The 57,671-nt window shown below is 55.5% G+C and carries 52 protein-coding genes and 1 other annotated feature (1 of these 53 running past the window's edge); of the genes, 21 read left to right on the top strand and 31 right to left on the bottom strand.

The window, feature by feature from the left end; genetic code table 11:
* The 6 genes in view from lptD to apaH are tightly spaced (at most 57 nt apart) and all read left to right on the top strand, a layout consistent with a single transcriptional unit that may run on beyond the window.
* Positions 1-1,156, top strand: the final stretch of a protein-coding gene (gene lptD / locus HP564_RS17130) for an LPS assembly protein LptD (RefSeq protein WP_371245036.1). Its footprint begins 1,223 nt before the window's first position; 1,156 of the gene's 2,379 nt are visible here — the last part of the coding sequence; its start codon lies beyond the left edge, outside the window; the stop codon is at positions 1,154-1,156.
* A gap of 55 nt (positions 1,157-1,211) precedes the next feature.
* A complete protein-coding gene (gene surA, locus HP564_RS17125) occupies positions 1,212-2,507 on the top strand; it encodes a peptidylprolyl isomerase SurA (RefSeq protein WP_371245035.1) in 1,296 nt (431 codons plus the stop codon).
* Positions 2,497-3,489, top strand: coding sequence for a 4-hydroxythreonine-4-phosphate dehydrogenase PdxA (gene pdxA, locus HP564_RS17120; protein WP_371245034.1), 993 nt, complete (start codon positions 2,497-2,499; stop codon positions 3,487-3,489). Before surA ends, pdxA begins: the two co-directional genes overlap by 11 nt.
* Positions 3,482-4,303 (top strand): 16S rRNA (adenine(1518)-N(6)/adenine(1519)-N(6))-dimethyltransferase RsmA, encoded by an 822-nt coding sequence (gene rsmA / locus HP564_RS17115; RefSeq protein ID WP_371245033.1) that lies wholly within the window; start codon positions 3,482-3,484, stop codon positions 4,301-4,303. The genes pdxA and rsmA overlap by 8 nt, the downstream gene beginning before the upstream one ends.
* 3 nt (positions 4,304-4,306) lie before the next feature.
* On the top strand, positions 4,307-4,684 hold the full coding sequence (gene apaG, locus HP564_RS17110) for a Co2+/Mg2+ efflux protein ApaG (RefSeq protein ID WP_371245032.1): 378 nt from the start codon (positions 4,307-4,309) through the stop codon (positions 4,682-4,684).
* A gap of 57 nt (positions 4,685-4,741) precedes the next feature.
* A complete protein-coding gene (gene apaH / locus HP564_RS17105) occupies positions 4,742-5,596 on the top strand; it encodes a bis(5'-nucleosyl)-tetraphosphatase (symmetrical) ApaH (RefSeq protein WP_371245031.1) in 855 nt (284 codons plus the stop codon).
* Between the two features lie 101 nt (positions 5,597-5,697).
* Here the strand turns inward: apaH and folA are convergent, their stop codons facing one another.
* Positions 5,698-6,177, bottom strand: coding sequence for a type 3 dihydrofolate reductase (folA, locus tag HP564_RS17100; RefSeq protein ID WP_371245030.1), 480 nt, complete (start codon positions 6,175-6,177; stop codon positions 5,698-5,700).
* Positions 6,178-6,439: 262 nt separating this feature from the next.
* Between folA and HP564_RS17095 the strand changes: the two genes are divergently transcribed.
* Positions 6,440-6,817 (top strand): DUF805 domain-containing protein, encoded by a 378-nt coding sequence (locus tag HP564_RS17095; protein ID WP_371245029.1) that lies wholly within the window; start codon positions 6,440-6,442, stop codon positions 6,815-6,817.
* A gap of 40 nt (positions 6,818-6,857) precedes the next feature.
* Here HP564_RS17095 and HP564_RS17090 read toward each other — a convergent pair whose 3' ends face one another.
* The 9 genes from HP564_RS17090 to ribF form a co-directional block, all read right to left on the bottom strand.
* Entirely contained in the window at positions 6,858-7,997 is a 1,140-nt protein-coding gene (locus HP564_RS17090; protein ID WP_371245028.1) for a porin, read from the bottom strand.
* Between the two features lie 238 nt (positions 7,998-8,235).
* Positions 8,236-11,460 carry a carbamoyl-phosphate synthase large subunit gene (gene carB, locus HP564_RS17085; RefSeq protein ID WP_371245027.1) on the bottom strand — a complete coding sequence of 1,075 codons (3,225 nt, stop codon included), beginning with the start codon at positions 11,458-11,460 and terminating at the stop codon, positions 8,236-8,238.
* Between the two features lie 14 nt (positions 11,461-11,474).
* Complete coding sequence (gene carA, locus HP564_RS17080; RefSeq protein WP_371245026.1) at positions 11,475-12,623, bottom strand: glutamine-hydrolyzing carbamoyl-phosphate synthase small subunit; 1,149 nt, start codon at positions 12,621-12,623, stop codon at positions 11,475-11,477.
* Positions 12,624-13,093: 470 nt separating this feature from the next.
* Positions 13,094-13,909, bottom strand: coding sequence for a 4-hydroxy-tetrahydrodipicolinate reductase (dapB, locus tag HP564_RS17075; protein WP_371245025.1), 816 nt, complete (start codon positions 13,907-13,909; stop codon positions 13,094-13,096).
* A gap of 212 nt (positions 13,910-14,121) precedes the next feature.
* The gene (gene ispH / locus HP564_RS17070; RefSeq protein ID WP_371245155.1) at positions 14,122-15,075 is read right to left on the bottom strand and encodes a 4-hydroxy-3-methylbut-2-enyl diphosphate reductase; all 954 of its coding nucleotides are present in this window, start codon (positions 15,073-15,075) and stop codon (positions 14,122-14,124) included.
* Entirely contained in the window at positions 15,056-15,526 is a 471-nt protein-coding gene (gene fkpB / locus HP564_RS17065) for an FKBP-type peptidyl-prolyl cis-trans isomerase (protein WP_371245024.1), read from the bottom strand. The genes ispH and fkpB overlap by 20 nt, the downstream gene beginning before the upstream one ends.
* 3 nt (positions 15,527-15,529) lie before the next feature.
* Entirely contained in the window at positions 15,530-16,033 is a 504-nt protein-coding gene (gene lspA / locus HP564_RS17060; RefSeq protein WP_371245023.1) for a signal peptidase II, read from the bottom strand.
* A complete protein-coding gene (gene ileS, locus HP564_RS17055; RefSeq protein ID WP_371245022.1) occupies positions 16,033-18,852 on the bottom strand; it encodes an isoleucine--tRNA ligase in 2,820 nt (939 codons plus the stop codon). Before ileS ends, lspA begins: the two co-directional genes overlap by 1 nt.
* Positions 18,853-18,880: 28 nt before the next feature.
* Positions 18,881-19,804, bottom strand: coding sequence for a bifunctional riboflavin kinase/FAD synthetase (gene ribF / locus HP564_RS17050; protein ID WP_371245021.1), 924 nt, complete (start codon positions 19,802-19,804; stop codon positions 18,881-18,883).
* A 316-nt stretch (positions 19,805-20,120) separates the two neighbouring features.
* Between ribF and rpsT the strand changes: the two genes are divergently transcribed.
* Positions 20,121-20,384, top strand: a complete 264-nt coding sequence (gene rpsT, locus HP564_RS17045; RefSeq protein WP_033749434.1) for a 30S ribosomal protein S20 — start codon at positions 20,121-20,123, stop codon at positions 20,382-20,384.
* Between the two features lie 60 nt (positions 20,385-20,444).
* On the opposite strand, the gene nhaA is transcribed toward rpsT, so the two are convergent.
* The 3 genes from nhaA to dnaK all read right to left on the bottom strand — a co-directional run bounded on the left by nhaA (position 20,445) and on the right by dnaK (position 24,939).
* A complete protein-coding gene (gene nhaA, locus HP564_RS17040) occupies positions 20,445-21,620 on the bottom strand; it encodes a Na+/H+ antiporter NhaA (protein WP_371245020.1) in 1,176 nt (391 codons plus the stop codon).
* A 155-nt stretch (positions 21,621-21,775) separates the two neighbouring features.
* Complete coding sequence (gene dnaJ, locus HP564_RS17035) at positions 21,776-22,921, bottom strand: molecular chaperone DnaJ (RefSeq protein ID WP_371245019.1); 1,146 nt, start codon at positions 22,919-22,921, stop codon at positions 21,776-21,778.
* 104 nt (positions 22,922-23,025) lie between these two features.
* Positions 23,026-24,939: a molecular chaperone DnaK gene (gene dnaK / locus HP564_RS17030; RefSeq protein WP_371245018.1), complete on the bottom strand. Its 1,914-nt coding sequence runs from the start codon at positions 24,937-24,939 to the stop codon at positions 23,026-23,028.
* A 64-nt stretch (positions 24,940-25,003) separates the two neighbouring features.
* Here dnaK and HP564_RS17025 point away from each other — a divergent pair, with 64 nt between their 5' ends.
* Positions 25,004-25,195, top strand: coding sequence for a hypothetical protein (locus tag HP564_RS17025; protein ID WP_371245017.1), 192 nt, complete (start codon positions 25,004-25,006; stop codon positions 25,193-25,195).
* A 341-nt stretch (positions 25,196-25,536) separates the two neighbouring features.
* Here HP564_RS17025 and HP564_RS17020 read toward each other — a convergent pair whose 3' ends face one another.
* The 3 genes from HP564_RS17020 to tal all read right to left on the bottom strand — a co-directional run bounded on the left by HP564_RS17020 (position 25,537) and on the right by tal (position 28,610).
* Positions 25,537-26,844: an MFS transporter gene (locus HP564_RS17020; RefSeq protein ID WP_371245016.1), complete on the bottom strand. Its 1,308-nt coding sequence runs from the start codon at positions 26,842-26,844 to the stop codon at positions 25,537-25,539.
* 110 nt (positions 26,845-26,954) lie between these two features.
* Positions 26,955-27,542 carry a molybdopterin adenylyltransferase gene (gene mog / locus HP564_RS17015; protein ID WP_371245015.1) on the bottom strand — a complete coding sequence of 196 codons (588 nt, stop codon included), beginning with the start codon at positions 27,540-27,542 and terminating at the stop codon, positions 26,955-26,957.
* Positions 27,543-27,656: 114 nt separating this feature from the next.
* Positions 27,657-28,610 carry a transaldolase gene (gene tal, locus HP564_RS17010; protein ID WP_371245014.1) on the bottom strand — a complete coding sequence of 318 codons (954 nt, stop codon included), beginning with the start codon at positions 28,608-28,610 and terminating at the stop codon, positions 27,657-27,659.
* A 207-nt stretch (positions 28,611-28,817) separates the two neighbouring features.
* On the opposite strand from tal, the gene yaaA reads away from it, so the two are divergent.
* The 5 genes from yaaA to HP564_RS16985 all read left to right on the top strand — a co-directional run bounded on the left by yaaA (position 28,818) and on the right by HP564_RS16985 (position 35,035).
* The gene (gene yaaA / locus HP564_RS17005; RefSeq protein WP_371245013.1) at positions 28,818-29,594 is read left to right on the top strand and encodes a peroxide stress protein YaaA; all 777 of its coding nucleotides are present in this window, start codon (positions 28,818-28,820) and stop codon (positions 29,592-29,594) included.
* Positions 29,595-30,004: 410 nt separating this feature from the next.
* Entirely contained in the window at positions 30,005-30,598 is a 594-nt protein-coding gene (locus HP564_RS17000; protein ID WP_371245012.1) for a fimbrial protein, read from the top strand.
* 50 nt (positions 30,599-30,648) lie between these two features.
* Positions 30,649-31,326 (top strand): molecular chaperone, encoded by a 678-nt coding sequence (locus HP564_RS16995; RefSeq protein WP_371245011.1) that lies wholly within the window; start codon positions 30,649-30,651, stop codon positions 31,324-31,326.
* A gap of 60 nt (positions 31,327-31,386) precedes the next feature.
* On the top strand, positions 31,387-33,912 hold the full coding sequence (locus HP564_RS16990) for a fimbria/pilus outer membrane usher protein (protein ID WP_371245010.1): 2,526 nt from the start codon (positions 31,387-31,389) through the stop codon (positions 33,910-33,912).
* Positions 33,913-33,928: 16 nt separating this feature from the next.
* Positions 33,929-35,035 (top strand): fimbrial protein, encoded by a 1,107-nt coding sequence (locus HP564_RS16985; protein WP_371245009.1) that lies wholly within the window; start codon positions 33,929-33,931, stop codon positions 35,033-35,035.
* Positions 35,036-35,094: 59 nt separating this feature from the next.
* Here the strand turns inward: HP564_RS16985 and thrC are convergent, their stop codons facing one another.
* The 5 genes from thrC to HP564_RS16960 form a co-directional block, all read right to left on the bottom strand.
* A complete protein-coding gene (gene thrC / locus HP564_RS16980) occupies positions 35,095-36,381 on the bottom strand; it encodes a threonine synthase (RefSeq protein ID WP_371245008.1) in 1,287 nt (428 codons plus the stop codon).
* A 3-nt stretch (positions 36,382-36,384) separates the two neighbouring features.
* The gene (gene thrB, locus HP564_RS16975) at positions 36,385-37,314 is read right to left on the bottom strand and encodes a homoserine kinase (RefSeq protein ID WP_371245154.1); all 930 of its coding nucleotides are present in this window, start codon (positions 37,312-37,314) and stop codon (positions 36,385-36,387) included.
* A gap of 2 nt (positions 37,315-37,316) precedes the next feature.
* Complete coding sequence (thrA, locus tag HP564_RS16970) at positions 37,317-39,779, bottom strand: bifunctional aspartate kinase/homoserine dehydrogenase I (RefSeq protein WP_371245007.1); 2,463 nt, start codon at positions 39,777-39,779, stop codon at positions 37,317-37,319.
* 25 nt (positions 39,780-39,804) lie between these two features.
* Positions 39,805-39,921 (bottom strand) — a sequence feature (Thr leader region).
* Positions 39,860-39,931, bottom strand: coding sequence for a thr operon leader peptide (gene thrL, locus HP564_RS16965; RefSeq protein ID WP_371245153.1), 72 nt, complete (start codon positions 39,929-39,931; stop codon positions 39,860-39,862). It overlaps the preceding feature by 62 nt.
* Before the next feature lie 196 nt (positions 39,932-40,127).
* On the bottom strand, positions 40,128-40,823 hold the full coding sequence (locus HP564_RS16960) for a tRNA/rRNA methyltransferase (RefSeq protein WP_371245006.1): 696 nt from the start codon (positions 40,821-40,823) through the stop codon (positions 40,128-40,130).
* 609 nt (positions 40,824-41,432) lie between these two features.
* On the opposite strand from HP564_RS16960, the gene arcA reads away from it, so the two are divergent.
* A complete protein-coding gene (gene arcA / locus HP564_RS16955) occupies positions 41,433-42,149 on the top strand; it encodes a two-component system response regulator ArcA (RefSeq protein WP_371245005.1) in 717 nt (238 codons plus the stop codon).
* A 75-nt stretch (positions 42,150-42,224) separates the two neighbouring features.
* On the opposite strand, the gene creA is transcribed toward arcA, so the two are convergent.
* A complete protein-coding gene (creA, locus tag HP564_RS16950; protein ID WP_371245004.1) occupies positions 42,225-42,701 on the bottom strand; it encodes a protein CreA in 477 nt (158 codons plus the stop codon).
* Positions 42,702-42,893: 192 nt separating this feature from the next.
* Here creA and robA point away from each other — a divergent pair, with 192 nt between their 5' ends.
* The gene (gene robA / locus HP564_RS16945) at positions 42,894-43,772 is read left to right on the top strand and encodes an MDR efflux pump AcrAB transcriptional activator RobA (protein WP_371245003.1); all 879 of its coding nucleotides are present in this window, start codon (positions 42,894-42,896) and stop codon (positions 43,770-43,772) included.
* A 31-nt stretch (positions 43,773-43,803) separates the two neighbouring features.
* Here robA and gpmB read toward each other — a convergent pair whose 3' ends face one another.
* Positions 43,804-44,451 carry a 2,3-diphosphoglycerate-dependent phosphoglycerate mutase GpmB gene (gene gpmB / locus HP564_RS16940; protein WP_371245002.1) on the bottom strand — a complete coding sequence of 216 codons (648 nt, stop codon included), beginning with the start codon at positions 44,449-44,451 and terminating at the stop codon, positions 43,804-43,806.
* Between the two features lie 51 nt (positions 44,452-44,502).
* Between gpmB and yjjX the strand changes: the two genes are divergently transcribed.
* Positions 44,503-45,021 carry an inosine/xanthosine triphosphatase gene (gene yjjX / locus HP564_RS16935; RefSeq protein ID WP_371245001.1) on the top strand — a complete coding sequence of 173 codons (519 nt, stop codon included), beginning with the start codon at positions 44,503-44,505 and terminating at the stop codon, positions 45,019-45,021.
* On the opposite strand, the gene trpR is transcribed toward yjjX, so the two are convergent.
* Together trpR and sltY are read right to left on the bottom strand one after the other, a co-directional pair.
* Complete coding sequence (gene trpR / locus HP564_RS16930; protein ID WP_371245000.1) at positions 44,996-45,343, bottom strand: trp operon repressor; 348 nt, start codon at positions 45,341-45,343, stop codon at positions 44,996-44,998. The genes yjjX and trpR overlap by 26 nt on opposite strands.
* Before the next feature lie 46 nt (positions 45,344-45,389).
* Complete coding sequence (sltY, locus tag HP564_RS16925; RefSeq protein WP_371244999.1) at positions 45,390-47,309, bottom strand: murein transglycosylase; 1,920 nt, start codon at positions 47,307-47,309, stop codon at positions 45,390-45,392.
* A 313-nt stretch (positions 47,310-47,622) separates the two neighbouring features.
* Here sltY and deoR point away from each other — a divergent pair, with 313 nt between their 5' ends.
* Positions 47,623-48,396 (top strand): DNA-binding transcriptional repressor DeoR, encoded by a 774-nt coding sequence (gene deoR / locus HP564_RS16920; protein WP_371244998.1) that lies wholly within the window; start codon positions 47,623-47,625, stop codon positions 48,394-48,396.
* Between the two features lie 111 nt (positions 48,397-48,507).
* Positions 48,508-50,175, top strand: a complete 1,668-nt coding sequence (gene ettA, locus HP564_RS16915; RefSeq protein WP_371244997.1) for an energy-dependent translational throttle protein EttA — start codon at positions 48,508-48,510, stop codon at positions 50,173-50,175.
* 97 nt (positions 50,176-50,272) lie between these two features.
* Here the strand turns inward: ettA and nadR are convergent, their stop codons facing one another.
* From nadR to serB, 3 genes are read right to left on the bottom strand one after another with little or no spacing between them, the layout of a single operon-like run.
* Positions 50,273-51,511: a multifunctional transcriptional regulator/nicotinamide-nucleotide adenylyltransferase/ribosylnicotinamide kinase NadR gene (gene nadR, locus HP564_RS16910; protein WP_371244996.1), complete on the bottom strand. Its 1,239-nt coding sequence runs from the start codon at positions 51,509-51,511 to the stop codon at positions 50,273-50,275.
* Positions 51,512-51,560: 49 nt separating this feature from the next.
* Positions 51,561-52,943 (bottom strand): DNA repair protein RadA, encoded by a 1,383-nt coding sequence (radA, locus tag HP564_RS16905; RefSeq protein ID WP_371244995.1) that lies wholly within the window; start codon positions 52,941-52,943, stop codon positions 51,561-51,563.
* 10 nt (positions 52,944-52,953) lie between these two features.
* Positions 52,954-53,931 (bottom strand): phosphoserine phosphatase, encoded by a 978-nt coding sequence (serB, locus tag HP564_RS16900; RefSeq protein ID WP_371244994.1) that lies wholly within the window; start codon positions 53,929-53,931, stop codon positions 52,954-52,956.
* A gap of 107 nt (positions 53,932-54,038) precedes the next feature.
* On the opposite strand from serB, the gene HP564_RS16895 reads away from it, so the two are divergent.
* Positions 54,039-54,695 (top strand): YtjB family periplasmic protein, encoded by a 657-nt coding sequence (locus HP564_RS16895; protein WP_371244993.1) that lies wholly within the window; start codon positions 54,039-54,041, stop codon positions 54,693-54,695.
* A gap of 110 nt (positions 54,696-54,805) precedes the next feature.
* On the opposite strand, the gene yjjG is transcribed toward HP564_RS16895, so the two are convergent.
* From yjjG to HP564_RS16880, 3 genes are read right to left on the bottom strand one after another with little or no spacing between them, the layout of a single operon-like run.
* Positions 54,806-55,486: a pyrimidine 5'-nucleotidase gene (gene yjjG, locus HP564_RS16890; RefSeq protein ID WP_371244992.1), complete on the bottom strand. Its 681-nt coding sequence runs from the start codon at positions 55,484-55,486 to the stop codon at positions 54,806-54,808.
* A gap of 17 nt (positions 55,487-55,503) precedes the next feature.
* Entirely contained in the window at positions 55,504-55,944 is a 441-nt protein-coding gene (rimI, locus tag HP564_RS16885) for a ribosomal protein S18-alanine N-acetyltransferase (protein ID WP_371244991.1), read from the bottom strand.
* Positions 55,916-56,326, bottom strand: coding sequence for a DNA polymerase III subunit psi (locus tag HP564_RS16880; RefSeq protein WP_371244990.1), 411 nt, complete (start codon positions 56,324-56,326; stop codon positions 55,916-55,918). Before HP564_RS16880 ends, rimI begins: the two co-directional genes overlap by 29 nt.
* 107 nt (positions 56,327-56,433) lie before the next feature.
* On the opposite strand from HP564_RS16880, the gene rsmC reads away from it, so the two are divergent.
* A complete protein-coding gene (rsmC, locus tag HP564_RS16875) occupies positions 56,434-57,465 on the top strand; it encodes a 16S rRNA (guanine(1207)-N(2))-methyltransferase RsmC (protein ID WP_371244989.1) in 1,032 nt (343 codons plus the stop codon).
* Positions 57,466-57,671: the final 206 nt, after the last annotated feature.

Below are 57,671 nucleotides of genomic sequence, written 5' to 3'. Positions count from 1 at the left end.
GGGGCCGTTTGATGGCCGCATCTATGCGCAGGCGGTGAAGTTTACCAACGTCAACGACAACTATCCTGAAGCAACACGTCTGCATATTGAGCCGACGCTTGACCTGCCGCTCTCTAACGGCTGGGCCAGCCTTGATACTCAGGCTAAGCTCCTGGCCACGCACTACCAGCAGGATTCACTGGATTACTACAATGCGAATCTGGCAGGAAATGCCAACAGCCAGAGCAGCCAGCTGAAGAGCACGGTCAACCGCACCATGCCGCAGTTCAAAGTCGATGGCCGCCTGGTTTTCGATCGCAATATGGACTGGGCAGAGGGCTATACCCAGACGCTGGAACCGCGCGTTCAGTATCTTTATATTCCGTACCGCGACCAGAGCAGTATCTACCCGTATGACTCGACGCTGCTGCAGACCGACTATACTGGCCTGTTCCGCGACCGTACTTACAGCGGCCTGGATCGTATCGCCTCGGCCAATGAAGTCGCATCCGGTGTTACCACGCGTATTTATGATCAAGATCTGGTTGAACGTTTTAATGTTTCCGTGGGTCAAATCTACTCGTTTACCCCTTCACGCACTGGCGTGAATCAGACCACCAAAGAAGATGACACCGGCAGCCTGATTTGGGCTGGTGACACCTACTGGAAGGTCAGCGACCGTTGGGCGGTGCGCGGCGGGCTGCAATATGATACCCGTCTGGATAACGTGGCGCAGGGCAATACCGTACTGGAGTACCGCCGCGATGCGGATCGTATTCTGCAGCTGAGCTACCGCTACAGCAGCCCGGAATACGTTGCCAGTGCGTTGAATAACTCTGCACTGGTGAACAACCCGATTTACAAAAACGGGATTTCACAGGTGGGCGGTACGGCCAGCTGGCCAATTGCAGATGCCTGGTCGGTGGTGGGTGCGTATTATTACGACACGCGCAACAAGAAACCGGCGTCGCAGCTGCTGGGCCTGCAGTACAGCTCTTGCTGCTACGCGATCCGCGTCGGCTACGAACGTAAGATCAACGGTTGGGAAAATAACGATAGTAAGTATGACAACCAAATCTCATTCAACATTGAGCTGCGTGGTTTGAGCTCCGGTTATGGCTTAGGCACCGATCAGATGCTGCGCCAGGGAATCATCCCTTACCAGCGCGCTTTCTGATGTTGTGATGTTTGACTGGTAATTCCCGCACTGCGGAAACAACTATGGAAAAAGTATGAAGAACTGGAGAATGCTGATTCTGGGTGTGGCGGTAGCCGCTAACACCGCGTTCGCAGCACCACAAGTGGTTGATAAAGTCGCTGCCGTTGTTAACAACGGCGTCGTTCTTGAGAGTGACGTAGATAATATGCTGCGCACTGTGAAGGCGCAGGCGCAACAGGCCGGTCAGCAGCTGCCAGATGATAAGACATTGCGTCATCAGATCCTTGAACGTCAAATCATGGACAACATCATTCTGCAGATGGGCGAAAAAGCAGGCCTGCAGATCAACGATCAGCAACTCGACCAGGCGATTAGCAATATTGCCGCGCAAAACCGTATGAGTCTCGATCAGCTGCGTAGCCGTCTGGCCTACGACGGCGTCAACTATGGCGACTATCGCGCGCAGATCCGCAAAGAGATGTTGATTTCGGAAGTGCGTAATAACGAGGTGCGCCGTCGCGTTACCATTCTGCCGCAGGAAGTGGATACGCTGGCCACGCAGGTGGGTGCTCAGAATAGTCAGGGTACCGAGCTAAACGTCAGCCAGATTTTGCTGCCGCTGCCGGAAAACCCGACTCAGCAGCAGGTTGACGATCAGGAAGCACTGGCTAAGCAGCTGGTTGGTGAGCTGAAAGGTGGGGCAGACTTCGGCAAACTGGCTGTAACCTACTCCGCCGATCCGCAGGCGCTGAAGGGCGGTAACATGGGCTGGGGCAAAATTGAAGAGCTGCCAACCCTGTTCGCCCAGGCCCTCTCTTCCGCTAAAAAAGGCGATATCGTTGGCCCCGTTCGCTCAGGTGTGGGTTTCCATATCCTGAAGGTGAATGACCTGCGCGGAGAGAGCAAAAACATCTCCGTTACGGAAGTGCACGCGCGTCATATTCTGCTGAAACCATCCCCGATCCTCACTGACGACCAGGCGCGTGCAAAACTGGAACAGATTGCAGCGGACATCCGCAGCGGCAAGACCTCCTTTGCGGCGGCGGCAAAGCAGTTTTCTGAAGATCCCGGCTCCGCTAACCAGGGCGGCGATCTCGGCTGGTCCTCGCCAGAAGCGTTCGATCCGGCATTCCGCGATGCACTGCTACAGCTGCAAAAAGGCCAGACCAGCAAGCCAGTGCACTCCTCTTTTGGCTGGCATCTGATTCAGCTGCTGGATACGCGTCAGGTAGATAAGACCGATGCGGCGCAGAAAGAGCGTGCCTACCGCCTGCTGTTCAACCGTAAGTTTGCGGAAGAAGCGCAAACCTGGATGCAGGAACAGCGCGCCAGCGCCTATGTGAAGATTCTGGACGGCAATGCTCAGTAATTTCCGTGTAGTGATTACGCCCGGCGAACCCGCCGGGATTGGTCCCGACCTGACCATTCAACTGGCCCAGCAGAGCTGGCCCGTTGAACTGGTGGTGTGCGCGTCGCCGCAGCTACTGCTTGACCGTGCGGCACAGCTCGGCCTGCCGCTGACGCTGCGCGACTATCAGCCAGATGCCGCGCCGCAGCCGCAGCAGGCGGGCACCCTCACGATACTGCCGATTGAGACCGCTCAACCGGTTACGCCGGGATCACTTCAGCCCGCAAACAGCCCCTACGTGCTGGCGACGCTGGCACGCGCCTGCGATGGCTGCCTTAACGGTGAGTTTGCCGCGCTGATCACCGGTCCGGTGCATAAAGGCGTGATCAATGATGCCGGTATCCCCTTTACCGGCCACACCGAATTCTTTGCCGATCGCGCAGGCGGTCACCGCGTGGTCATGATGCTGGCGACAGAGGGATTACGCGTGGCGCTGGCAACCACGCACCTGCCGCTTAAAGATGTCTCTGCCGCCATTACCCACGCCAGCCTGCGCGAAGTGATCACCATTTTGCATCGCGATTTGCAGCAAAAATTCGCTATCCCTCAGCCGCATATCTTTGTCTGTGGGCTTAACCCCCATGCGGGCGAGAGCGGCCATATGGGACGCGAAGAGATAGATACTCTTATTCCCGCGCTGGACTCTCTGCGTGAGCAGGGTATTCAGCTAACCGGCCCGCTCCCCGCGGATACCCTTTTCCAGCCCAAATATTTGCAGCACGCCGATGCGGTGCTGGCGATGTATCACGATCAGGGCTTACCGGTGCTAAAATTTCAGGGGTTTGGCCGTGCCGTCAATATCACGCTTGGCCTGCCCTTTATCCGTACCTCCGTTGACCACGGCACCGCGCTGGAACTGGCCGGTCTGGGCCAGGCGGAGCCGGGCAGCTTTATTACGGCGCTTAACCTCGCCATCACTATGATCAAGAGCAGTAATGAATAATCGCGTCCATCAGGGGCACTACGCCCGTAAACGTTTCGGGCAGAACTTCCTGAACGATCAGTACATTATCGACAGCATTGTCTCCGCCATCCATCCACAGCGCAGCGAGGCGCTGGTTGAGATCGGCCCTGGCCTTGGCGCGCTGACGGAACCCGTAGGTGAACGCCTCGATGCCTTGACGGTGGTCGAACTGGACCGCGATCTGGCGTCGCGTTTGCAGACGCACCCGTTCCTTGGTCCCAAGCTGACGATTTACCAGCAGGATGCGATGACCTTTGATTTCGCTGCGCTGGCGCAGGAAAAAGGCCAGCCGCTGCGCGTGTTTGGCAACCTGCCGTATAATATTTCGACCCCGCTGATGTTTCACCTTTTCAGCTATACTGGTTCGATTAAAGATATGCACTTCATGCTGCAGAAAGAGGTGGTTAACCGTCTCGTCGCCGGGCCTGGCAGCAAAGCCTATGGCCGCCTCAGCGTGATGGCGCAATACTACTGCCAGGTCATCCCGGTGCTGGAGGTGCCACCGCACGCCTTTACGCCGCCCCCTAAAGTGGATTCGGCGGTTGTGCGTCTGGTGCCTTTTGCAGAGCCACCCTACCCGGTGAGCGATGTGCGTGTTCTGAGCCGCATTACCACCGAAGCCTTTGGCCAGCGCCGCAAGACCTTACGTAACAGCCTGGGTTACCTGTTTACCGCTGGCGCGCTGGACGCGCTGGGCATTGATGCAGGACTACGTGCAGAAAACGTGACGGTAGCGCAATACTGTCAGTTAGCCAACTGGCTGGCGACACATCAAGGTGAACAGCTGGAGTAATGCATGAGTGAATCGGCCCGGATGTCCATTCAGGTACAGAGCCTGTATATCGCTTCGCAATCCTCACCGGAGGAAGAGCGCTATGTTTTCGCCTATACCATTACCATCCGCAATCTGGGCCGCAATGCCGTGCAGTTGCTCGGCCGCTACTGGCTGATCACCAACGGGAACGGCCGCGAAACCGAGGTTCAGGGTGAAGGCGTGGTGGGTGAGCAACCCGTTATCGAGCCGGGCAGCGAATTCCAGTACACCAGCGGTGCGGTTATCGAAACACCCATGGGCACCATGCAGGGGCACTATGTTATGCAGGATGAAGAGGGAGAAACCTTTAACATCGACATCCCCGTATTTCGCCTCGCGATAGAAACCCATATACACTGATTTTTTTCTTCTTCGCCCGGCTCTGCCGGGCGAAACCTTTTTTGCGGATGATTCTCTATGAGCACATATCTGATTGGCGACGTCCACGGCTGTTATGATGAGTTACGCGCCCTGCTAAAGCAGGTCGACTTCTCGCCTGAGCAGGATACGCTGTGGCTGACCGGCGATCTGGTGGCGCGCGGCTCAGGCTCTCTTGACGTGCTGCGCTATGTCAAATCGCTGGGCGACAGCGTGCGTATCGTTCTGGGCAACCACGACCTGCACCTGCTGGCGGTATTTGCCGGTATCAGCCGCAACAAGCCCAAAGATCGTCTGACGCCCCTGCTGGAAGCAGAGGACGCTGACGAGCTGGTTAACTGGCTGCGCCGCCAGCCGCTGCTGCAGGTGGATGATGAGAAAAAGCTGGTAATGGCGCACGCCGGTATTACACCGCAATGGGATTTAGAGACGGCAAAAACCTGCGCACGTGAGCTGGAAGCGGTGCTTGCCAGCGACAGCTATCCCCTGTTTCTTGATGCCATGTATGGCGATATGCCTAACAACTGGACGCCAGAGCTGAGCGGGCTGGCACGCCTGCGCTTTTCTGCCAATGCATTAACGCGGATGCGCTTCTGCTTTCCTAACGGGCAGCTCGATATGATCTGTAAAGAGACGCCGGACTCAGCGCCGCCGCCGCTTAAACCCTGGTTTGCGATCCCCGGCAAGCTTTCTGCGGAATATACCCAGGTGTTTGGTCACTGGGCATCGCTGGAAGGCAAAGGCACGCCGCCCGGCGTTATCGGGCTGGACACGGGCTGCTGCTGGGGAGGCATGCTGACCATGCTGCACTGGGAAAGCCAGCGCTATTACACTCAGGCGTCTAACCGTCAGCCGTCCGTCACAGAGAGCGTGACGCCATCGCAGTCGGCATAACCGTCGCACAACGTAAAACGCCTTGTCCATGGACAAGGCGTTTTGTTTTGTATCGGCTTTCGCGCCCCACAGGACAAGGCGGTTTGCTGACGCTGGCTTACTTAGCGACGGTCAAGAATTTCGAAGCAGTAGCTGTGAGAATTTTGCTCATCAGCGTCATGGAATTCGCTGAAGGTTGATTGCCACTCATCCGGTTCATAATCCGGGAATTGTGTATCCCCTTCTACCTCGGCGTCGATATGGGTGAGATAGAGACGATCCGCACGCTTCAGCATCTGCTCATAGATACGTCCGCCGCCAATTATCATCATCTCCGGCACGTCACCGGCTGCGGCAATCGCCTCGTCCAGTGAGGTCACCCAGGTCACGCCCTCCGCCGTGCCTGGCTGGCGGCTGACGACGATATTAAGACGTCCCGGCAGCGGGCGACCAATGGATTCAAAGGTCAGACGGCCCATAATTACCGGTTTGTTCAGGGTGTTACGTTTAAACCACGCCAAATCTGCAGGCAGGTTCCACGGCATGGCACCTTCCATACCAATGACGCGATCCGCTGCTAATGCCGCGATCAGACTAATCATGTTAAAAGACTCGTAGTAAAAAATTGGCGCCATCATACGTAAAGGCGAAACTTTCGTCGATAGCGGGAAGAGTGTAATTACGTAAAGCTTTTTTGCCTCCGCATTTTTGTTATTGTACAGAGTTTTAAACCGCCTTTTTCTTCCGCAGTACTGCAAGCCGCCAGATAAAATCGGTTACCCGGTACAAGGGCGGGAAAAGCGTTTCGCGGTTTGACGCAGCAAAATTTACTGTTCTCTTTTTTCTTTTAAAAGGACAAATCAGGTGAGTCACTATCTGGCCGTTTTAAAAATGTATGCCGTGTTCAACGGGCGCTGTCGCCGTAAGACGTTCTGGCTTTTTTTATTGTTCAGCACCCTTATCTCTCTCGCCTGTAGCGCCGTCGATGAGCTACTCGGACTTAACGTGTTTCGCGATCAGGGGCTGCTATCGCTAATCTATTCTGTGGCTGTGCTGATCCCTTCCGTCGCTGTCGGAGTACGCCGCCTGCACGATCTCGATCGGTCTGGCTGGTGGCTGCTGATTATGCTTATCCCGCTTCTGGGCACGCTGCTGCTGCTGATTTATTTCTGCCTGCGCGGTACGGTTGGCCCTAACCGCTTCGGCCCCGATCCGCTGGAAGTCTCTTTTCTTTCCCAATAAAAAAACGGCTCCTGCGGGAGCCGTTTTGCCATGCTGACGATTAGAAATCGTAGCGCAGACGCACCAGGTTCATATCACCCAGATTGTCGGTGCTGGAGGTAAAGACATGTTCATAGTCGACGCGGAAGCCGTAGTCGAGGAACAGCGTCACGCCCAGGCCGTTGTCGATGCGCTGGTAGTTGCGGCCGTTAACGTACTCCAGACGATCCCCCATCACGTAAGGCTGAACGGCTGTCAGGCCGTACTGCTTAACCGGGATTTTATAGCCCGCAAAGTATTCCAGGCCCCAGGCGTCGTCGGCAAAGTAGTCGTGAACGTTGTTACGTTTGCTCAGCAGGAAGTTCTGATACCAGCCGCCGCCCGCAGAAAGTGTCCAGTTGCCTGGCTTCCAGCTTAATGCGGTGCCGTAGATATTCTGGTTGTAATCGCCGCTGTCGCCTGTGCCCGGATTGCGCATCGTGGCGCGGGTATAGCTCCACGCGGTGCCCCAGGTCAGATCGTCGGTAATATGGTAATCCACGCCCAGCGAGCCGCCGCCTTTGCGCTTGTAGCGCAGGCCGTTGCCCGGCAGATATTCATTATCGCTAAACAGGTAGGAGGCGTAGAGATCGACCGCACCAAAGCTATTTTTATATTTTAACTGCTTACGCGAACGGTAGGAGCCATCATAGTCGCCATTAATACCGTTACCTGGCGCCTGACCTTTCATGTCGTAATCCCAGATATCCGTTTTCGCGCCAACAACGTCATAAAATACGCTGTTCTGCTGGCCAAAATAGATCTCGCCCCAGGTTTTACTTTTCAGACCGGTATAAAGCTGGCGACGCGTTGTGTCGTTAGCACCGTCTTTATAATGGTTATCCCAGTCGAATACGGCGGGAATATTCACCCCCACCTCATAGTAGCTGGCCCAGCTAATATCGTCGAAGAGGTAATAATCGGCGGCGAAACGGAAACGGGTGCCGCCGTCAAAGCCGTTACGCTTGAAAGATTTATCGTTAACACCAGTCTGGTGTTCGAACTGCGGACGAATGCTGCCGCCCACGGTAAAGTTCAGTCGGCTCAGCGGATCGCCCGCCTGCGGATCTTGTTTAAGAAGTGTTATTTCTGCCTGGCTGGTCAATGGCGCGGCCGCCATTAACGCAGCAATAGCGCTCAGTGTGAAAGCACGCATTTTCATTTTTATACATATCCCTGATTGGGCTCGAATTATGAGCGGCGAGATATTACGTCTTGCTGGCAGGCATGCGCATTATAATTTTGTGCGATTTTTTCGGGCGAGGATAATTAAAGCACGATGCGCTAATCCTAAAGACAAATCAGTTTAACTTTAATCGTTTTTAGTTATTTATTATCGGTAATCAATTTATAAAAATAAAAAAAACGGCCCTGACGGGCCGTTTAGTAACACACGGAAATTAACCGTTGATTAGCGCGTGCATTTCCTGAACAGAAATTACTTTTTCCGTTGGATCCGCATTCAGCGACATGGCGGTAGCAAAACCACCGTTTAACGTTGTGTCATAGTGCACTTTATATTGCAGGGCGCTGCGGCGAATAATCCGCGAATCTTCAATCGCCTGGCGACCCGCAGTGGTGTTGACGATATAGGTGTATTCGCCGTTTTTCAGACGGTCCTGAATATGGGGACGGCCCTCATGCACTTTATTAACCAGACGCGGATTAATACCCGCTTCGCCCAGCACGACCGCCGTGCCGTGCGTGGCATCCAGCTCGAAGCCAAACTTCAGCAGTTTAGCGGCCAGGTCAACGATGCGCTTCTTGTCACCTTCGCGTACCGACAGTAGCGCACGTCCGCTCTTTTTCATGTTGCTCTGCGCGCCCAGCATCGCTTTAGAGAAGGCTTCAGCGAAAGTGCGGCCAACACCCATCACTTCACCGGTGGAGCGCATTTCCGGGCCAAGAATAGGGTCTACGCCCTGGAACTTGTTGAACGGCAGCACCACTTCCTTCACCGAGTAGTACGGTGGGATCACCTCTTCAGTGACGCCCTGCTCAGCCAGGGTTTTGCCTGCCATCACACGTGCGGCCACTTTAGCCAGCGGCACGCCGGTTGCCTTGGAAACGAACGGAACGGTACGCGCGGCGCGTGGGTTCACTTCGATAAGGTAAACCTCATTGTCCTTCACAGCGAACTGCACGTTCATCAAACCGCGCACGTTAAGCTCGAACGCCAGACGCTCGACCTGCTGGCGCATCACGTTCTGAATTTCCTGGCTCAGCGTGTAGGCCGGCAGTGAACAGGCGGAGTCGCCTGAATGCACGCCTGCCTGCTCAATATGCTCCATGATGCCGCCAATCAGCACGCGCTCGCCGTCGCAGATGGCATCGACGTCAACTTCGACCGCATCGTCAAGGAAGCGATCCAGCAGCACCGGTGCGTCGTTAGAGACCGAAACGGCGGTCTGGAAATAGCGCTTCAGATCGATTTCGTCGTAGACAATTTCCATCGCGCGGCCGCCCAGCACGTAAGAAGGGCGAACCACCAGCGGATAGCCAATGCTGGCCGCTTTCTCTACCGCCTGTTCCAGCGTGGTAACGGTGGCGTTGGCAGGCTGCTTCAGGCTGAGACGATCCACGGCCTGCTGAAAACGTTCACGGTCTTCCGCACGGTCAATGGCATCCGGGCTGGTGCCAATTACCGGCACGCCTGCGGCTTCCAGCGCGCGCGCCAGTTTCAGCGGCGTCTGACCACCGTACTGCACGATAACGCCTTTCGGCTGTTCGATGCGGACAATCTCCAGCACGTCTTCCAGCGTCACCGGCTCAAAGTAGAGACGATCAGAGGTGTCATAGTCGGTTGAAACGGTTTCCGGGTTACAGTTCACCATAATGGTCTCGAACCCGTCTTCGCGCAGCGCCAGCGCGGCGTGCACGCAGCAGTAGTCAAACTCAATGCCCTGGCCGATACGGTTTGGTCCGCCGCCCAGCACCATAATCTTGTCGCGATCCTGGCTCGGGTTCGCCTCGCACTCCTCCTCATAGGTGGAGTACATATAGGCAGTATCAGTCGCGAATTCAGCGGCGCAGGTATCTACACGTTTATAAACCGGATGCAGATTGTACTGCTGGCGCAGCTTGCGAATTTCACCCTCAGATACGCCCGCCAGCGTTGCCAGACGCGCATCGGCAAAGCCTTTGCGCTTCAGGGCGCGCAGGAACGGCTGGCTCAGGCCATTAACGCCCTCGCGAGCTACCTGCTCTTCCAGGCGCACCAGCTCTTCGATCTGAACCAGGAACCAGCGATCAATATTGGTCAGGTTAAACACGCCATCCACTGACATGCCGGCACGAAATGCATCGGCCACGTACCAGATACGATCGGCACCGGCATCTTTCAGCTCGCGACGGATACGGGTCAGCGCATCAGCATCATCCAGATGTACTTTTGGATCAAAACCGGTTGCGCCCACCTCCAGGCCGCGCAGCGCTTTCTGCATTGACTCCTGGAAGGTGCGACCAATCGCCATCACTTCGCCCACAGACTTCATCTGAGTGGTCAGGCGATCGTTGGCACCGGCAAACTTCTCGAAGTTGAAGCGTGGAATTTTGGTGACAACATAGTCGATAGACGGCTCAAACGACGCCGGCGTCAGGCCACCGGTAATATCATTCATCAGCTCGTCGAGCGTAAAGCCGACCGCCAGCTTGGCAGCCACTTTAGCAATCGGGAAGCCGGTCGCTTTGGACGCCAGCGCTGAAGAGCGCGAGACGCGCGGGTTCATCTCGATAACGATCAGGCGGCCGTTACTGGGGTTAACCGAGAACTGCACGTTTGAACCGCCAGTTTCGACGCCGATTTCACGCAGTACCGCCAGCGAGGCGTTACGCATGATTTGATACTCTTTATCGGTCAGGGTCTGGGCTGGCGCGACAGTGATGGAGTCGCCGGTATGAATGCCCATCGCATCGAAGTTTTCAATGGAGCAGACAATAATGCAGTTATCATTTTTGTCGCGAACCACTTCCATCTCATACTCTTTCCAGCCAATCAGCGACTCATCAATCAGCAGCTCATTGGTCGGGGAGAGATCCAGACCACGTTCGCAAATTTCTTCAAACTCTTCGCGGTTATAGGCAATACCGCCGCCGGTGCCGCCCATCGTAAAGGAGGGACGAATAATGCACGGGAAGCCAACGTCTTCGGCAACTTTCAGCGCCTCTTCCATGGTGTGGGCGATACCAGAACGTGCCGTTTCAAGGCCGATCGCCTTCATCGCCTTGTCAAAGCGCTGGCGATCTTCTGCCTTATCGATGGCATCCGCCGTGGCACCAATCATGGTTACGCCAAACTCTTCCAGCACCCCCTGACGCTCCAGTTCCAGCGCGCAGTTCAGTGCCGTCTGTCCCCCCATCGTCGGCAGCACCGCGTCGGGACGCTCTTTTTCGATGATTTTGCGTACCACTTCCCAGTGAATTGGCTCGATATAGGTTGCATCGGCCATCTCAGGGTCAGTCATGATAGTCGCAGGGTTGGAGTTTACCAGAATAACGCGGTAACCCTCTTCGCGCAGCGCCTTACACGCCTGCGCACCAGAATAGTCAAACTCACAGGCCTGGCCGATAACGATCGGGCCTGCGCCAAGGATCAGGATGGATTTTATGTCGGTACGTTTTGGCATTTTCAGGCTCCTGATTACTTAGCTTTTGAACGGTAGGCTTCAATCAGTTCGATAAAGTGGTCGAACAGTGGCGCGGCGTCATGCGGCCCTGGGCTCGCTTCCGGGTGCCCCTGGAAACTGAACGCGGGTTTGTCGGTGCGATGAATGCCCTGCACCGTTTTGTCGAACAGCGAAACGTGGGTCACACGCAGGTTAGCAGGCAGGTTAGCCTCATCAACGGCAAATCCATGGTTCTGTGCGGTGATCATGACGCGGTTATTGTCGAGATCCTGCACCGGATGGTTACCGCCGTGGTGACCCAGCTTCATTTTCACCGTTTTTGCACCGCTTGCCAGCGCCAGAAGCTGATGGCCAAGGCAGATACCAAATACCGGAATATCGGTTTCGAGGAAGGTTTTAATCGCGCTGATAGCATAGTCGCACGGTTCCGGATCGCCCGGTCCATTGGAGAGGAAGATGCCATCTGGGTTCAGCTTCAGCACCTCTTCGGCAGGGGTCTGCGCCGGTACCACCGTTAAGCGGCAGCCGCGATCCACCAGCATGCGGAAGATGTTAAATTTTACGCCGTAGTCATAAGCCACCACGTGATAGGGCAGTGCCTCTGCGCTTTGCTGCTGTGGCAGACCTTCTTCCAGCGTCCATGAGCCCTGCTGCCAGCTATAGGTTTCGGCCGTTGTGACCTCTTTTGCCAGATCCATGCCTTTTAGGCCGGGAAAGGCCTGCGCTTTCTGTAACGCCAGCGCGGCATCCGGCTTGTCCCCGGCGATAATGCAGCCGTTTTGAGCGCCCTTTTCGCGCAGCAGGCGAGTCAGCTTACGTGTATCGATATCGGCGATGGCCACGATGTTGTTGCGCTGTAAATAGGCTGACAGGCCCTCTTCGTTGCGAAAGTTGCTGGCAATCAGCGGCAGATCGCGGATAACAAGCCCTTGAGCATGGACCTGATGAGATTCTGCGTCGGCGGCGTTAGTACCAACATTGCCAATATGGGGATAAGTGAGGGTGACGATCTGGCGGGAATAGGAGGGATCAGTGAGTATTTCTTGATAACCGGTCATTGACGTGTTGAAAACGACCTCCCCCACTGCCGATCCTGTTGCCCCGATGGCCCGACCGTGGAATTGGGTTCCGTCTTCCAGAACCAAGAGCGCTGACTTAATCAAAACATCCTCCAGGGAATAAACAGTCACAATATTTGCATATTAATTCAAAATTTGCCCCTGAATCAAGGCAAAAACCGCCTGAATGGTCGATTTTTGGCAAATTGGGCGCATTCTAATGATCGCACTAAAGCTTGTCTACCCTGAACGGCAATTATTTTGTGATTTTCAGGTCACTGCCTGTTAAAAGTGGAGGTAAGGCGCGAAAAACAGAGATTTTAGGGCGGGATAATCGGTTGCTCAGCGGGAAAAAGATAACTTGCACGCCAGAGAGGGGATTTTTTTGACCATTTGGTCAAAAAAGTATTTTTTCGTCGCTAAAAAAACAGGATAAACGTGATTTTTAAATAACTCAGTAAAAAAACCAATCATAGCCTTCATTTAAAAAATCAAAATTAAGGGCGATAAAAAATCGCCCTTTTCAATCAACAAATTAATGATTGAAATAACCACATCACGATGGTTCAAAAAACTTATAAAACCGACAAACCGAGGACATCCCGCATATCATAGAGACCCGTTTTCTCCCCTTTAAGCCACAAAGCCGCCTTAACAGCACCTTTTGCAAAAGTCATACGACTTGAAGCCTTGTGAGTTATCTCAATACGCTCGCCAGCATCTGCAAACATTGCCGTATGCTCGCCGACGATATCGCCCGCCCTGACCGTAGCAAAACCGATCGTCTGTGGCTTGCGCTCGCCAGTATGGCCTTCACGCGCGTAGACCGCGTGATCTTTTAAATCCCAGTGCATCGCATCGGCAATCGCTTCCCCCATCGCCAGCGCGGTACCAGAAGGCGCGTCAACTTTGTGGCGATGATGCGCTTCGATAATTTCGATATCTGCGTAATCACCCATTACCTTTGCTGCTTTTTCCAGTAGCTTCAGCACCAGATTCACGCCAACGCTAAAGTTGGCCGCGAAGACAATGCCGATCTCTTCTGACGCCGCGCTGATGGCCGCTTTGCCCGCTTCATCAAAACCCGTCGTGCCGATCACCATTGCCTTCTTATATTCCCGGCAGAGTGCCAGATAGTGCAGCGTTCCCTCGGGACGGGTAAAGTCGACCAGCACGTCAAAGTCATCCATGACGCTGCGTAAATCGTCAGTAATGATGATGCCGTTTTTACCCAGACCGGCCAGCTCGCCGGCATCGCTGCCAGTCAGCGAAGAACCGGGACGTACCAGCGCGGCTCCCAGCTCAACGCCCTCAGCCTGCTGTGTCGCCTCTATTAAGTTGCGTCCCATGCGGCCCGGTGCACCCACAATGGCAATGCGGTAATTACTCATATTTATTCATTCCTGATACAAAATTATGCATGCAAAGCGTAATCAGGTTAACGGTCAGTTAACAGTCACGCCACTATTAATGCGAGATAATAAGAATTTCAGCGGAATGCCTGCCTGTTATCAGTAAAAGCAATTCCCGCTGCTGGAACTCTTTTTTAAGCCAATAAAAAAGACCGAACAAGTCGGTCTTTTCAATGTATCCGCGCAGGATGTTACTGCACGTTGCGAACCTCTACGCGCAGCTCTTTTGGCACCTCAAACACGATATTCTCTTCGCGTCCAATCAGCTCAATGGCAGCTTCACCGCCTAAATCGCGCAGACGCTGGATTACCTGCTGCACCAGGATATCAGGCGCAGAGGCACCTGCGGTGACGCCGATGCACGCCACGCCTTTCACCCACTCTTCCTGAATGTCATCTGCCGAATCGATCAGCTTCGCCAGCTTGCCCGCGCGCTGCGCCAGCTCAGCCAGACGATTAGAATTCGAGGAGTTCTTCGAACCCACCACCAGCACGACCTCGGCATCACGGGCCAGCACGCGCACCGCTTCCTGCCGGTTAGTGGTGGCGTAGCAAATGTCGTCCTTGCGCGGGCCAACAATCGCCGGGAAGCGGATGCGCAGGGCATCAATCACGTCAGAGGTATCATCCACTGACAGCGTAGTCTGCGTCATAAAGCAGAGGTTGCTTTCGTCTTTCACCTGCAACCTGAAGACATCCTCTGGCGATTCCACCAGATACATGCCGCCCTCAGGATTACTGTACTGCCCCATGGTGCCTTCGACTTCCGGATGACCCGCATGGCCAATCAGAATTGCCTCGATGCCCTTGCGGCTGGCGCGGGCAACTTCCATATGCACTTTCGTAACCAGCGGGCAGGTGGCGTCAAACAGCATTGTCAGGCTGCGTGCTTTGGCTTCGGCACGAACGGCCTGCGAGACGCCATGCGCGGAAAAGATCAGAATGGCGTTGTCGGGAACTTCTGCGATCTCCTCAATAAAGATCGCTCCGCGCTCGCGCAGGCTGTTTACCACGTAGCGGTTATGTACCACTTCGTGACGCACGTAGATAGGCGCGCCATACATCTCCAGCGCGCGCTCCACGATGCTGATGGCACGATCGACACCAGCACAAAAGCCGCGCGGGTTAGCCAGCAGGATTTGCATCATTTGCCTCCAGTACCGGATTGACTTCCAGCACGTCGATATCAAAATGAACCTGATGACCGGCCAGCGGATGGTTGAAGTCCACCGTAATGGAATCACCGGAAATATCGCGGATCACACCAGGCATCTCACTGCCGCCCATGCCGGTAAACAGCATAATAGCGCCGATTTCCGGCTCGCCCGCATCAATAAAGTCACGGCGTGAGAAGTACTGGATGAGATCCGGGCTGACGACACCAAAAGCGGCATCCGGTTCCAGCATGAAGGCGTGTTTGTCACCCGCTTTCAGCCCGAGCAGCTCCTGTTCCAGTGCATCGGAAAGGCTGCCATCGCCCAGACGGAACAGCGCCGGTTTACCAGAGGCGGAGGTTGACTCTGCGACAGAGCCATCCTCAAGCTTCAGGGTGAAATGCAGCAGCACTGCGCTGTCGCGCTGTACAGAGACGGTCATGTCTTACCCTTGTTTTGCCTGTTTGCCAGAGGGGCTGAAAAAGCCCTCCAGCACCACTAACGCAGCACCGATACAGATGCCGCAGTCAGCGATGTTAAAGGTAGCGAAGTGCCAGTTACCAATATAGAAGTCGATAAAGTCGACGACAAATCCGTGCCAGGCGCGATCGAACAGGTTGCCTGCCGCGCCACCAATAATCAGCGCGTAGGCGATATTAACCATTTTCTGGCTGGCGCGGCTGCGGTACATCATGACCAGTAGCGCGACTACGATAGCGATAGCGATACCGGCAAAAAACCAGCGCTGCCAGCCGCCTTTATCTGCCAGAAAGCTGAACGCGGCACCGTAGTTGTGCGCGTAGAACAGGTTAAGGAACGGCATCAGCGGCTGCGTTTCATGCAGCATCATGTTGTTCATCACCCACTGCTTGCTGGCGAAGTCCACCAGGATCACCACCAGCACCAGCCATATCCAGCGTAAGCCGGTTGATAAAAGAGATTTACGCATCAGGCAAATTTACGCTCTTCGCCGTTACCGGACAGGTTAGTGTAGCAACGACCACACACGGCAAGATGCTCCGCATTCTGGCCAACGTCAGTAGTGTAGTGCCAGCAGCGCGGGCATTTCTCACCTTCTGCTTTATGCAACGCGATTTTCAGACCTTTCACCAGCTCGCTCTGCTGCGCTTCTTCGCTCGCCAGCGCATAGTCGGCCACTGTCGCACCTGAGGTCAGCAGTACAAAGCGCAGCTCGTTGCCCAGCGCCTGCAGTTTCGTCGCCAGCGCCGCATCCGCATAAAGCGTCACGGTAGCCTCCAGCGCGCCGCCGATACGTTTGTCGCTACGCGCCTGCTCAATCGCTTTGTTCACTTCGCCACGCACTTTCAGCAGCTCGGCCCAGTATTCATCGTTCAGCGCTTCATCCTGTGACAGACCAAACAGCCCCTCATACCACTCTTCGGTGAAGACATACTGCGCGCGTTTACCTGGCAGGTAACCCCAGATCTCATCGGCAGTAAACGACATGATCGGTGCCATCCAGCGTACCAGCGCCTCAGCGATGTGCCACAGCGCGGTCTGGCAGCTACGACGCGCCAGACTGTCGCCCTTCGCGGTGTACTGGCGATCTTTGATGATATCCAGATAGAACGAGCCCATCTCGATCGAGCAGAACTGCATCAGGCGCTGAATAACCTCATGGAAGTCGTAGTTGTCGTATGAGGCGATAATGTCGGCCTGTGCAGCCTGCGCACGGCCAACAGCCCAGCGATCCACCACTACCATCTCTTCTGGCTTGACCCTGTCGGTTTCAGGATTGAAGCCATTCAGGTTCGCCAGCAGGAAGCGCGCGGTATTGCGAATACGACGGTAGGCATCGGCGGAGCGCTTAAGGATCTCGTCTGACACGGCCATCTCACCGGAATAGTCGGTAGAGGCCACCCACAGACGCAGAATATCCGCACCCAGTTTATTCATCACGTCCTGCGGCGACACGGTGTTGCCGATAGACTTGGACATCTTGCGACCCTGGCCATCGACGGTAAAGCCGTGCGTCAGTACCTGGCGGTAGGGCGCTTTGCCCTTCATCGCGGTAGAGATCATCAGTGAGGACATGAACCAGCCACGATGCTGGTCGGACCCTTCCAGATACATATCAGCTGCGTGGCCGCCGAATTCCGGACGCGCGTCGACAACCGCATAGCTGGTCGATCCTGAGTCGAACCAGACGTCCAGCGTATCTGGCACTTTTACATAATGGTCAGCGTCATCGCCCATCAGCTCGCGCGGATCGAGATCCCACCACGCCTGGATGCCATCCTGCTCGACGCGCTGCGCAACTTTCTCCATCAGCGCCAGCGTATCGGGATGCAGCTGCTCGGTCTCTTTGTGCACAAACAGCGCCATCGGTACGCCCCAGGTGCGCTGGCGGGAGATACACCAGTCTGGACGGTTTGCGACCATCGCTTCGATGCGCGCCTGACCCCAGTCCGGGATCCACTGCACGCCTTTGATCTCTTTCAGCGACTGCGCGCGCAGCCCTTTCTGATCCATGCTGATAAACCACTGTGGCGTGGCACGGAAGATGATGGGCGTTTTGTGACGCCAGCAATGCGGATAGCTGTGCAGCAGTTTTTCCACATGCAGCAGCGCGCCCTTCTCTTTCAGCAGCTCAACGATAACGTCGTTGGCTTTAAATACGTTCAGGCCGTCCAGCGTTGGATAGGTGCCCGGCAAATAGGTGCCGTCCGGACCCACCGGATTCGCCACTTCAATGCCATATTTCTGGCCGATCACGTAGTCGTCCGGGCCGTGGCCTGGCGCGGTATGCACGGCACCCGTACCGGCTTCCAGCGTAACGTGTTCACCCAGGACGACCGGCGACTGAATATTGACCAGGAACGGATGCTGGAAGGTGAGACGCTCCAGCGCTGCGCCTTTACATTCGCCCAGCACGGTCCACTCGGTGACGCCTGCGCGCTTCAGCACGCTCTCTGCCAGCTCTTTCGCCAGGATCAGCGCGCGGCCGTCAGTCTGCACCAGCTGATAGTCAAATTCAGGATGCAGGGAGATGGCACGGTTGGCTGGCATAGTCCATGGGGTGGTCGTCCAGATCACCAGCGAGATCGGTCCCTTGACCGGCGCGTCGCCGAACTGCGCACGTACAGCCTCGCTGTCGACCGCATTAAACATCACGTCGATCGAAGGCGAGGTTTTGTCGTAGTACTCAACTTCGGCTTCCGCCAGCGCTGAACGGCAGTCCAGACACCAGTGCACCGGCTTCGCGCCCTTATGCAGATGGCCGTTGCCAATGATTTTACCCAGCGCACGGATGATGTTGGCTTCGGTCTGGAAGTTCATCGTCAGGTAGGGACGATCCCAGTCGCCCAGCACACCAAGACGAATAAAGTCTGCCTTCTGCCCTTCCACCTGCTCGGCGGCATATTTGCGGCACGCTTCGCGGAATTCAGCCGGGGTCACTTTCTCGCCCGGTTTGCCGATCATCTGCTCGACTTTGTGTTCAATCGGTAAACCGTGGCAGTCCCAGCCGGGTACGTAAGGCGAATCAAAGCCCGCCATGCCTTTCGACTTAACGATAATATCTTTCAGAATCTTGTTAACTGAGTGACCGATATGAATGCTGCCGTTCGCATAAGGAGGGCCGTCATGCAGAATAAAGGTTTTTTTCCCTTTTTTGGCTTCGCGGATGATGTTGTACAGATTGTCATCATACCAGCGTTGCAGCATTCCCGGTTCGCGTTTGGCCAGATCGCCGCGCATCGGGAACCCCGTTTCGGGCAAATTCAGGGTAGATTTATAGTCACTCATCAGATTCTCGTTTCCGTATTTCGCGGGATTAAAGCCCAAAGAATTGCCGGGCGGTTACCACATCTTTCGCAATTTGTTCTTTCAACGCCTCCAGTGAGGCAAAGCGCTGCTCGTTACGTATTTTATGCTTCAGCACCACATCAATGTGCTTTCCATACAGATTGATATTGATGTCAAGCAGGTGAACTTCAAGCTGCTGGCGCAATCCTTTTACCGTCGGTCGCGTGCCAATATTCGCGACGCCTGGAACCGGTGTGCCCAGACCAAGCACTTCCACCGCATAAACGCCTTTTACCGGCGAGACAGTGCGCCGTAAAGGAAGGTTTGCCGTAGGGAAACCGATGGTGCGCCCCAGCGCATCGCCATGCACGACGCGGCCAGAGATACTGAAGGGATGGCCCAGCAGCGTTTGCGCCAGCACCAGGTTGTCATCGGCCAGCGCCTGACGCACGGCAGTACTGCTGATACGCTTACCACCGTCGCAAAAGGTCTCAGTGCTGACCACGTCAAAGCCGTATTCGGCACCGGCTTTCTGTAATAACAGGAAATCGCCATGACGACCAGCGCCAAAGCGGAAATCATCGCCGACCGCCAGATAGTTGACGCCAAGCTTATCCACCAGCAGATCGGTGATAAAGCACTGCGCGGACTGTGCAGCAAAGCGACGATCAAAGCGTACGCACAGCACGCGATCAACGCCCGCTTCCGCCAGATATTTCAGCTTCTCACGCAGGCGTGTAAGCCGGGCAGGTGCTTTGTCTCCGGCGAACAGTTCAAGCGGCTGCGGTTCAAACAGCATCACCATCACCGGAAGCTGGCGTTTTCGTCCCTCTTCGCACAGGCGCGACATCAGCGCCTGATGGCCGCGATGCACGCCGTCGAAGTTACCAATGGTCAGGACGCAGCCGCGATGCTGCTCGTTTAGATTATGAATACCGCGGATAAACTTCATGGCTGACTCAAACCGGTGGAAATCGGCGGATTATACCCTTGAAAGGGTCGAAGGTTAACCCGTTAACGACACCTTTCCTGAGCAGCGCGCGATTTATCAGGGCCTGGCGCGTCTGCGTCTCCAGGCTAAGAATTTTGTTGCGAAACGCTGTATTCAATGCGGCGAAGCTGGTAGAATCTTGCGCCATCAATTACGTAACCGAGCGTGGTTTGTAAAACGACGCTTATTTGCACAAATCCATTGACAAAAGAAGGCTCAAAAGGCATAGTCCTCGGCCTTTGATTTGTCCATATAGAACACATTTGGGAGTTGGACCTTGGCTAATATCAAATCAGCTAAGAAACGCGCCGTAACATCTGAAAAACGTCGCAAGCATAACGCGAGCCGTCGTTCTATGATGCGTACTTTCGTTAAGAAAGTATACGCGGCGATCGCAGCTGGCGACAAAGCTGCTGCGCAGAACGCATTTAACGAAATGCAACCAATCGTGGACCGTCAGGCTGCTAAAGGTCTGATCCACAAAAACAAAGCAGCACGTCATAAAGCTAACCTGACTGCTCAGATCAACAAAATGGCGTAAGCCTTTGTTCATCGCTTTGTAAAAAAGAACCGGCGCTTAGCCGGTTTTTTTTCGTCTGTATCAGGCCACGCCCCGGCGCGCCAGGCGCCTGCTCAAAATCACATAGCCCGCCACCGCCGACAACACCGACCCCATCAGAATGCCCAGCTTCGCCAGAGTAATCAGCTGCGGGTTGCTTTCGCCATAGGCCAGCGAGGCAATAAAAATCGACATAGTGAAGCCAATGCCGCACAGCACGCCAACCGCGGCGATATCGGTCAGGGTCGTATTTTTCGGCAGCGTCGCCAGCCTGAGTTTTACTGCAAGCCAGCAGAACAGCGTAATACCGAGGGGTTTACCCAACAGTAGCCCGGCCATAATGCCCAGCGGTAGAAGGGACAAAATATCGCCAGCATGGATACCCTCAAGCGAGACGCCCGCATTGGCAAAGGCGAACAGCGGCAGAATCAGCCAGCGCACCCAGGGATGCAGCGCATGCTCCAGGTGAATGGCTGGCGAATGTCCCTCCTGCTTTTTCAGCGGGATCAGGAAACCCACAACCACACCAGCCAGCGTGGCGTGCACGCCGGACTTGAGCACGGCAGTCCACAATATCAGTCCAGCCAGCAGATAGAGTCCCGTGTTGCGAATGTTCAGCAGGTTCATCGCCGCCAGTACCGCTATCGCCAGAGCAGCAATGACCAGCGCCATCATCGACAGATCGCTGGTGTAGAACAGCGCAATAATCACTATCGCGCCCAGATCGTCGATGATCGCCAGCGCCATCAGAAAAATTTTTAGCGCAGGCGGAACGCGGCTGCCCAGCAGCGCAAGAATGCCCAGTGCAAAAGCGATATCCGTAGCGGTCGGAATGGCCCAGCCGCTGCGCGTCGCCGCATCTGCGCCGTTAAAAGCCAGAAACAGCAGGCCAGGCATCACCATACCGCCCAGTGCGGCAATCAGCGGAAAAATGGCCTGTTCACGCTTCGCCAGCGCTCCCATCACCATTTCGCGCTTCACTTCCAGGCCGACCAGCAGAAAGAATATGGCCATCAGCGCATCGTTAATCCACAGCAGCAGATTCTTGCTGATATCGAGCGCGCCGAAGCGAAACTCTACCGGTATGGTTAGCAGGTTTTGATAGCCCTGCTGCGTCGAGGCGTTATTCGCCAGAAACATCGCCAGCGCCGCCGCAAGAATTAGCACCACGCCGCTGGTTGCGTCATTATTGAGCAGTTTTTTTAGCCCGATATTCACTAAGCCATCCTTTTCAGAAAAATAAAAAGCAAACAGGCGCTAATGATAACAGTTTGTAACAAAGGTTTATTGCCCAGGAGGAGACATTCGGGCGTTTGCAGGCGAAAAAAAGCCAGCGACAGAGCGCTGGCTTAGCAGGGAGTAAGGCCGATCCGTTAACGGGTCAGGTCGTCAAAAAATTTCTTAACGCCGTCGAAGAAGCTTTTAGAGCGCGGGCTGTTATTTTCACCCGTCGGGCCGCCAAAGCTCTCTTCCAGGTCACGCAGCAGCTTTTTCTGTTTTTCATTCAGATTGACCGGGGTTTCCACTACCACACGACAGAGCAGATCGCCTACTGCGCCGCCACGGACAGATTTGACGCCTTTGCCGCGCATGCGGAACAGCTTACCCGTCTGGGTTTCAGCCGGGACTTTCAGCTTCACGCGGCCATCCAGCGTCGGCACCTCAATTTCGCCGCCCAGAGCCGCCATCGCGAAGTTGATCGGTACTTCACAGTAAAGATTATTATCTTCGCGTTCGAAGATGGGGTGTTTCTTCACCGATACCTGAACGTAGAGATCGCCAGCCGGTGCGCCCTGCTCACCCGCTTCACCTTCACCACTCAGACGAATGCGGTCGCCAGTGTCGACACCTGCGGGAATTTTCACCGACAGGGTTTTCGACTTCTCAACGCGACCATGTCCGTGACAGGCATTGCACGGATCTTTAATCACCGAGCCACGGCCGTGACAGGTCGGACACGCCTGCTGTACGGTAAAGAAGCCCTGACGCATCTGCACCTGGCCTGCACCGTGACAGGTTGGACAGGTCTGCGGCTGCGTGCCAGATTTCGCACCGCTGCCGTGGCAAACGTCACACTCCTGCAGCGTTGGGATGCGGATCTCTTTGGTCACGCCGCGCACCGCTTCTTCCAGCGTCAGCTCCATGTTGTAGCGTAAATCGGCACCGCGCGCTGCGCGCTGACGACGACCGCCGCCAAAGATATCGCCGAAAACGTCGCCAAAGATATCGCTGAAGTCTGCGCCGCCGCCGCCAAAGCCGCCGCCGCCGAATCCACCACCGCCCATGCCGCCCTGTTCAAACGCTGCATGGCCGTATTGATCGTATGCCGCGCGTTTTTGCGCGTCGGTCAGGATTTCGTAGGCTTCCTTAACCTCTTTGAATTTGGCTTCCGCTTCTTTGTCACCCGGATTGCGGTCAGGGTGATACTTCATTGCCAGGCGTTTATACGCCTTTTTAATTTCACGTTCGTCTGCGGATTTGGAGACGCCTAAAATCTCGTAGTAGTCACTCTTCGCCATATTTTCTTAGCCCTTAACATGCTCGCACGGGCGTGGAGAGATCTCCTACGCCCGTGCTGGTTTCAACGGCTGTCAGGCCAACCGTCGCGCCCGGTCAGGGGCAATTATTTTTTGTTATCTTTCACTTCTTCGAATTCAGCGTCGACAACGTCGTCATCTTTCTTCGCAGAAGCGTCGGCTGCATCAGCCCCGCCAGCCTGTGCCTGCTGCTGTGCCGCTTCCATCAGCTTGCTGGAAACCTGCATCAGCGCCTGCATTTTGGCGTCGATGGCTTCTTTATCTTCGCCTTTCAGCGCCGCTTCCAGCTCGCTCAGTGCTGCTTCGATAGGCGCTTTGTCATCGGCAGAGAGTTTGTCACCGGCTTCTTCCAGCTGCTTACGGGTGCTGTGCGCAATCTGGTCGCCCTGGTTACGCGTCTGCACCAGCTCTTCGAACTTGCGATCCGATTCAGCATTCGCTTCTGCATCGCGAACCATTTTTTCGATCTCGTCCTCGTTCAGGCCAGAAGAGGCTTTGATGGTGATCTTCTGCTCTTTACCGCTGTTCTTGTCCTTAGCAGAGACGTGCAGGATACCGTCCGCATCGATGTCGAAGGTGACTTCAATCTGCGGCATACCGCGCGGCGCAGGCTGGATACCGTCCAGGTTAAACTGGCCCAGCGATTTGTTGTCGCTTGAACGCTTACGCTCACCCTGCAGAACGTGAATGGTCACGGCTGACTGGTTGTCTTCTGCTGTTGAGAACACCTGGCTGTGCTTGGTCGGAATCGTGGTGTTCTTGCTGATCAGCGAAGTCATCACGCCGCCCATGGTTTCAATACCCAGCGACAGCGGAGTCACGTCCAGCAGCAGAACATCTTTCACGTCACCCGCCAGCACGCCGCCCTGTACCGCAGCACCCACGGCAACAGCTTCATCCGGGTTCACGTCTTTACGCGGCTCTTTACCAAAGAACTCAGCGACTTTGGACTGTACCATCGGCATACGAGTCTGACCGCCGACCAGGATAACGTCATTGATGTCAGAAACAGAGAGACCCGCATCCTGCAATGCCACTTTCAGCGGCTCGATAGAGCGGCTCACCAGATCTTCTACCAGCGACTCCAGCTTAGCGCGGGTCACTTTGATGTTCAGGTGCTTCGGACCGGTTGCATCAGCCGTGATGTACGGCAGGTTAACGTCGGTCTGCTGCGCAGAAGAGAGCTCAATTTTCGCTTTCTCTGCAGCTTCTTTCAGACGCTGCATTGCCAGCGGATCGTTGTGCAGATCGATGCCCTGATCTTTTTTGAATTCTGCAACCAGATAGTTAATCAGGCGGCTGTCGAAGTCTTCACCACCCAGGTGGGTATCACCGTTGGTCGCAAGCACTTCAAAGGTTTTTTCGCCATCAACTTCGTCGATTTCGATAATAGAGATATCGAAGGTACCGCCACCCAGGTCATAGACCGCGATAGTACGGTTGCCCTGACCTTTGTCCAGACCGTAGGCCAGTGCAGCTGCGGTAGGTTCGTTGATGATACGTTTTACTTCCAGACCAGCGATACGACCGGCATCTTTCGTGGCCTGACGCTGCGCATCGTTGAAGTAGGCCGGAACGGTAATAACCGCTTCGGTAACCGGCTCGCCGAGGTAATCTTCAGCGGTCTTTTTCATTTTTTTCAGGACTTCCGCAGAGATCTGCGGCGGAGCCATTTTCTGGCCTTTTACGTCCAGCCAGGCGTCACCGTTGTCAGAAGAGGTGATTTTGTACGGCATGATTTTGATGTCGCGCTGTACTTCTTCATCCTGGAAACGACGGCCGATCAGACGCTTGATAGCAAACAGCGTGTTCTGCGGGTTAGTCACCGCCTGACGTTTAGCCGGTTGACCAACCAGAGTTTCGCCATCCTGCGTATACGCAATAATTGAAGGCGTGGTGCGATCGCCCTCGGCATTCTCCAGCACGCGTGCTTTGGTGCCGTCCATAATCGCAACACAAGAGTTGGTTGTACCCAGGTCAATACCAATAATCTTACCCATCTAAACGTCTCCCACTTAAATTCTTTGTCAATTTGGGTTGTGAACCTTTAATGCGGGCGCTTTATTGGCTTTCAACCGCCACTACTCGCTTTTTTTCCCGGACTCACAACGCTCGATGACAACTAAATGGGGCCGCTTCGAAGCGCATCAAGGGTTAAAAGAAAAAAATTTTTCAGGTCGCGCTTCTGCAGAGGATTTACGCTTTATTTTGCGTGCGGATGCAGGGGAGAGTGGCCACGATGAAATTACCTGTTGAAAATGACGCTGGCTGAAGATGATGCAGCGAAAAATGCGCGCCCCGTAAAGCGAAAAACCAGGAATAGCCCTTATCAAAACGCGTTTGTGCCCCTCTTTCGCTTTGCTGTTCAGTAATCAACGAATGATCCGGGGCTGACATACTTACCTGCCCTGTCGTCGCCAAAAAACATGAACGTGCTTAACCTTGCTCTTTGCGCTGTTGCATCAACCCTTTTCGTCTGTTGCAGGGAAAATAAAACGTGCGGTCAGACTGGCAGGCTGGCCTTGCCAACAACGCCACCCGGCTGAAGACCGATGTGGCGTAACAGAAAGCCGTTGCCGATGCAGCCTGCCATATCATTACAGCCGCGTTTCACTCACCAGGTGGTTTTGCCGTCCGCCATTGTGCAACCACAGGCCAGTCAACATGCCGAGTACCGCCAGTGCCAGCACATACCAGGCCGGAGCCATCGGCGTCAGACGCAGGATTAAGGTTACAAAAATCGGCGTCAGCCCCCCAAAAATGGCATAGGCCACATTGTAGGAAAAGGAGATGCCGGTAAAGCGTACCGCCGCCGGGAAAGCGCGCACCATAAGAAAAGGCACAACGCCAGCAACCCCTACGCTCAGCCCGGCGAGGCCATAGTTAACAAATAAACTTGCCGCGTCCGCCGTCTGGTGCGAAAAGAAGTGCCAGCTGCAGATTGCTAACAGCAGCGAGCCGCCGGTCAGCGTTTTTGCCGCCCCCATCCAGTCCACCAGCCATCCGGCTATCACGCAGCCCGCCAGCAGCATCACAGTCGCCAGACAGTTCGCCTGTAAACTGAGCGCTGCGCTGATGCCGTGCTGTTTCTGCATCAGCGCCGGAGCCATCAAAATCACGACCACAATACAGGCAGAGAGCAGCCAGGTAAGCAGCATAGAGAGCACAATGCCGCCTTTATGATGGGTAAGCACGGTTTTTAGTGGCAGCGTATCGGCAAGGGTTTTTCGCTGCTGCATCTGCTTAAATACCGGTGTCTCATGGAGCCAGCGACGCAGATACATGGCCAGCAGGCCAAACAGGCCGCCCAGGAAGAAAGGAATACGCCAGCCGATGCTGGCGACCGTCTGCGGCGACAGGCTGCTGTTGATGGCAGTGGCTACCAGCGATCCCAGTAAAATCCCGGCTGTCAGTCCTGCGGTCAGCGTACCACAGGCAAAACCGACCCGCTTTTCTGGCACATGCTCCGCCACAAAAACCCAGGCTCCCGGCACTTCACCGCCGATAGCGGCCCCCTGCAACAGGCGCAGCATTAGCATCAGCAGCGGAGCAATAATGCCCGCGGTGTCATAGGTAGGAAGAATGCCCATCGCCAGGGTCGGCAACGCCATCAGCAAGATGCTCAGGCTGAACATTTTTTTGCGCCCCACCTTATCCCCGAAGTGCGCCATGACCAGTCCACCCAGCGGGCGCGCCAGATAACCGGCGGCAAAAATGCCAAAGGTCTGTAGCTGACGTAGCCAGTCAGGAATATCGGGCGGGAAAAAGAGTTCGCCAATGATCGCAGCGAAAAAAACGAAAATGATAAAGTCGTAGAACTCAAGTGCGCCACCGAGTGCGGCCAGCGACAGCGTTTTGTAATCTTTTCCGGTCAGGCGATGTGAGTCAGAGGTATGCGATTCCATAAAGGCATGGCTTCCAGGGCAGAAGAGAAAGTTGTCAATACAGCCTTACTATACCGTCAATCTTTCTCCACACCAGTTCCACCAGAGGCTATGCCTGAAATCCCCGATATTTAGTTATTTATCTCTCGTATCGCGCTTTTAGGGCGAAAAGCTGCTACCACTTCACGATGAGTTTCCACATAGGGCCCTTCCAGAAGTTGTAAACAATAAGGTACAGCAGCAAAAATACCAGGCACCTTCACCTTGCCTTCAGGATCTTTCAGGCCTTCCAGCGTCTCCTTAATCGATTTTGGCTGTCCCGGTAAATTCAGCACCAGCGACTGTTTACGAATGACGCCAACCTGACGCGACAGAATCGCGGTAGGGACAAACTGCAGACTGATTTGACGCATCTGCTCACCGAAGCCGGGCATTTCACGATCGGCAATCGCCAGCGTGGCGTCGGGCGTCACATCACGCCGCGCTGGCCCTGTCCCCCCGGTTGTCAGCACCAGATGGCAAAAACGCTCATCGACCAGTTCGCAGATGGCCTGCTCGATCAGCGGCTGCTCATCGGGCACCAGACGAGTTTCAGTAATAAAGGGGGTGGCCAGCGCGCTGCTGAGCCAGGCTTCCAGCGCGGGAATACCCTGATCCTGATAAATGCCATTCGCGGCGCGATCGGAAACGGAGATCAGGCCAATGCGTAAAGTATCCATGCGTTTTTTACCTGGTTGACCGCAATGCGGTAAGAAGAAGAGAGCAATAGCAGGAAGGATAATAGAAAGTGGGGCAAAGAGAAAACCGTGGCGGCTGGCCGCCACGGTGAAAAATCAGAGCAGATCCGCAATCATCTTCTCAAGTTTGCCCTGGTCAACGGCAAAATTGCGGATACCTTCAGCCAGTTTCGCCACGGCCATAGGATCCTGATTATGCTGCCACAGGAACTCAGATTCGGTCATTTTCGCCGGACGCGCTTTCACATCGCCGCTGTAGCTCAGCTTACGCTCGACGGTGCCTTCGCTCTCCGCCAGCTCTTTCAGCAGTGCCGGGGAAATGGTCAGACGGTCGCAGCCCGCTAATTCCAGAATCTCACCGACGTTTCGGAAGCTTGCGCCCATCACCACAGTTTCATAGCCGTGCTGCTTGTAGTAGCTGTAGATTTCAGACACGGACACCACGCCCGGATCTTCATGTGGCGCATACTCTTTTTTATCAGTGTTGTTTTTGTACCAGTCGAGGATACGGCCAACGAACGGAGAAATCAGGAAAACACCCGCTTCGGCACAGGCGCGCGCCTGGGCGAAAGAGAACAGCAGCGTCAGGTTACAGTTGATGCCCTCTTTCTCCAGCTGCTCTGCTGCGCGGATGCCCTGCCAGGTCGAGGCCAGCTTGATCAAAATACGGTCGTTGCTGATGCCAGCGTCGTTATAGAGTTTGATCAGGCTACGCGCTTTCGCGATGCTGCCTTCGGTGTCGTAGGAGAGACGCGCATCGACTTCGGTCGAAATGCGGCCTGGAATCAGTTTCAGAATTTCCAGTCCAATGTTAACGGCCAGCTTGTCTGACACCAGCGAGATCAGCTCTTCTTTGCTGCCGTTCTGCTCGCGTGCCCAGACAATGGCTTCATCAATCAGCTTGCGGTATTCAGGGATTTGCGCGGCATTGAGAATCAAAGAAGGGTTCGTCGTCGCGTCTTGCGGCTGGTACAGCTTCATCGCTGCGATATCACCGGTATCGGCGACAACGGTGGTCAGTTGACGCAGGGAGGTCAGTTTGTCCGTCATGTCTCTTATCTCTTCTGTAATGTCAGGGTGAAAAAGGCTGTTGCGATAATATCATGCGGCAACCGACGCGCAAGGTCACCCGATGCCGTTTACGATAGTGCTGACGAATGACTGTGATTTGCCGTTTGCGGCGGCTTTTTTGTTACACTCGCGACCTGATAAACAGCCCTTTTCCTGTGACAACAAAGGATAACCGAGGAAGCGACTATGTTAATGGTGATCTCACCCGCCAAAACGCTCGATTTTAGCAGCCCGCTGGCAACGCAGCGTTTTACCCAGCCTGCCCTGTTAGAAAAGTCACAACAGCTGATTGAGGTGGCGCGCGATCTCTCACCGGCCCAAATCGCTTCGCTTATGAGCATCAGCGATAAGCTGGCGCATCTGAATGTTGAACGTTTCAATAGCTGGCAGCCCGATTTTACGCCGGATAATGCACGTCAGGCGATTCTGGCCTTTAAAGGCGACGTTTATACCGGCCTGCAGGCGGAAACGTTCAGCGAAGCCGATTTCGATTTTGCTCAGCAGCATCTGCGCATGCTGTCAGGCCTGTATGGCGTGCTGCGCCCGCTGGATCTGATGCAGCCCTACCGCCTGGAAATGGGCACTAAACTGGCTACCCCGGCAGGGCAAGACCTCTATAGCTTCTGGGGCGATCTGCTGACAGAGCATCTGAACGCCGCGCTTGAAGCTCAGGGTGATAAAGTGCTGATTAACCTGGCGTCAGACGAGTATTTCCGTGCGATTAAGCCAAAGCAGCTAAACGCGCGTCTGATTAAACCGGTATTCCTGGACGAGAAAAATGGCGCGTTCAAGGTCATTAGCTTCTATGCGAAAAAAGCACGCGGATTGATGAGCCGCTACATCATTCAGCAGCGCCTGACCGATCCGGCGGCGTTGAAACAGTTTGATGTGGAGGGTTATTTTTATGATGCGGAAGCCAGCAGCGAGAATGAGCTGGTATTCAAGCGCTACGAGCAAAATTAAAAGGGGTTTGCCGCCGCTGAGCGGCGGCAAACGCTTCACCGTCATGGCAATAATGCAATCACCTTCTCTCCTGACCAGCCGTTTTTTGTTACGCCAGGGATCCCCCTGAATTCATGCCTGTTATTAAGATCAAACAGAGCACTATTAACAATTTTTATTAAATCAATTCATGCCAGCTATTTATTGGTCACTCATGTTTCGAAAAAGTTAACCATGAGAACATTTATCATCTGACAGCATGTTTTTTCCTTTCTCGATTTTTGTTGAATATTTATATAACTCCTGTCGCCAATAATATTTAGCCTCCTGGTCTGCCCAGATGAGTCAGGCCATACAGGCGTTGCAAGGCGATCAGGTCGCAAAGCAAAGCTTTGCTGATCACTTAGCATGTACTCAAAGAGATATTTTCAATGAAGATTAAAAACAGCTTTTTACCCCTAATTCTAGCAGGCTTCATGACCTCGGGCGCGGCTTTGGCTGGGCCTGCTAATGGTCCTTCACCCATTACTCCCAACCCGGGCACAAGTGCCGGTACCCAGGGCGCAGGCGGCGAAATCAAATTCACTGGCGAAATTTCGGATGTGTCTTGCGAAATCTCAACGGCGAGCAAGAACCAAAGCGTTGATTTAGGCAAATGGGCAAAATCTTACTTTGTAAGACGTACAGAGACAACACAAACGCCTTTCACTATTTCAGTGAAACATTGCCCTCAGTCGGTGGCGACAGTGGCTGTGCTGTTTGATGGGGATAAAGACAACGGCGACAGCACACTGTTGAAAGCAAGCGGCGGCGCAACCGGCGTTGGTATCAAACTCTATGAGGCTGACCGCACCAGCCCGGTATCTATCGGCTCAATTTCCAAAGCGGTCAATGTTACCAGCGGTAGCGGCAATGATGGCGGTTCAGCAGATCTGAACTTCTATGCCGATTATAAAAGCGATGGTGCAACCATCACCACTGGTCAGGCAAATGCTACTTCTAATTTCGTGATGATTTACAACTAAGCAAAGGCAGGGGAAACCCTGCCAGCTACTTCCTGAAAAGAATAATCGCAATGAAAGTGTTTATTTTTAAAAAAATAAGAACTTTGGTTCTTCTTTCAGCTTCTCTGCTGAGTATAACGGCGCAAGCAGGTATTGTGATGGGCGGAACCCGCGTCGTTTTCCAGGAAGGAAAAAAAGAAGCCACATTAACGGTGACCAACCAGGATAAAGATACGCCCTACCTGGTGCAGTCATGGATTGAAAACTTTGATAACAGTCAAGCTCCGGTGCCTTTTATTATTACGCCGCCGCTGTTTCGTCTTGATGCAGAAAAAGAAAATATACTCCGTATCAACTATAACGGCCTGCCGTTGCCGAAAGATCGCGAGTCTGTATTTTGGCTGAACGTTAAATCGATTGCGCCTTCGTCGCGCGATCAGAGTAACGAGCTGCAAATTAATATTAAATCTAAGTTCAAACTTTTTTATCGTCCTAAAGGCTTGACCGGATCGGCAACCGATGCCTGGCAAAAGCTTACTTTTCATCGCGAAGGCAATCAGCTTATTGGGCATAACCCTACTCCCTATTTCATCTCTTTTTACAAGCTGAGCGTCGGCGGCCATGAAATTCAGCAGCCCGGCATGATTGGCCCAGGAGAAGATAAACGCTGGACGACGACCGGTGCGGGTTCCGTTACCTGGTCAGCAATAAACGATTTTGGTGGAACCACGCCAGAGCAGACCCGTTAATTGTCCTGTTCCGCGCCGCGTAAAACACTGTTTTAGCGAATCGCCTCTGGAAATATCGACGTGAAAGTAAGCTCCCTGGTCTGCAAAATTAAAACCCGCCATTCTTGCTCCTTTTGGATGGCGGGTCTGCCGGGTTTACTGATACTCATTAGCCCGGGGCGAAATGCTTTTGCAGAGGATTACTTTAATCCTGCCGCGCTGGAGTTCTCCTCAGCGCAGCAGAAAACTGCGGATCTGCACTATTTCAGCCGGGAAGGTGGCGAGCAGCCCGGCACCTATCATGTGGCCGTTCTGCTGAATGATAATATGTATGAGAGCCGCGACGTAACCTTTGTGGAAGGACGCCATGGTCTGGTTCCGCTGCTGACGGTGGCTCAGTTGGCGGAGATGGGTGTCAACGTTCACGCGTTCTCGGCTTTTGATCGATTAAAAGATGGCGAAACGGTGCAGGAGCTGGGAGATTTTATTCCCAACGCGTCAACCCGATTTGATTTTTCGCAGCAGCAGCTGAATATCAGCATTCCGCAAATCGCCATGATGGAAAAAAAAGATGACGATATCGATCCCACTAAGTGGGATGAAGGTATTCCAGCCGTCTTTGTTAATTACACCCTGTCCGGCTCCCATTCCCAGGATGCCAGCAGCGACTGGCAGTCTGCCCTGCTGAGTCTGCACAGCGGTGCCAATCTTGGCGCCTGGCGTCTGCGCAATACGTCCTCTTACCGTCACGATCTGACCAGTCACTGGCAGTCGCAAACAACCTATCTTGAACGCGACATTAAAACCCTGCGCAGTCAGTTTCGTATAGGCGATACCTATACCTCTGGTGAAGTGTTCGACAGCGTGCAGTTCCGCGGGGTTAAGATGACATCTGACGACAATATGCTGCCGGACAGCCAGCGTGGCTTCGCGCCAGTCATTCATGGCATTGCCCACAGCAACGCCAGAGTGACCGTGAGCCAGCACGGCTATGTGATCTATGAAACTCAGGTAGCGCCAGGGGCATTTGAGATCAAAGATCTCTACCCCACGTCGCAAAGTGGCGATCTCGAAGTCGTCATCAAAGAGAACGACGGCACGGAACGCAAGTTTACCCAGCCCTACTCTGCCATTCCTTTCATGCTGCGCCAGGGGCATCAGCGATATAGCATCAGCGCAGGCCGTTATCACTACGCTGGCAGCACATCACTCCAGTCGCCGACATTTATGCAGTCCACGCTGTTTTATGGCTTACCCATGGACTTTACCGCCTTCGGCGGCGCGCTACTGGCTCGAAATTATCATGCTCTGGCAGCTGGTCTGGGAAAAGGATTAGGTGACTTTGGCTCTTTTGGCGTAGATGTTAGCCTGGCAAAAACTGCGCTGCCTGAAGGCAAGCACAGCGTGGGGCAGTCGGTACGCGTGCAGTATCAGAAAAATTTCGCTACGACCGATACCACCTTCAGCATGGCGAATTATCGCTACTCATCCGGCGGCTTCTACTCTTTCAGCGAAGCAAACGCACTGATAAATCCCACTACCTTTGTTGACAGTAAACGCAGCCGTTCAGAAGTGTCTGTTTCACAAGGTATTGGCGACTATGGCAGCCTGAGTTTCTCCGCTTATATGCAAAATTACTGGCGAACCGGCCGCCAGGAGCGCACGTTGCACCTCGGCTTTTACAGCGTCTTCAAAAGCGCCTCATGGGGAGTGGGTTACTTTTACACCGGCTCCAGCGGCAGCAAAAAAGCGGATCGCTCCATCACCTTCAACATCAGCATTCCCCTCAGTACCCTGCTGCCGGACAGTTCAGTCAGTTACAGCATGAACACTGACAACTCCAGAAACACATCCCAGCAAGTCGCCCTGTCAGGATCGATGCTGGAGGGCAAAAATCTCTATTACAGCCTGCAACAGGGCTATGACAACAAAGGACAGAGCGTTAACAGTAATGCCTCACTAAGCTATCGCGGCAGTCGCGGTACGGCCAGCCTGGGCATCAGTCATGACAAACACAGCAGCCAACTCAGCTATGGCCTGTCGGGCGGTATCGTTGCGCATGCACATGGCCTGACCCTGAGCCAGCCGCTGAGCGACACCTTTGCCATTGTTCGGGTGCCTGACGCCGGCAACGTTGCCATCCAGAGTGCCAGCGACGTTAGCACTGATGGGCGCGGCTATGCGGTGGTGCCCTCTCTGTCGCCCTATCAAAAAAACAGCATTGAGCTAGAGGAGGATACGTTGCCGGATAATGTCGACGTCGACTCTGGCGCGCAAACAACGATCCCAACCAGCGGTGCAGTGGTGATGATTGACTACGCCACGCATATCGGCAATCGCGTGCTCTTTACGCTGGCTTATCACGGCGAACCGCCACCATTCGGTGCCGACGCCAAAGTAGATACGCCAGAGCAGGGAGAAGGTAGCAGCAGCAGCGGTATTGTCGCCGAAAAAGGGCAGCTTTATCTCGGCGGCGTACCGTCTCAGGGAACGCTAATTCTGACCTGGCGGGAGGATGGCATGGCAAAAACCTGCCGTGCGCCCTTCCGCCTGCCAGATACCCCTACAACCAGTACGATCAAACTGATCTCTGTTACCTGTCAGTAATCAACAGGAACTGCCAATGAACTCAACTTTTTTTGTCAAAATACCGTTGCTGGCTTTAGCAACCCTGTACAGCCTGCCTACCCTCGCCCAGGAAGAGTGTCACGGCGTCAGCCAGATTGTGGTGCAGACCCATGATGTTAACTATCTGCCGGGTGCAGCGGACGGTACGCCGATTTCAGCGCAGATGCCGCTGAATAATGACAATGCCTTTAGCTGCAATAAAAACAGCGGCGAAAGCGGCCTGAATTATAAGGATATCGGCTATACGATTGATGCCGAAGAGAGCGGCCTGCATGCGACACTCGCTGGCGGTCACAGCACGCCGATTTATCGCGTTGCGGGGACCAACGGCATTGGTTTTGCCATTGGTTTTAAAGAACCGACTTACTGCGGCGGTACCTTTTACGACACGTCGGCAAAAGGCAAGCGCACCTCTGTTTGCAACTCGATGATGAACGCACAGATCAGCCAGGCCAGAACGCTCACCCTGCAATCCTATCTCGTCTTTTATAAAATACCGACGCAAGGCTCGCCGCTTCATCCGGGAAATCAGCCAGCCAGCATACCTGAAACCACCATCGGCACGGCCTCCTTACAGGTGGGCAACAGCGCCGCCAGCAGTCAGCCAATAGCCGACAAGCCGCGGCTTCTCCTGTCCAGTTTTACCGTGAAGTATGGCAGCTGTGCAGTAACGTCCAGTCAGTCGACCATTAACGTAAATATGGGCAAAGTCAGCAAAAGCGAATTTCACGGCGTGGGCAGTACAGCGGGTAGCGAAAAACGTTTCCAGATACAGGTTCGGTGCGAAAACAACGCCTCGATTAAAGTGGGATTCTTTGGCATGGCGGCCAGCGGGAATAAAGATGCGCTGGCGCTGGCACCCCAGGCGAATTCGGCATCGGGCGTCGGCATCGTGCTCTCCTACGGTTCAGGCATGAAGGTTGAGCCAGGTTCGCGCGTGCCGCTGAATAAGCCCACCGATCAGCTGCCCGTAATGGCCACGCTCAACACGCCTAATCAGACTCAAACGCTGGAGTTCAACGCGCAATACATCCAGACGGATGCGCAGGTGATGGCCGGCAAAGCGGACAGTATGGCGACGTTTAATCTCGTCTATAACTAGCGGGAATGTTCAGCGCGCCGACGGAGGCAAAGCCCCGGACAGCGCGCTGAGCGGCAGGATTACGCCTGCAGAAGAAACGCGCGCAGCGGCGCGAAATCGGCCTGCATCTTGTGCGACAGCAGCGGCAGCCCGGCGCGATCGGCCAGTTCCTGCGGCAGCGGCAGCGTCTGACCCAGGATCGCTTCCACACTTTCCTTAAATTTCGCCGGATGCGCCGTGCCGAGGAACAGGCCAAACTCTCCTTCCTGCAGCTGATCGCGCAGCAGACGATAGGCAATAGCGGCATGCGGTTCGGAGATATAGCCGATTTCAGCCAGCTCGCGCATCGTCGCTTCGGTGGTCTCATCGCTCACAGCGCCGTAGGCGAGATCGGTCAGGCGCCAGGTTTTACGGCGGAACAGCTCCTCCACGCGCGGCCAGTTATTCGGCTGGCTGACATCCATGGCGTTCGACAGCGTGGCAACCGTAGCGTTTGGCGTCCAGCTGCCGCCCTGCAGGAAGCGCGGCACGGTGTCGTTGGCATTGGTGGCGGCGATAAAGCGCTTGATCGGAAGGCCGAGTGATTTCGCCAGCAGACCCGCCGTCAGATCGCCAAAGTTACCGCTTGGCACTGACACCACCAGCTGGTTGCGCTTCTCCTGCGGCAGCTGCGCTACCGCTTCAAAGTAGTAGCAGATCTGGGCCAGCAGACGGCTGATGTTGATAGAGTTGGCAGAGTTCAGACCTATCGCCTGCTTCAGCTCCTCGTCGTCAAACGCCTGTTTCACCAGCGCCTGGCAGGCATCAAAGTCACCGTCGATAGCAATGGTTTCAATATTACCGCCCAGGGTACAGAACAGCTTCTCCTGCAAAGGACTGATTTTGCCCTGCGGATAGAGGATCACCACGCGCACATTTTCCATGCCGTAAAACGCGTGCGCTACGGCCGCGCCGGTGTCGCCAGAGGTCGCGGTAAGAATAGTGATCTGTTCATCTGCGCCGGAGACGTAAGAGAGCATCTGCGCCATAAAGCGCCCGCCGAAATCTTTAAACGCCAGCGTCGGGCCATGGAACAGCTCAAGGCAGGAGATATCGTCACTGACTTTGGCGACCGGTGCAGGAAAGGCAAAGGCGGTTTTTACGCGCTCGGCCAGCTGGTGCGGCGCAATTTCATCACCAATATAGGCAGAAAGAATTTTGCTGCTGCGGCTGACGAAATCCATTTCCAGCATCGCGTCGATATCGGTCAGCTCAAATTCTGGCAGTTCAAGCGGGAAAAACAGCCCTTGCTGCGAGCCCAGGCCCTGTTTCACCGCCTGCGAAAAGCTCACCTGCTCGTTATGATCTTTAAGGTTGTAGAGTTTCATGCGTTATCCCAGTTTACGTGCGCCGACCGTATCAAGACGGCAAATATGGACGAAGCCTTCATCATTCTGCAGATAGTGCTGGCGCAGCCAGTCCGCCATCCGCTGTGCCGTTTCCATCTGATGACAAACGGCGAAAAGTGTGGGGCCTGAACCAGAGATCCCGCAGGCCAGCGCACCGATATCGGCTGCGGCCTGGCGTGCCTCGGCAAAGCCTGGCAGCAGTCTGGTACGGTAAGGTTCGGCGATCACGTCCTGCATCAGTTTAGCGGCCAGCAGCGGCTGGCGAGTATGGCAGGCGTGAATAAAGCCCGCCAGCAGGCGGCCATGTTTGATGACATCCTCTTTGCGATACTGCGCAGGCAGAATCGCGCGCGCTTCGGCGGTCGACACTTTGATGCCCGGATAGGCCATTACCCAGAGCCAGTCATCAAAGCCCGGCACGGCCTGGCTGATGATCCCGTTCTCTTCCAGCATCAACTGAATGCCGCCAAGGAAACACGGCGCAACGTTATCGTAATGGACGCTGCCAGAAATGCGCCCTTCCAGCTCACCCATCAGCGTCAGTAGCTGATTGTCGTTCAGGGGCTTGCCGCAGTGTTCATTCATTGCCATCAGACCCGCAACCACTGAACAGGCGCTGGAGCCCAGGCCAGAACCGATCGGCATGTTTTTTTCCAGCGTCATGGCAACCGGGACTTCTTCGCCAATTTCCTCGCAGAAACGCTGCCAGCACTGGTAGACAATGTTCTCTTTAGGGTCGGCCGGCAGTTTGCTGACGAAACGCCCGCTGTTTTGCAGCGTAAAGTGCTGCGCTGCTTCTACTGAAACGCAGTCGCCCAGTAAGGTGCCATCCACCGGAGACACCGCCGCGCCCAGCACATCAAAGCCGACGCTGACGTTGCCTATCGAGGCGGGTGCATAAACTTTTACCATCATTAAACTCCCAACTTCCACGACAGCGTACGCAGCAGGTCGGCAAAAACACCTGCCGCCGTCACATCATTTCCTGCGCCGTATCCACGCAGCACCAGCGGAATCGGCTGGTAATAGCGGCTGTAAAAGGCCAGCGCGTTCTCGCCATTTTTCACTTTATAGAGCGGATCGTTGCTGTCGACCGCGTCGATCTTCACTTTACAGACGCCGCCCTCTTCAATCGCCCCGACAAAACGTAACACTTTACCCTCATCACGCGCTTTGGCAACGCGCGCGGCAAAGGCGTTATCCAGTTCCGGCAGGCGCTGCATAAAAGCCTCTGTATCGGCGATTTCCGTCAGGCTGGCGGGCAGCAGCGGCTCAATCTCAATGTCGCTTAGCTCAAGCTGATGACCCGCTTCTCGCGCCAGAATCAGCAGTTTGCGTGCCACATCCATGCCGGAGAGATCGTCACGCGGGTCGGGCTCGGTAAAGCCCATCTCGCGCGCCATCTTTGTCGCCTCAGAGAGCGATATCCCCTCGTCCAGCTTGCCGAAAATAAAGGAGAGCGATCCTGACAGGATGCCGGAGAACGTTATCAGTTCGTCGCCGGCGTTAAGCAGGTTTTGCAGGTTCTCAATCACCGGCAGCCCTGCGCCAACGTTGGTATCGTAGAGAAATTTGCGGCGCGACTGTGCGGCGGCGGCACGCATCTGCTGATAGTAATTCCACGAGGAGGTGTTGGCCTTTTTGTTGGGCGTCACCACGTGGAAACCGTCAGCCAGAAAATCGGCGTACTGGTCAGCAACCGCCTGGCTGGAGGTACAGTCGACAATCACCGGATTCAGCAGATGATACTCTTTTACCAGTCGGTTGAGACGGTCGAGATTAAACGGCTCTTTGGCTCCGCTCAGCGCACCTTTCCAGTCGCTCAGGTCGATGCCGTGCACGTTGGTGAGCAGCGCGCGCGAATTGGCGATACCACAGACGCGCAGATCGATATGCTTCTGCTTCAGCCACGCCTGCTGGCGATAAAGCTGATCCAGCAACGCGCCGCCGACGCCGCCGACGCCCACCACAAAGACCTCAATAACCTGATCGGTGGCAAACAGCATCTGGTGCACGACGCGTACGCCCGTGGTTGCAGCGTCGTTGCTGACGACCACTGAAATAGAACGCTCTGATGAACCCTGGGCGATAGCCACGATATTGATATTGGCGCGAGCCAGCGCCGAGAAGAATTTGGCGGAGATCCCGCGCAGCGTGCGCATGCCGTCGCCCACCACCGAAATTACCGCCAGCTGCTCCATCACCTCTAGCGGATCGAGCAGGCCATTTTTCAGTTCCAGATAGAACTCATCTTCCAGCACGCGGCGCGCGCGTGCCTGCTCATTCTGCGGTACGCAGAAACTGATGCTGTACTCTGAAGAAGACTGAGTAATCAACACGACGGAAATTCCGGTGCGCGACATCGCGGCAAAGACGCGGGCTGCCATACCGATCATGCCTTTCATGCCCGGGCCTGAAACGTTGAACATCGCCATATTATTCAGATTGGTGATGCCCTTAACGGGGTTCTCATCCTGCTCGCCTTCGCCGCCGATCAAGGTGCCCGGCGCTTGTGGGTTTGCGGTATTTTTAATCAGGCAGGGGATCTGAAACTGGGCGATAGGGGCAATCGTGCGCGGATGCAGGACTTTGGCACCAAAGTAGGAGAGCTCCATCGCTTCCTGGTAGGACATTGATTTCAGCAGGCGCGCATCCGGTACCTGGCGCGGATCGCAGGTATAAACACCATCGACATCTGTCCAGATCTCGCAGCAGTCAGCGCGCAGGCAGGCAGCCAGGACGGCAGCAGAGTAGTCAGAGCCGTTGCGGCCCAGCACTACCAGCTCGCCCTTTTCATTGCCTGCGGTAAAGCCGGCCATCAGGATCATATTCTGCGGTGGGATCTGGCTGGCGGCAATGCGACGCGTTGACTCCGGGATATCGACAGTGGACTCAAGATAGTGACCAATGGCCAGCAGCTTCTCAACTGGATCGATCACCGTCACGCCATGGCCGCGCGCCAGTAGCAGCGCTTCCATAATGGCAATAGAAAGCTTTTCACCGCGACAGATAATGGCAGCATTGACGCTGTCCGGACACTGCCCCAGCAGGCTGATGCCATGCAGCACCTGTTTGAGCTGGGCGAACTCGAGATCGACGCGGGTTTTCAGTCCGTCATAATCAAAGCCTGGCTGCGCCGTCGCCAGCCCTTGCAGCAGATCGTCAAAGATGCGTTCAGCGTCAACCAGGTTAGGCAAAGCGTCCTGGCCGCTGATGGTCTTTTCAATCATCGCCACCAGGTGATTAGTGATCTTTGCGGGTGCAGAGAGTACGGTGGCAACCTGTCCCTGCTGCGCATTACTTTCCAAAATGTCAGCGACGCGAAGAAAACGTTCCGCATTCGCCACTGAGGTCCCGCCGAATTTCAGCACTCGCATAGTTGAGCTCTCCTGAATTTATGCCGAAAAAAAAGCCCGCACTGTTTAGGTGCGGGCTTTTTTCGTTTTTCCTGTATGCGTCAGCCCGCACCCTTACCGGTGGTAATGGTGGTGGTAATAATGGTGGTGTTCAGGCTGGTTGAGTTACGCATTTTGATTTTTTTTCTGTCTGTCTTATTGAGTCTGTCTGGTTCCAGAAGTAAAGCAAAGCGCCGGTTAAGTCAATGAATTTGTCCAGTGGTCAGTTTCTCAACGCTGCGCACTGCTGCCTGTCGATCAGAAAAACGCCTGCACGATCGTTTGCTCGTTACCTGCTTTTTGCGATCAGCCGCTACGAAATGCACTTTTTCAGGAAGATTTATCTATAAGTTTTTTTTCTACATCATGCAGAAGGCGATGCAGCATCGCACTGTCGCGCTGCTCCAGCAGGCCAATCCGCTGATCGAGCCAGTCAGCCATCTTGCGATCGTCGCTGACCTCCAGCGTATGCAGCAGACGGTCAAAGCGCTGACGCAACGCCTCGAGCTGCTGTCCGTCCGCCTGGGAGGCGGCAGGTGGCGCGATGCGATTAAGCGAGGAGAGCTGATAGCAGAAGACCATGACCGCCTGCCCCAGGTTTAGTGAAGGGTAATCCTGCGCCATAGGAATGCCGGTCAGCAGATCAGCCAGCGCCAGCTCCTCGTTGGTCAGTCCGCTGTCTTCCCGACCAAACACCAGCGCCATGCTGTTTACCCACTGCCGCTTCTCCAGCAGTTGCGCTTCTACCTGCTGCGGTGTGGCGTAGTAACGGAATTTTGCGCGGCTGCGCGCCGTCGTTGCCACTGAGAAATCAATATCCTCCAGCGCCTGGCTCAGGGTGTCAAAGGTACGCAGGTTGTCGAGTATCTCTCCGGCACCGTGCGCCACGCGGCGTGCCGCAGGATCCTGCCAGGCGTCGCTGGCAACGATACGCAGCTCGCTGAAGCCCATCGTTTTCATGGCGCGCGCCGCAGCGCCAATATTTTCTGGTCGGGCGGGCGAGACCAGAATGAGTGGAAAATGCATGATTATTCCATTTGTGTTTAGAATTTGCGTCGTATAGTAACACGCAAGGCAACAGGAGCCGGTATTATGCCGAAACAGAAAGTAAGATGTTAAGGATGTTAAAACTGGATAAACAGAGCTGATGAAAAGAATAAATGCACAAGGCCTTTATTGTTAAAGTTAATTCAATAAAGCGCTTTTTTTTCAGATTAATAAACGACGAGTAGCCAAATTTTATTCCGTCCTGCCTCCCCTGGAAAAATGTAGCAAATATGATGCTTTTTGTGAGCTAAGAGTGCATTACAAGAGAAGTTTTTCACAAAAGTGTTAACGTGCTACAATTGCATTTGATATAAGTCAACGAAGCGTTGTTTTTATGCTTATCGGTTGTTGTTGGTGCTGTTAGGTTGCTGTTAATACAGTTAGGATATGCACCACTTATTCTCTCCTGGGGCATGTAATTTCATCCTGACTGGCTGAGCTAACACTGTTGTTGACGTTGATAGATGGTGTATCAAGAACATAATTTCGTACAACGGTTAAGCGCCTCATGCGGTGCGTTTACTAGCGAGCCTGAAGACCCGAGTACGCCCTGTTTTCAATTTGTTGGCAAATTTTAGGTAGCGAAACATGCAGACCCCACACATTCTTATCGTTGAAGACGAACTCGTCACGCGCAACACTCTCAAAAGCATTTTTGAAGCAGAAGGTTACGTTGTGTATGAAGCTACCGATGGTGCTGAAATGCATCAGGTGCTCACCGAAAACGACGTCAATCTGGTTATCATGGACATCAACCTGCCTGGTAAAAATGGCCTGTTGCTGGCGCGCGAGCTGCGCGAGCAGGCAAACGTGGCGCTGATGTTCCTGACCGGTCGTGATAATGAAGTGGACAAAATTCTTGGTCTGGAAATTGGTGCAGATGACTACATCACCAAGCCATTCAATCCGCGTGAGCTGACCATCCGCGCACGTAACTTACTGTCGCGCACGATGAATCTGGCGATGCCAAGCGAAGAACGTCGCCAGGTGGAAAGCTACAAGTTCAACGGCTGGGAGCTGGACATTAACAGCCGTTCGCTGATCAGCCCGAACGGTGAGCAGTATAAGCTGCCGCGCAGCGAATTCCGCGCCATGCTGCACTTCTGCGAAAACCCTGGCAAGATTCAGACGCGCGCAGACCTGTTAAAGAAAATGACCGGCCGTGACCTGAAACCGCACGACCGCACCGTTGACGTCACTATTCGCCGTATTCGTAAACATTTTGAATCTACGCCGGATACGCCAGAGATCATCGCCACGATCCACGGTGAAGGCTATCGTTTCTGCGGCGATTTGCAGGAATAAGCGCGCAGCTGGGGCCATAAGAACCGTGCCTGCGCCCCGCAGTTACCGTCTGAAAACGCCCTTTCGGGCGTTTTTTTATTCCCGCCAGGGCATAATCGGTACTGCACTCAGGGCGTTTTTCGGTGAGCCCTCTACGACCCGGTCAGAATAGCTCAGGTAGATTAGCGCATGACGCTTCTGATCGAAGAAGCGTACCACCTGAAGCTTTTTAAACACCAGCGAAGTCCGTTTTTTAAAGACGACCTCCCCCTGGGCTTTGCCGTTAGCGATAGCGTCACTGAGCTCTACTGGCCCAACCTGCTGGCAAGAGATGGCAGCATCGGCGGTATCTTCAGCCAGCCCTAACCCGCCTTTGATTCCGCCTGTTTTTGCCCGACTGATATAACAGGTTACATTTTTTACGTCAGGATCGTCGAAAGCTTCCACCACGATCTTGTGGTCAGGCCCGAATATCTTAAACACCGTATCCACCGAGCCGATCTCCTCCGCCATCGCCGAAGAGGCCAGCGTGAACAAAGTGAGCGAAGCCGCAAAAAAGCGAGATATTGTCATAGCGTTACCATTGCAAACTTAATAGACGAGCATGTAATGTACTGGCAATTGTCCGCGTTAACCAAACCAAACCGGTTTACTCCCACATTGACATGGCACAATCTCCCAACAAAACTGCCCATGCCTGAAGTGCAATGAGTGCTATTATTCGGCGACCACGTTAGCCGCGCCCAGAGAGTATGAGGATGTTTTATGGACCAAGCCGGTATCATTCGAGATTTGCTTGTCTGGCTGGAGAGCCATCTGGATCAACCCCTTTCACTGGATAATGTTTCCCTGAAGGCGGGCTACTCCAAATGGCATTTACAAAGGATGTTCAAGGACGTAACCGGCCATGCGATCGGGGCCTATATCCGTGCCCGTCGCCTGTCTAAGGCTGCGGTGGCGCTGCGTCTGACCAGCCGCCCTATTCTGGACATCGCCTTGCAGTACCGCTTTGATTCACAGCAAACCTTCACCCGCGCCTTTAAAAAACAGTTTAATCAAACACCGGCGTGGTATCGTCGCTCATCAGAGTGGAATTCGTTTGGCATCCGCCCACCGATTCGCCTCGACGACAACAGCATGCCTGAATCAACATTCGTCACGCTGCCGGAAACGGTTCTGGTCGGCCAGACGCAGACCTATACCTGCACGCTGGAGCAGATCTCACGCTATCGTGACGAAATGCGCATCCACTTCTGGAAGCAGTTTCTGCTGGAGACTGATACGGTTCCCCCGGTGCTCTATGGCCTGCATCAGGTGCGCGCCAGCCAGGAGAAGGATGACGAGCAGGAGATCCTTTACACGACCGCTGTGCCCTCTGACCAGGCCGTTAATCTGCACTCGGGCCAGAGCGTCATTCTGGAGGCGGGCGACTATGTGCAGTTCACCTACAACGGGCCACGCCATGAGCTACAGGAGTTCATCCTGCTACTGTATGGCACCTGCATGCCTACGCTCGGCCTGACGCGGCGTCAGGGCCAGGACATCGAACGTTTCTATACCCACGGCGGCAAGAAACGCAGCGAACCCCCTAAAGAGATCCGCTGCGAGTATCTCATCCCAATCCGCCGCCAGCAGGCCAGCTAATCACCTTGCCGTCTTGACGACGGCATGTTTATTAGCGCTGTAGCTCATCCAGCGCAGGTGCCTCAAGGTGCGATACATCTCCCGCCGTCTCCACTACCCACCCTTCTGCCAGCCATGCGCTGTGTTGATGATCAACGCGTGAGATAGAGCAGTTACGCAGGCGCAGACGCCGTTCTGCATGAGCCGGCAGGCCGAGAATAGTGCTGATTAACCCGCCCAGCGCCATACCGTGGCTAACCAGCAGCGGGCGACTGCCTGCGGGCAGTGACAGACAGGCGTTTAGCGCTTCGTGCATCCGCGCCGCCATCTCCGTCATTGATTCGCCCTGCGGAATGCGGCCGTTTTCTGTGCCATCCACCAGCGTGCTGCGCCAGCGCTCTTCTTCGCGGGTTAACCCGTCCAGCGGACGCTTTTCCAGTACGCCCATATTCAGCTCGCGCAGGCGTGGATCGAGCGTAACCGTACAGCCACAGGCGTCAGCGATGATTTCCGCAGTGCGCCGCGTGCGGCCCAAATCGCTGGCGATGACGTGGGTTATACCAAGATGCTTGACGCGCTCGGCCACCTGATGGGCCTGTTGCTCTCCTTTTTCCGTCAGCGGACTGTCGGATTGTCCCTGAATGCGGCGTTCCGCATTCCATACCGTTTCACCGTGACGAACAAGATAGACCTGTAGCATGCTGAGTTTCCGTTATACTGCGACAAATTTGCCTAAAGGGTTCAATAGATTATGTACCAGGTTATCGCAGCCACCATCAATCCGGCAAAAATTCGCGCAATTTCTCAGGCGTTCAGCGATGTTTTCGGCGAAGGATCCTGCCATATTCGCGGGGTCGAGGTCGATAGCGGCGTTGCCGCCCAGCCGCTGAGCGATGCAGAAACGCGAACCGGCGCACGCCAGCGCGTAGCCCATGCGCGCCAGGCTGCGCCGGAGGCGGATTTTTGGGTCGCGATCGAGGCCGGTATTGAAGAGGATTGCGCCTTTGCCTGGATGGTTGTCGAGAACGCGACACAGCGCGGCGAATCGCGATCTGCCAGTTTTACCCTGCCCAGCGTGGTGCTTGAGGGAGTGCATGCCGGACGAGAGCTGGGTGAGGAGATGGCGCGGCTAACCGGCGTGGAAAATATTAAACATAAAGGCGGTGCCATTGGGGCATTCACGCACGGGTTACTCACCCGTTCCAGCGTGTACCATCAGGCGTTAATCCTGGCGCTCTGCCCTTTTACACATCCGCTTTATCAGCGCTGACATCGCCGCGTCCAAGTTGCGTTTCAAGCCAGTGGCGCAGTTCCGGCGGGGCCTCTTTCAGGCTGTTTGAGCCGCGCGTGATGGTTGCAATGCCGACGCCCAGTTCGTTTTTCAATTCGCGCTGGCTCATTACGCCATTCATCAGCTCTTCGACAATACGCAGACGCGTACCCAGCGCTTCGCGCTCATCCGGCGTTAGCATCAGCTGCAACAGCGGCAGCGCCAGATCGTCGGTATACGCCTGCTGCATCAACGCAATAAAGCGTCGCCAGTTCTCTTCTGACGAGGAAGGCTGCGCCGCACGGGCAAGAGATTGGGTCATTCAAAAGGCTTCCGTACTCGTTAATGAGTACGGAAGCATAGCACAGCTAGTAACGGCGATTCCACTCGCTGTCAGAGAGCACCTTATCCGGCTGGCCCATAAAATGACGATAGTAGGCATCGTAAGCCAGTACGTTCTTCACGTAGCCGCGCGTTTCCGAAAAAGGAATGGTTTCAATAAAGGCCACCGCATCGAGATTGCCCGCGCTGATATTCTGCCAGCTGCGCACGCGACCCGGCCCGGCGTTGTAAGCTGCCGAGGCAAAAATACGGTTCTGCCCGAACTGCTGATAGACATACTCAAGATATTGCGTACCAATTTGAATATTGGTCTGCGGGTCCAGCAGCTGGTTACTGTCGGCATAGCCGGGAATATTGTACATTTTGACGGTATGCACGGCGGTGGCCGGCATCACCTGCATCAGACCGCTGGCTCCCACCGGTGAACGCGCTTTTGGATTCCAGGCGCTCTCCTGACGCGAGATGGCCATGGCGTAGCTCGGCTGGATCGCTTTATCACGGGTATTGCTTTGATAGAAGCTCTCCCACGCCAGCGGAAAGCGCTCTTTCAGGCTGTCCCACATTTTCGCCGTAATGGTGGCCTGCACACTGAGATCCCACCAGTCCTGTTCATTCGCGTAGCGCGCCAGCATCTGCTGCTGGGTACGGTTCTTGCTGCCGATCAGGTTGGCCCACTCGCTGCGCGCAAGGTTATCCAGACCCCAGAACATCAGCTCGCGCACGCGCGCCAGTTCAGGCCCCTGCACGGTGGCGCTGTCTGGCTTCGGCGCTTCGTCAATCTGCAACGGATAGTTCACGCCCAGCCGTTGCGCCGCCACCATCGGATAGAAACCGCGCGCCTGCATCAGCTTGTGCAGAATGTCGTCCGCTTCCTCCTTGCGGCCCTGTGAATAGAGCAGGTCGGCCTGCCAGTACTGCCACTCATCTTTCTCTTTTGCTTCTACCGGCAGACGGGCAATCCAGGTGTTCAGTCCGCGGCGATCGTGCTGCGTCAGCGCCAGACGTACGCGTCGCTCAATCAGCGCGGTCGACTGGCTGTTCATCACCACCGCATCGCGCCAGCGCGCCTGCTCTGAGGTGAGATCGCTGCCCATCATGCGCCAGACAACAATCTCTTTCAGCGCCTGCTCATCATCCGCTTCCATCTTCTGCGCCCGCACCAGCAACGGGATTAGGCTGCGCGCGTTTTCCATATCGGCACGCGCCACGCGGGTAAAGGCATAGATCGTCGCCTGACGGGTAAAGTCAGTCGGCCCCACTGTCTGCGCGAAGTTCAGCACGGTCTGGGGATCGCGCTGCAGCGCCAGCACGCCGTTGGCGATGGTCTGATAATCTTCCGGCAAGCTTTTCGCCAGAAAGCTCACCAGGCTGTCATTGCCCGCCTTCATCGCCAGACGAATACGTTCCAGCACGGTAACAGGAGACATCTGGCCAGAAGATTGCCACACCGAGAAGAGACGATCGCAGTCATTTGGCAGCGAGGTACCGCGCAGCCAAATCGCCTTCGCGCCTTCAAACGCCTGCTGCTGTGCGCCGGTTGCCCATTTAGCGTAGAGCCAGTTACAGCGGGCCTGCACCGGCCCCGGCTCTTCCGGGCTAAAGCTCAGAATGCCCTGCCAGTCCTGGCGGTGCGCCAGCACGTTAACAAAACGGGTTTTCAGCGAACGCGCAGGAGGCAGCGTGGGATATTGCTGAATGAAATTGTTGATGGCGAGCGGCGTTTCCTGATCGAGATCCTGCGCCAGCAGACGGTACTGTAAATAGGGGTAAAGCGGATAATCCCGCAGCGTTGGCAGCAGCTGATCCACCGTTGCCATCTGGTTGCTGTCCCACGCCTGTTTAATCTGTTGATATCGTTGTCGCTGCTGATCAAGCGAGTCGGCCCACGCGCTGCTGGCCACTGCGGCCAGACAGATCCCTGTCATCCAGTTACGCCACTTCTCCACGAAAATCTCCTCTGTTGCTCTCCGGCTGCGTGCCAGGCTTTATTCATGCTAACCAGGGGAACCGGCTCTTGCCACGTTCTTCACAAAATTTACGCAGCGCGTTGAGGTGAACGACGCTTTCGCGCAGGATGGGTTTCTCACAGCGGCGGGCCGGAGGCGCTAACGCAAGGTTTACGGGGCAATCAGATTCCAGTTAAGATGCCACCACTGAAAGCGCAACTTATTCAAATAGCAGAATTTACTGCAATTAACGCTGTTCAGGCAGCGCCGCTGGCGGCGTTCCTGCCCTCTATCAACCACAACAGAGACCTCTATGGAAACCCGGCGCGATGAACGCATTCAGAAACTGATCCTGGCGTTAAAACGCACCGACAAGCTGCACCTGAAGGATGCGGCGCTGCTGCTGGGCGTGTCGGAGATGACGATTCGTCGCGACTTAAGCGAACCCTCATCTTCTGTTGTGCTGCTGGGCGGCTACATTGTCAGCGATCCGAAAAGCCTGGCTGGACACTACTTTGTTTCGGATCAGCATGGGCAGAACGCCACGAAAAAGCAGCGTCTGGCACAGGCTGCGGCCAGCCTGATCAGCGAGAATGACACGGTATTTTTCGACTGCGGTACGACAATTCCCTATATCGTTGACGCGCTGCCTGACGATCTGCCCTTTACTGCCGTCTGCTGTGCCATGAACACATTTCTGGCGCTGAAAGAGAAACCGGCCTGCAACGTTATTCTCAGCGGCGGCGAGTTTCATGCCGACAACGCGCTCTTTACGCCCGTTGGCGCGCACTCAATTCTTGACGATCTCTGCCCAACGCTGGCGTTTATTTCGGCGGCGGGTATCGATAAAGATCAGGGCGCGACCTGCTACAACCTCAACGAGCTGGCGATGAAACATCATGCCATGCTGCGATCGCGCCGGTGCATTCTGGTGGCCGACAGCAGCAAGTTCGGTAAAGTGTTGCCCGCGCGCATCGGCGAGCTGCACCGCTTTGATCTGCTGGTAAGCGACAGCGCGCCCGAGAAGACGCTGGCGGCGTGGCTGACGCAGCTGCCGCTGCCGCTACGCCTGCCCGATTCGGTATAAGTCAGACCGCTATCTTTTGCGTATAACGTCCGAGCACGGCTGGGATTAGCCCGGCAAAAAGGCTAAACTTCGTTACTAATTCACCCACCAGAATCAGAGGCTCATTACAACGTGGCTCAATTCGTCTATAGCATGCATCGCGTCGGTAAAGTGGTACCGCCGAAGCGTCATATTCTGAAGAACATCTCCCTCAGCTTTTTCCCGGGCGCAAAAATTGGCGTGCTCGGCCTGAATGGCGCGGGTAAATCCACGCTACTGCGTATCATGGCGGGCATCGATAAAGATATCGAAGGCGAAGCGCGTCCGCAGCCGGGAATTAAAGTCGGCTATCTGCCGCAGGAGCCGCAGCTCAACCCGGAGCAGACGGTCCGTGAATCCATTGAGGAAGCCGTTTCCGAAGTGGTTGGCGCACTGAAGCGTCTGGATGAGGTTTACGCGCTCTACGCTGAGCCGGACGCCGATTTCGACAAGCTGGCCGCAGAACAGGGTCGTCTGGAGGAGGTTATCCAGGCGCACGACGGCCACAATCTGGAAACGCAGCTGGAGCGTGCCGCCGATGCGATGCGTTTGCCCGACTGGGAAGCGAAAATCGGCAACCTGTCTGGTGGTGAGCGCCGTCGCGTCGCGATGTGCCGCCTGCTGCTGGAAAAACCCGATATGCTGCTGCTGGACGAACCGACCAACCACCTGGACGCCGAGTCTGTGGCGTGGCTGGAGCGCTTCCTGCACGAGTTTGAAGGTACCGTAGTGGCGATTACCCACGACCGTTACTTCCTGGACAACGTTGCCGGCTGGATCCTGGAGCTGGACCGTGGCGAAGGCATTCCGTGGGAAGGCAACTACTCTTCCTGGCTGGAGCAGAAAGACCAGCGTCTGGCGCAGGAAGCGTCTGCTGAAGCCGCGCGCCGCAAATCCATTGAGAAAGAGCTGGAGTGGGTGCGTCAGGGAACCAAAGGCCGCCAGTCCAAAGGCAAAGCGCGTCTGGCCCGCTTCGAGGAGCTGAACAGCACCGAATACCAGAAGCGCAACGAAACCAGCGAACTCTTTATTCCGCCTGGCCCGCGTCTGGGTGACAAAGTGGTTGAGGTGAAAAACCTGACCAAATCCTACGGCGATCGCGTGCTGATCGACGATCTCTCGTTCTTGGTGCCGAAAGGTGCCATCGTCGGCATCATCGGCGCGAACGGCGCGGGTAAATCAACCCTGTTCCGCATGATGACCGGTCAGGAGCAGCCCGATTCCGGCAGCATCGAGCTGGGGGAAACCGTCAAGCTGGCATCGGTTGATCAGTTCCGCGACGCGATGGACAACTCGAAAACCGTCTGGGAAGAAGTTTCTGGCGGGCTGGACACCATGCGTATCGGCACCTTCGAGATGCCGAGCCGCGCCTACGTCGGCCGCTTTAACTTCAAAGGTACCGACCAGGGGAAACGCGTTGGCGAGCTGTCTGGTGGTGAGCGCGGCCGTCTGCATCTGGCGAAACTGCTGCAGGTTGGCGGCAACCTGCTGCTGCTTGACGAACCTACCAATGACCTGGATATCGAAACCCTGCGTGCGCTGGAAAACGCCCTGCTGGAGTTCCCGGGCTGCGCGATGGTGATCTCGCACGACCGCTGGTTCCTCGACCGTATCGCTACTCACATTCTGGACTACCAGGATGAAGGGAAAGTCGAGTTCTTTGAAGGTAACTTCAGCGAATACGAAGAGTACAAAAAACGCACACTCGGCGCAGAAGCGCTGGAGCCAAAGCGTATCAAGTACAAGCGTATTACTAAATAAGCGATCGGGCGGCGGCAATGCCGCCTGTTTGCTGACGGAAGCTGGCACGCCGTGCGCGGTCAGCCATCTGAAAAAAGGGGGGCGTCAGCCCCTCTTTTTATGCCGGATGTTTTCCATCCATCATCCCTTTCACCAGCTCAATACAGCGCAGGAACCGCGTATCGTAATCGTCCTCGCGTACGTGCTCGAACTCGACGTTGTTCTCGCGCAGCATGGTCACCAGCATTGACTGAAATTCACGGCGATCTACCGAGCTGCCGAGGCTGCGCAGGCCGTCAGCGACCCAGGGCACGTTGTTCTCCAGCAAAATGACCAGGTCAAAGCGGTATTCATCAATCAGCGCCTGCACAAAGGGATGTTCGCGCCCTTCATACTTGAGGCAGAACGCCTGCGTTGTGATGAAATCGGTGTCGATAAAGGCGACTTTGTTGGCGTACTTCACCGCAAAATCGATGTACTGTGCCTGCCCAAGTGCAATCTTGTCATAGTCAGAATATTGCAAGGCCATCTCGTCGCCGCCCAGGTGGGAGAAGACGTAGTCGCGGCCATACTCCCAGGCGCTGGTGGTGTTGAAGATATTTGCCAGCTTGTTGACCAGCGTCGATTTGCCGCTCGATTCCCCACCCAGCACGGCCACGGTGCGCACAAAGAAAGGCTTCACTTCGGTAGGGATATATTCCCAGTAGCGGAACGGATCCTGGCGGATCTGCCCGCCGCTGATATTCATAAAAGATCGTGCCGGATCGATCAGCACGGTGTTAATCCCCAGATGCTGCTGATACATCTCCGCATCCGCCGTTTCGCTGGTGTAGATGCAGTCAGGCGTAATGCCGCGATCGCTGAGAAAGGCCTTTACCCCCTCGCTCCAGACGTCCCAACCGTGCGGATAGGGCTCAATGCCCTCTTCATCAAATGAGTGGATGCGAATATTTTTCTGGTATTTAAACGTCTGCAACAGCCAGCGCAGCCGATCGCTGACGGTCGGCTGCTGAGACATGGCGCTGTTTTCGAACAGCTCACGATCGCGCGGTTCGTCGTGGCCCATGATGATATGCAGTTCATCGACCTGGCTACAGGCGCGCTGAATCAGATAGATATGGCCGGTATGCAGCGGATAAAATTTGCCGAACACCACGCCAACGGTTTTTTCGCGGCGTGGAAACTCCAGCCCGAGAAAACGGTGCAGCGCTTCCAGCTTCTGCGCACTCGGGCTTTTGATTTTGGCGTTGAGCAGCTGGCTCAGATAGCCCTTGGTCATCCCGCTGGCGTCGGCCACCTGCTGCAGGGTATGCCCCTGCTGGCGAATGGCGGTTTTCAGATAGTCGAACGACGTCATGCTGCCTCCTGCATGGATTGAAGTTGCTGCGAGTGTACCCGCTCAGCCTTTAAAGCTCATCCAGTATCGCCAGCGCATCCGCCAGTTTTTTTGCGCTGTAAACTTTCATGCCGTCGATCGCTTTCTTCGGTGCGTTGCCCGCCGGCACGATAGCACGCTTAAAGCCATGCTTCGCCGCTTCGGAGATACGCTCCTGCCCGCTCGGCACCGGGCGAATTTCTCCCGCCAGCCCCACTTCGCCAAAGATCACCAGATCCTGCGGCAGGGGACGATCGCGCAGGCTGGAAACCATTGCCAGCAGCAGCGCCAGGTCGGCACTGGTCTCGGTCACCTTCACGCCGCCGACCACATTCACAAACACATCCTGATCGGCCATTTGCAGCCCGCCGTGACGGTGCAGCACCGCCAGCAGAATCGCCAGGCGGTTCTGCTCCAGCCCCACCGCCACGCGGCGCGGATTGCCCATCATTGAGTGATCGACCAGCGCCTGAATCTCGACCAGCAGCGGGCGTGTGCCTTCCCACACCACCATGACAGAGCTGCCGGAGGTGATCTCGTCGCCGCGCGACAGGAAAATCGCCGAGGGGTTGCTGACTTCGCGCATGCCCTGCTCGGTCATCGCGAAAACGCCCAGCTCGTTGACTGCGCCAAAGCGGTTTTTATGACTGCGTAGCGTGCGGAACCGCGAGTCGGCATCACCGTCCAGCAATACCGAACAGTCGATGCAGTGCTCCAGCACCTTGGGCCCCGCCAGCGAGCCATCTTTGGTGACGTGGCCGACCATCACAATGGCCACGCCGCGCGTTTTGGCAAAGCGGGTCAGGTAGGCGGCGGTTTCGCGCACCTGTGCCACGCTGCCCGGCGACGACTGAATATCTGCCATATGCATCACCTGGATGGAGTCGATCACCATCAGTTTCGGCTGCTCCTGCTCGGCGATCAGACAGATCTGCTCGATGCTGGTTTCTGACAGCATATTGAGGTTTTCACTCGGCAGGCCGAGACGGTGCGCGCGCATCGCTACCTGCTGAAGGGACTCCTCCCCGGTGACGTAAAGTGTCTTCATCTCCTGTGCCAGGCGGCACATCACCTGTAACAGCAGCGTTGATTTCCCTGCACCGGGGTTTCCGCCAATCAGAATGGCGCTGCCCGGCACCACGCCGCCGCCCAGCACGCGGTCAAACTCTTTAAAGCCGGTGGAGAAGCGCGGCAGCGCTTCAAGGCTAATCTCCGACAGCTTCTGCACCTTGCTGGAGCCGGCGCTGCCGGAATAACCGCTCAGGCGCTCATTGCGCGCCGCCGCAGGCGATGCGGCAATGCGCACTTCGGTGATGGTGTTCCAGGCGTGGCAGGCGCTGCATTGCCCCTGCCAGCGCGGATAGTCTGCGCCGCATTCGTTACAAACAAAGGCGCGTTTTGCCGCTTTGGCCAAATCAGTACCTCTAACGCTCTTCGTGGATCAGGCTGCCGCTGAGGATGCAGAAAACGCCCATCAGATCGGCATGGCGGATAGTGACTTCCGTCTGCTCATTCACTTTAGGTTTAGCATGATAGGCGATACCCAGCGCCGACGCTTTTATCATCGGCAGGTCATTGGCACCGTCGCCAATGGCCACGGTTTGCTCTGGCGCGATATCAAAACGCTGCGCCAGTTTTTTCAGGGTATCAGCCTTGTATTGTGCGTCGACAATCTGCCCCAGCACCTCGCCGGTCAGTTTGCCGTCTCGCATTTCCAGTTCATTGGCCGCCACGTGCGCCAGATGAAGTTTGTCGCGCAGGTATTCGGCGAAGTAGGTAAAGCCGCCCGAAGCGATCGCCACCTGCCAGCCGAGCGCCTGGAGCTTCTGCACCAGCTCGGTCAGCCCTGGCATCAGCGGCAGGGCATCGCGTACCTGCTTAAGAATGTTGGCATCCGCATCTTTCAGCGTTGCCACGCGCTGGCGCAGGCTGGCCGCAAAGTCGAGCTCACCGCGCATGGCGCGCTCGGTTACTTCTGCCACCAGCTCGCCGCTGCCAGCCAGCCTGGCAATCTCATCAATACATTCGATTTGAATTGCGGTGGAGTCCATATCCATCACCAGCAGGCCCGGCGTCTTGAGATGCGGGATCTTGCCGAGCGGCGCAACGTCGAGACCGTTGTCATGCGCCAGTTTTGCGGCACGAGGCGTCAGCGAACCTGCCAGACGCACCACCTGGTACTCATCAATGCGCCAGGCGCTGACGATCACCATCGCCGCACCCAGCTGGTGCTGATAATCGGTAAGTTGCTGTTTGTTTAGTCCACGACCATACAGCAGCCAGCCGGTCCGACCGGCACGGTAATCCAGCGGCATGACTTCATCGCCGCTGAGGGAAAGAGGTAAACCCGGCCATTCGGAGAGTTCGGTGGGCAAATCGCACCAGGTAAGACGGTTCGGCATCAGAGCTCCTGTAGGGGACAACAAAACCACGCAAGAGGCTACCTTGTCTGCGCCGCTTCTGGCAACATAATCTCCTGGTTTCTGTTGTGACGTGATATAGGTTACTGATGGCTAAAAGCGCACTGAAATTTCGCTTACATCGCACGGTGATTGTGCTGATCTCGCTGGCGCTGTTAGTTGTGCTCATGCAGGGGGCCTCCTGGTTCAGCCTTGGCCATCAGATGGCGCGCTCTGAGCAGGTTGAAGAGCTGGCGCAGACGCTGACCAGACAGGTCGCCTTTAGCCTCTCACCGCTGATGGATAACAGCGACGATAACCGCAGCCAGATTGAAGCCATCCTCAATCAGATGACCACCAACAGCCGTATTCTTGACGCCTCAGTCTATGCTGACGACGGCAGTCTGGTGGCCCACAGCGGCGAAAACATCAATGTGCGCGACAGGCTGGCACTGGACGGCAAGCGCGCCGGCAGCTATTTCAACCATCAGCTGGTGGAGCCGCTCAACAACAGTGACGGTCCGCTCGGCTTTTTGCGCGTAACGCTCGACACCCATGTGCTGGTAACCGAGTCGCGCCAGGTCGACAACACCACCAATATCTTACGGATGATGCTGCTGCTGGCGCTGGCCATCGGCATTATTCTGTCACGCACCCTGCTGCGCGATCGCCGCACGCGCTGGCAGCAGTCGCCGTTTCTGCTGACCGCCAGCACGCCGGTTAAAGAAGATCGCGACGAGGATGAGAAGCAAGACGCTGCGCCCTAGCCCTGTTATGTGGCCAGATTCAGGGATCTCAAGCCGCAGCGGCAGAGGAAGCGCATCAAGCGCAAAATAAAGCCCGCCCTGCGGGCTCAGATGCCCTGATAAGAGCAGACTCAGGCAAGCAGTAGCGCCTTTAGCTCACCCAGAGAAGTCACCGTCCAGGTGGGTTGAATCGCCTCAGGCAGCGGGCGCGTACCGTGATCGATCCAGCAGGTTTTCAGCCCGGCATTGATCCCCCCCAGAATATCTGACTCCGGCGTGTCGCCGACCATCAGCACGCGGCTGCGCGCCGGATTGCCCATCTTCTCCAGCGCATAATCAAAAATGGCCTTATCGGGTTTAGGCACGCCCACCTGCTCCGAGATCACCAGCGCTGAGAAGTAGTCGCGAAAGCCGGTGCGCTCCAGACGCGCCTGCTGCAACGCGGTAAAGCCGTTGGTGATAATTCCCATCGGCACCTTGTTATGCAAGGCGTGCATCAGGCTGACCGCTCCTTCCAGCGGCATGCAGATCTCTGACATGGCGGTGAGAAAGCCGCTGTTCAGCACCTCTGGCGCGACGCTCAGCTTCTCTGACCAGCCGGTAAAACGGCGCGTCTGAAGCTGTAGCGCAGAAATAGCCCCGTTCTGATAATCCACCCACAGCGGCTTGTTAATCGCCTGGTAGTCGGCGTAATCCTGATCGGTAAACTGCACGTCATAGCCAGCAAAGAGGCGTTGTAATCCGGCAAAGGCGTCAAAATGGAAAAGGGTGTCATCGGCATCAAACAGGATGCAATCCCAGTCTCTTAACATTACAGCTCCTTAAACGCCTATAGCGTCAGCGCCATGATAATGGCGTCTTCACGTCCGCTGGCGGTGGGATAATAGTTAGGACGGCGGCTCACCTGATGGAAGTCGAGCTGCTCGTACAGCGAAATCGCGGGAAGGTTTGAAGCGCGTACCTCCAGCCACAGCGTCATCACCTCACGCTTTTCCAGCTCGGCGATAAGATGCTGCAATAGCTGGCGTCCATAGCCGCGCCGCTGATAAGCGGGATCGACAGCGATATTAAACAGTGATGCCTCATCCAGTACGACCTGCGTAATCGCAAAGGCGGCCATCACGCCGTCAACATCGAGGCGATAGTTAAGAAAACGCTCGCCCTGGTTGCTGGCAAAGGTCTGTTCCCGCCACGGAAAAGCGTGGCTGCGGCACTCAATAGCAAAAGCCTGGGCATTATCCTCAGGGGTGAGGAAAGAGATCGCTGTCATGATTACACATCTGTTGCCAGAGCGCGCGTTTCGCCGCGCCGCTGCTGGAGAGTTCACTTAAAGAGGAGGAGTAGAGCGCGACGCCGCTAAAAGGATGCGCCGTGTCAATACCGAGCAGCCAGCCCGCGCAGTCGAGTGATTCAGGCAGCATTTGCAGCTGATCGGGCGTGAGCGTCATAACCTGACTCGGTTGCAGACCAAGCACGTGCAGGACGTCGCGCACCAGCGGCTCCTGAAGGCCGGGCACCACCTCCGCCACGATAATTAACTTCGTACCGGGCGTCAGCCTGACCGCAATTTCGCCCTGAAGCACGCGCGGGCGACGCAGTTGATACTGCGTTATTCCCATTTGCTGTAACAGCCAGTCGCGCCTGGACGTCATGTTCTACCCTTGATCTGCTGCCGGAATGCGACGCTATGCTAGCAAACCCATCGAACATGCGCCAACAAACCACTATAATCGCCGCTCTGATCTTACAGGAGCCTTTCATGTCTGCTTTTACCCCGGCCAGCGAAGTAATACTGCGCCACAGTGATGAATTTACCGCCCGCCACGTTTTGTTCGCTGGCGATATGCAGGATGACCTGCCCGCTCAGCTGGAAACCGCCTCATCGCGCGCGCATACCCAACAATATCATCACTGGCAAAACCTGAGTCGCCGCATGGGCGAACGGGCGCGTTATGGTCTGGTGGCAACGCAGGAAGACGTTGAAGGCTGTGATACGCTGATCTACTTCTGGCCAAAGAACAAGCCAGAAGCGCTGTTCCAGCTAATGAATCTGCTCTCACTGCTGCCGCCGGGCAGCGATATTTTCGTCGTGGGCGAAAATCGCAGCGGCGTACGCAGCGCGGAAGGAATGGTTGAGGCGTGGACGACGCTGGACAAAATCGACAGTGCCCGCCGCTGCGGCCTCTATCACGGTCGCCTGGAGAGCCAGCCGACGTTCGATGCGGAGAGCTTCCGCGACAGCTACGATCTCGACCCGCTGACCATCTGCACGCTGCCGGGCGTTTTCAGCCGTGACGATCTCGACATTGGCAGCGCACTGCTGCTGACCACGTTGACCCCGCACACCAAAGGCAAAGTCCTCGATATCGGCTGTGGCGCAGGCGTGCTCTCTGCGGTGCTGGCAAACCACTCCCCCAAAGTGCGCTTAACGCTGTGCGACGTGCATGCCGCAGCGATTGAGGCGAGTAAGGCAACGCTGGCGATCAACGGCTTTGAGGGCGAAGTATTCCCCAGCAATGTCTTTTCTGACGTCACCGGCCGCTTCGATCTGATCCTCTCAAATCCCCCGTTCCACGAAGGGCGTGAAACCAGCCTCGATGCGGCCCAGACGCTGATCCGCGGTGCAGTAAAACATCTCAATACCGGCGGCGAACTGCGCATAGTTGCCAACGCTTTCCTGCCCTATCCGCAGGTGCTGGATGAGACCTTCGGCAGCCATGAAGTACTGGCGCAAAACGGTCGCTTCAAGGTTTATCGTGCCGTATACGGACGCGGTGCCAGGGCGCGCTAAGCGCATGCGACGGTGATAACGTTGTTTTTTGCAGCAGTCGATTCACCGTCGCGAAATATCTGTTGACGTCAGGTGTAAAATCTCTAGAATGCGCCTCCGTGGTTGCAATACTCTCATGTATTGCTGGTACGCGAAGGTGGCGGAATTGGTAGACGCGCTAGCTTCAGGTGTTAGTGTTCTTACGGACGTGAGGGTTCAAGTCCCTC

Origin of the sequence: Pantoea sp. KPR_PJ (assembly GCF_041386365.1) — a bacterium.
In the GTDB taxonomy this organism is placed as follows: Bacteria; Pseudomonadota; Gammaproteobacteria; order Enterobacterales; family Enterobacteriaceae; genus Pantoea.
This window is presented reverse-complemented; position numbering and strand designations above follow the sequence as displayed.

What these genes read in the sequence shown, in the direction of transcription:
- HP564_RS16880 (WP_371244990.1), bottom strand. Translation starts at nt 56,326, where the DNA reads ATGACGTCCAGGCGCGACTGGCTGTTACAGCAAATGGGAATAACGCAG.
- nadR (WP_371244996.1), bottom strand. Translation starts at nt 51,511, where the DNA reads ATGACGTCGTTCGACTATCTGAAAACCGCCATTCGCCAGCAGGGGCAT.
- HP564_RS16960 (WP_371245006.1), bottom strand. Translation starts at nt 40,823, where the DNA reads ATGCATTTTCCACTCATTCTGGTCTCGCCCGCCCGACCAGAAAATATT.
- trpR (WP_371245000.1), bottom strand. Translation starts at nt 45,343, where the DNA reads ATGACCCAATCTCTTGCCCGTGCGGCGCAGCCTTCCTCGTCAGAAGAG.
- folA (WP_371245030.1), bottom strand. Translation starts at nt 6,177, where the DNA reads ATGATTAGTCTGATCGCGGCATTAGCAGCGGATCGCGTCATTGGTATG.
- gpmB (WP_371245002.1), bottom strand. Translation starts at nt 44,451, where the DNA reads ATGCTACAGGTCTATCTTGTTCGTCACGGTGAAACGGTATGGAATGCG.
- HP564_RS17000 (WP_371245012.1), top strand. Translation starts at nt 30,005, where the DNA reads ATGAAGATTAAAAACAGCTTTTTACCCCTAATTCTAGCAGGCTTCATG.
- HP564_RS17090 (WP_371245028.1), bottom strand. Translation starts at nt 7,997, where the DNA reads ATGAAAATGCGTGCTTTCACACTGAGCGCTATTGCTGCGTTAATGGCG.
- robA (WP_371245003.1), top strand. Translation starts at nt 42,894, where the DNA reads ATGGACCAAGCCGGTATCATTCGAGATTTGCTTGTCTGGCTGGAGAGC.
- arcA (WP_371245005.1), top strand. Translation starts at nt 41,433, where the DNA reads ATGCAGACCCCACACATTCTTATCGTTGAAGACGAACTCGTCACGCGC.
- yjjX (WP_371245001.1), top strand. Translation starts at nt 44,503, where the DNA reads ATGTACCAGGTTATCGCAGCCACCATCAATCCGGCAAAAATTCGCGCA.
- HP564_RS16895 (WP_371244993.1), top strand. Translation starts at nt 54,039, where the DNA reads ATGGCTAAAAGCGCACTGAAATTTCGCTTACATCGCACGGTGATTGTG.
- ribF (WP_371245021.1), bottom strand. Translation starts at nt 19,804, where the DNA reads ATGAAGTTTATCCGCGGTATTCATAATCTAAACGAGCAGCATCGCGGC.
- dapB (WP_371245025.1), bottom strand. Translation starts at nt 13,909, where the DNA reads ATGAGTAATTACCGCATTGCCATTGTGGGTGCACCGGGCCGCATGGGA.
- thrA (WP_371245007.1), bottom strand. Translation starts at nt 39,779, where the DNA reads ATGCGAGTGCTGAAATTCGGCGGGACCTCAGTGGCGAATGCGGAACGT.
- creA (WP_371245004.1), bottom strand. Translation starts at nt 42,701, where the DNA reads ATGACAATATCTCGCTTTTTTGCGGCTTCGCTCACTTTGTTCACGCTG.
- yjjG (WP_371244992.1), bottom strand. Translation starts at nt 55,486, where the DNA reads ATGTTAAGAGACTGGGATTGCATCCTGTTTGATGCCGATGACACCCTT.
- lspA (WP_371245023.1), bottom strand. Translation starts at nt 16,033, where the DNA reads ATGCGTAAATCTCTTTTATCAACCGGCTTACGCTGGATATGGCTGGTG.
- apaG (WP_371245032.1), top strand. Translation starts at nt 4,307, where the DNA reads ATGAGTGAATCGGCCCGGATGTCCATTCAGGTACAGAGCCTGTATATC.
- HP564_RS16985 (WP_371245009.1), top strand. Translation starts at nt 33,929, where the DNA reads ATGAACTCAACTTTTTTTGTCAAAATACCGTTGCTGGCTTTAGCAACC.
- rsmA (WP_371245033.1), top strand. Translation starts at nt 3,482, where the DNA reads ATGAATAATCGCGTCCATCAGGGGCACTACGCCCGTAAACGTTTCGGG.
- yaaA (WP_371245013.1), top strand. Translation starts at nt 28,818, where the DNA reads ATGTTAATGGTGATCTCACCCGCCAAAACGCTCGATTTTAGCAGCCCG.
- ileS (WP_371245022.1), bottom strand. Translation starts at nt 18,852, where the DNA reads ATGAGTGACTATAAATCTACCCTGAATTTGCCCGAAACGGGGTTCCCG.
- dnaK (WP_371245018.1), bottom strand. Translation starts at nt 24,939, where the DNA reads ATGGGTAAGATTATTGGTATTGACCTGGGTACAACCAACTCTTGTGTT.
- mog (WP_371245015.1), bottom strand. Translation starts at nt 27,542, where the DNA reads ATGGATACTTTACGCATTGGCCTGATCTCCGTTTCCGATCGCGCCGCG.
- thrB (WP_371245154.1), bottom strand. Translation starts at nt 37,314, where the DNA reads ATGGTAAAAGTTTATGCACCCGCCTCGATAGGCAACGTCAGCGTCGGC.
- dnaJ (WP_371245019.1), bottom strand. Translation starts at nt 22,921, where the DNA reads ATGGCGAAGAGTGACTACTACGAGATTTTAGGCGTCTCCAAATCCGCA.
- thrC (WP_371245008.1), bottom strand. Translation starts at nt 36,381, where the DNA reads ATGAAACTCTACAACCTTAAAGATCATAACGAGCAGGTGAGCTTTTCG.
- carB (WP_371245027.1), bottom strand. Translation starts at nt 11,460, where the DNA reads ATGCCAAAACGTACCGACATAAAATCCATCCTGATCCTTGGCGCAGGC.
- serB (WP_371244994.1), bottom strand. Translation starts at nt 53,931, where the DNA reads ATGCCGAACCGTCTTACCTGGTGCGATTTGCCCACCGAACTCTCCGAA.
- fkpB (WP_371245024.1), bottom strand. Translation starts at nt 15,526, where the DNA reads ATGACCGTCTCTGTACAGCGCGACAGCGCAGTGCTGCTGCATTTCACC.
- rsmC (WP_371244989.1), top strand. Translation starts at nt 56,434, where the DNA reads ATGTCTGCTTTTACCCCGGCCAGCGAAGTAATACTGCGCCACAGTGAT.
- surA (WP_371245035.1), top strand. Translation starts at nt 1,212, where the DNA reads ATGAAGAACTGGAGAATGCTGATTCTGGGTGTGGCGGTAGCCGCTAAC.
- HP564_RS17020 (WP_371245016.1), bottom strand. Translation starts at nt 26,844, where the DNA reads ATGGAATCGCATACCTCTGACTCACATCGCCTGACCGGAAAAGATTAC.
- HP564_RS16995 (WP_371245011.1), top strand. Translation starts at nt 30,649, where the DNA reads ATGAAAGTGTTTATTTTTAAAAAAATAAGAACTTTGGTTCTTCTTTCA.
- apaH (WP_371245031.1), top strand. Translation starts at nt 4,742, where the DNA reads ATGAGCACATATCTGATTGGCGACGTCCACGGCTGTTATGATGAGTTA.
- deoR (WP_371244998.1), top strand. Translation starts at nt 47,623, where the DNA reads ATGGAAACCCGGCGCGATGAACGCATTCAGAAACTGATCCTGGCGTTA.
- pdxA (WP_371245034.1), top strand. Translation starts at nt 2,497, where the DNA reads ATGCTCAGTAATTTCCGTGTAGTGATTACGCCCGGCGAACCCGCCGGG.
- rimI (WP_371244991.1), bottom strand. Translation starts at nt 55,944, where the DNA reads ATGACAGCGATCTCTTTCCTCACCCCTGAGGATAATGCCCAGGCTTTT.
- tal (WP_371245014.1), bottom strand. Translation starts at nt 28,610, where the DNA reads ATGACGGACAAACTGACCTCCCTGCGTCAACTGACCACCGTTGTCGCC.
- ispH (WP_371245155.1), bottom strand. Translation starts at nt 15,075, where the DNA reads ATGCAAATCCTGCTGGCTAACCCGCGCGGCTTTTGTGCTGGTGTCGAT.